This is a genomic window from Streptomyces albidoflavus, from assembly GCF_000719955.1.
Lineage (GTDB): Bacteria > Actinomycetota > Actinomycetes > Streptomycetales > Streptomycetaceae > Streptomyces > Streptomyces albidoflavus.
The window spans coordinates 229,802-287,472 of the sequence record NZ_JOII01000008.1; the positions used below are offsets into that span (position 1 = coordinate 229,802).

A 57,671-nucleotide genomic window follows, 5' to 3' on the forward strand; every position below is an offset into this window, starting at 1 on the left:
GCCCTCGCCCGCCGCATCGGCCTGCGCACCCGGCTCGCCGAGACCTTCCGGAAGCTGTACGGCCACCGCCTCACCGAGGCCGAGGCCGACGCCGTCCTCCACCTCGACCTCAACGCCAGGAGCAGCGGCTATGACGGCTTCCGCGCCTGAGGCCCCGGCACCCGCGGGCCGGGCCGGGGAAGCGGAGCGGCGGGCCGGGCGCCTCCCGGGCCGCCTGCGCCTGCCGCTCCTCGCCGTCCTCACCCTGCTGGTCGCCCTCGCCGCGCTGGCGCTGGGCCGCTACGTCGTCCCGCCCAACGAGATCGTCCGCCTCCTGGCCGGACAGTTCCTCCGCGTCGACCGCACCTGGACCGGCAACGAGGAGACCGTCGTCCTCGACGTCCGCCTGCCCCGCGTCCTGCTCTCCCTGCTGGTCGGCGGCGGCCTCGCGCTCGCCGGCGCCGCCCTCCAGGGCGTCTTCCGCAACCCGCTGGTCAGCCCGGACGTCATCGGGGTCGCCTCCGGCGCCTCCTTCGGCGGGGTCCTCGCCATGCTGCTGGGCATCGGCTCCCTCGGCGTGGTCACCGGCGCCTTCGGCTTCGGCCTGCTGGCCCTGGCGATCGTCATGTGCATCGGGCGGCTCGGCAGCGGCAGCCCCGTCCTGATGATCGTCCTCGGCGGCACCGTCACGGCGGCCTTCTTCTCCGCCCTGGTCTCCTTCGGCAAGTACGTCGCCGACCCCGAGTCCCAGCTCCCCTCCATCGTCTTCTGGCTGCTCGGCTCGCTCGCCACCGCCACCTACGCCAAGGTGGTCACCGCCGCCGTCCCCGTCCTGCTCGGCGCCGCTGTCGTCCTCGCCCTGCGCTGGCGGCTGAACATCCTCTCCCTCGGCGACGAGGACGCCACCGCCCTGGGCGTGCCGCCACGGCTGACCCGGACCGTGCTGCTCTGCGCGGTCGCCCTGATGACCGCCGGTTCGGTGGCCGTCGCCGGGCTGGTCGGCTGGGTCGGCCTGGTCGTCCCGCACCTGGCCCGGCTGCTCACCGGCAGCGACCACCGCGTGCAACTCCCCGCCGCCTTCCTCATCGGCGGCGCCTCCCTCACCGCCATCGACACCCTCTCCCGCACGCTGACCGCCTCCGAGATGCCGCTCGGCATCCTCACCGCGATCATCGGCGCCCCCTTCTTCGTCGTCCTGCTCGCCAGGTCGCGCAACCGGATGTGGTCGACGTGAACCCCGACTCCCGCACCCCGGCGGCGGATCACCCGCCCCTGGTCGAGGCCAGGGGCCTGGGCCACCGCTACACCAAGGACCGCTGGATCTTCCGCGGCGTCGACGTCGAGGCCCGCCCCGGCCGCGTCCTCGGCGTCCTCGGGCCCAACGGACGCGGCAAGTCGACCCTGCTGCGCCTGCTCGCGGGAGTCGCCCGCCCCACCGAGGGAACCGTCACCGCGCACGCCCCGGTGGCGTACGTACCGCAGTCGCACGCCTCGCCGTTCACCTACCCGGTCACCGACATGGTCCTCATGGGCCGCTCGCGCCACCTCAAGGCGTACGCCACCCCCGGCCGCCGCGACCGCGAACTGGCCGAGGCGGCGCTGCACCGGGTGGGCATCGCGCACATAGCCCACCGTTCGTACGCCGAACTCTCCGGCGGCGAGCAGCAGATGACGCTCATCGCCCGCGCCCTGGCCGCCGAGTGCCGGCTGATGGTGCTGGACGAGCCGGTCTCCGCGCTCGACCTGCGCAACCAGGCCCGCGTGCTGACGCTCCTCCAGGAACTGGCGGCCGACGGCCTCGGCATCGTCCTCACCACCCACCACCCCGACCACGCCCTCCACCTCGCCGACGACGCCGTCCTCGTCCTCGGCCCCGACGACGTCCGCACCGGACCCGCCGCCGCCCTCCTCGACGCCGAGGCACTCGGCGAGCTGTACGGCCTGCCCGTCACCACCGCCCAGGTGACCGGCCCGCGCGGCCCGCGCACCACCGTCGTCCCGGACCTGGGCCCCGCCCGCACCGGCCTTCCCCGCCCCGCCCGCTCCCAGGAGACCCCCGCATGAGCGCCGTCCGCGCCGTCACCATGGGGCCCGCCCCGGCCACCCCGCCGGGCAGCCCCCGCATGAGCACCCACCCGCGCCCCGCCCCCGTCGACGTCTACGACCTCACCGAGGAACTCCTGCTCGGCGGTACGGTCAAGGGGCTGACGATCACCGGCAACGCCGACCAGATCCACCTCCAGCGCCAGGCACCCCTGCTGGAGGAGTTCGTCCGGCGCGGCGGACGCGTCCTCGTCAACGGCCACGTCGTCCGCCCCTTCCTCCCCGGCCTCACCCCGTGGCGCGCCCTCGACCACCGCGGCCCGGCCGACCTGGTCATCACCCCCGTCACCCCGCACCCCGTCTTCGAGGGCGTCGACCCGGCCGAACTCCTCTACCGCACGGGCGTCCCGGGCACCCCCACCGGCGAGGAGCTGACCCGCGTCGGCGTGGCCGGTTTCTACGGGCGCGGCTACCAGACCCACCTGCCCGAGGGCGCCACCGTCCTCAACGGCATCGGCCCGCACGCCCTGCCCGTCGACGTCGTCCACCCGCTCGGCCGGGGCCAGGTCATGGTCCACGCCGGCAACGACCTGCTCTCCTTCTGCGACCCCGACCGCTCCACCCGCCACCTCGGCCCGCGCCTGCTCGCCTGGCTCGAAGGGACCCTCTGATGCCCGCCCCCGCCCCCGAACCGGCCCTCGGCTTCCTGCACGGCGGCTCCTTCAGCCAGCTCGCCACCCTCGCCGACCCGGCCGTACGCCTCTGGCGCCCCCGCGAGATCTACCTCCCGGACGCCACCGAGGCCGACTTCGCCGGGCTCACCACCCTGATCGTCTCCGACCGCCTCCACCTCGGGCTGCTGCCCCGGGTCACCGCGTGGGTCAACGGCGTCGCCGAACGCGGCGGCACCGTCGTCGTCCTCGGCGAGAACGGCGACTGCTCCTGGGTGCCGGGCCTCGGCGCCCTGACCCCCGCCGAGGTCAACTTCTGGTGGTGGCGGCTGCCCGACGGCGACAACGGCGTCCGCCGCGCCGCCGAGGACCACGAGGCCTGGGCCCACCTCACCCCGCGCGCCGTCCGCTGGCACTACCACGGGCTGCTCACCCCGCCGCCGGGCGCCACCGTCCTCGCGTACACCGACCACGAGACCGCAGGCGACCCCGCCACCGAGCAGGTCCTCCTCTACGAGGACCGCGTCTCCACCCCCGGCCGCCTCCTCGTCATCACGATGGACCCGGTGTACCACCACGGCTCCCGCTTCATGCCGGGCGCGACCCAGCTCCTGCTCGGCCTGCTGCGCTGGACCGGCGTCAAGAGTTGAAGGAACGACCGGGCCCAACTCCCGTTCCCGCGCGATGTATTGACAACAGATTTCGAAGGTTTTACTTTTCCGTCACCTGAGAGCGCTCTCAGGCCGGGCTCTCGCACCCTCTGTCCCGGTTCCGCGGCGCGCCCCCCACCCTGTTCCCCCGGCTGTCCGCGGCCGCCTCCGACGAGCCCGTCCCCACGACGACACGAGGTGCCCCATGCCAACCCCCCGATCGCGGCCGGCCGCCGCGGTGGTCCTCGCCGCCGCACTCGCCGCCGTGAGCCTCGGCCCGGCCGCGAGCCCGGCGTCGGCCGCCACCGTGCCCGTGGGCGCCGGGAGTTACTCCGACACCCGGCCGCCCGGCACCACCGGCCCCACGACCAACACCGGCGCGCCGGTCACCCCGAAGGTCACCGAGGCCGCCAAGGACAAGCCGGTGCCCACCAACGACTGGTGGTCCTCGCTCGCCTTCCAGCGGTACGACGACAACCCGTACTCCACCCCCATGTACGGCCACCCCCTCACCTACCAGGCGGTCTCCGGCGGCCTGGAACTCGGCTACCCGACCAGCCCCACCGTCGTGGGCGAGGGCCGCCAGTACGAGTACGCGCACAAGGCCGACCTGACCCTCGGCCTGAGCGGGCTCAACTCGCCCGACACCAAGGCCGACGACTGGTCCGACTGGACGGTCACCCCCTACTGGTCCGACGGCGACCGCACCCTGCGGACCACCATCGGCCACGGCATGCCCTTCGTCTACGCCGAGGGCGAGGGCGGCGACGCCCGTGTCACCACCGCCGGGACCCCCGACGTCTTCGCCGACGACGGCAACGTCGTCGGCATCACGGTCGCCGGCCACCACTACGCCCTCTTCGCCCCGACCGGCAGCGACTGGAACGTCTCCGGCACCGACATCACCGCCGGCCTCGGCGACAAGGACTACTTCTCCGTCGCCGTCCTGCCCTCCACGGACGCCCTGGAGACCTACCGGAAGTACGCCTTCAGCTTCGTCACCGGTTCACAGGTCGACTGGAACTCCTCCGGCGGCACGGTCGGCGCCACCTACGAGCTGACCACCGAGGCCAAGGAGGGCACCGAACGCGGCACCCTCCAGGCGCTCTACCGGCACCAGTGGATGCACACCACCGACGCCCTCACGCCGTACACCTACGTCTCCCCCCGCGGCACCATGAAGGTCCGTGAGGGCACCTCCTTCACCACCAGCCAGAAGGCCGCCCCGGTCCTGCCCGGACTGCCCGGGAACGACGCGGTCGAGACGGACCGGCTCCGCGGCTACCTGGCCGAGGTCGCCGACTCCTCCGACCCGTTCTCCGGCGCCTCGGACACCTACTGGACCGGCAAGGCCCTCGGCAAGCTCGCCCAGCTGGTGCCGCTCGCCGACCAGATCGGCGAGACCGCCACCCGCGACAAGCTCGTCGGCCTCCTCCAGGACCGCCTGGAGGAATGGTTCACCGCGGGCGGGGCGAGTGAGTTCTCCTACGACACGGACTGGAAGACCCTCACCGGCTACCCGGCCTCCTACGGCAGCGACAGCGAACTCAACGACCACCACTTCCACTACGGCTACTACGTCTACGCCGCCGCGATCGTCGCCCAGTACGACGCGGACTGGGCCGCGGACTCCGCCTGGGGCGGCATGGTCAAGACCCTGATCCGCGACACCGCCAACCCGAGCCGCACCGACGACGCCTTCCCGTTCCTGCGCGGCTTCGACGTCTACGCCGGCCACAGCTGGGCCTCGGGCCACCAGGGCTTCGCCGCCGGCAACAACCAGGAGTCCTCCTCGGAGTCGACCAACCTCAGCGCCGCCCTGGTGCTCTGGGGCTCGGCCACCGGCGACTCCGACCTGCGTGACCTCGGCAGCTACCTGCTCGCCACCGAGGGCGAGTCGATCGCCCAGTACTGGTTCGACGCCGACGAGGAGGTCTTCCCCGGCGACTTCGGCCACGACACGGTCGGCATGGTGTGGGGCAGCGGCGGCGCGTACTCCACCTGGTGGACCGCCAACCCCGAGGAGATCCACGGCATCAACGTCCTGCCCGTGACCGCGGGCGGCTCCCTGCACCTGGGCGGCCACAAGGACGCGATCCGGCGCAACATCGCGGAGATGGAGCGCGAGAACGGCGGCCCCGCCGAGGAATGGCGCGACATCCTCTGGGAGTTCGAGTCCCTGGCCGACCCCGGCGCCGCCAAGGCCAAGTGGGACGCCGGCAACGCCGGATACACCCCGGAGGCAGGCGAGTCCAAGGCCCACACCTACCACTGGCTCACCACCCTGGACACCCTCGGCGCCCCTGACCCCTCCATCACCGCCGACCATCCGACATCCGCCGTGTTCAGCAAGGACGGCACCCGCACCTACGCCGCCCACAACCACGGCTCCGACCCACTGACCGTCACCTTCTCGGACGGCCACGAACTCACGGTGCCGGCCCGGTCCACGGCGACCGGAACCGGCTGACCTGCCGAGCGCTGCATGGCGCGCCGCCGTCCACGTCCCGGGAGTTCAGGGACGTGGACGGCGGCGTCATGGGCAAGTGTCGGGTCCCGCTGGTCGGGAAGAGGTGACGGACCTCTGGGGCCCGTCACCATCGGCTCAGAAGAGCCAGCTGACGAGTTCGTTGACCAGGACACGGATCACCGTGCTGACCACCACGCGTGAGACCTCGACGAGGACCTCACGACGCAGGACGAACTTCCGCAGGAATCGCGACATTGTCTCTCCGTGGCGTCCTTCTGGGGCGAGGTTCTCGCGCCACATCCCTCGCGAGGGTCGTGGGTTCAACCTGCCCTGTCGGCCGGAGAGCCAATGAGATTCCGCGCACCTCCCAGAGAGGCGTGCAGCGGTAAGTACTCTAAGCGATAGCAAAATTGGTCTGGCCGCGGTTGACCGAATTCACCTCCGCCCGTTTTACCGAGCCCGCCCGCACCCGCCAGTGACAAGGAGCGCCATGCCTCTGGATTCCCGAATCTGGGGCAAGGGGGCCGGGCTCGGCAAGGACGCCCACGGTGGGGATCACGCGCATCCTCTGGTCTGTCACCTGCTCGACACGGCGGCCGTCGCCGAGGTCGTCTGGGACGAACTGCTGACCGAGCACCAGCGAAACATCGTGGCGGCGGCACTGCACGTCACGAACGAGCAGGCGCGAGCGATTGCGGCATTCTGGGCCGGGTTGCATGACATCGGGAAGATTCGTGTGCCCTTTCAACTGCACGAGAACGGACCGAGGCGCGGGGACAGCGGGAAGACACCGCGGGCCCACGAGCTGAGCGTCGAGCCGGGGTACGCATTCGGGGACCAGGCCGCGCGGGACGGACAGTCGCACGAAGCGGCGGCCCACTGGTGGCTCGCGGGGGCCTTCCAGGAGATCGGCTATCCGTCGTCGCGGCGGCGTCCGCAGTCGCAGCTCAGCCACGCGGTGGCCCAGCTGCTCGGGGGGCACGGCGGGCGTTTCCACCCGGTGGTCCACGAGAAGGACGCGCGGTGCCCCCTGGCGCGTCACCCCGGGCTGGGTGCCGGCAGCTGGGAGGAGCAGCGCCGGGTCCATTTCGACGAGGTGCGCCGAGTGGTCGGGGCGACGTCGGTTCCGCAAGGCCGGATGACACCGGAAGCCGCTGTCGTGCTGACCGGAGTGGTGACCTTGTCCGACTGGCTGGCCAGTGTCGAAGAGGGAATCCGGGCCCGGCTCAGGGAAGAGGGATGGGCCGGCACACCCGAGGACCTGGACGCGTACTGGCAGGTCGCCCGGGCGGCGGCTCCCGGCCTGCTGCGGCAGACGGACCTCCTCGGGACGGGCTTCGCACAGCCCCCGGCCCCAGCTCCGGGTATGGAATCCGGTCTTCTGGCGAGCATGGCCCGGCAGGTGCCCGACCTGATGGCCGAACAGGGGCCGGGCATGGTCGTCGTGACGGCCGCACCGTCGGAGGAGCGTACGGAGGCGATCCTTCGCGCGGCGGCGGTGCTCGGGCACGCGGCGAACGCCCGGGGCCTCTTCTACGCGCTGCCGACCGGGTCGGCGGCAGACACGCACATGGCGCAGGTGAACGATTTCGCCGAGCGGGCACTGACCGGCCCCTGGCGCTCGCTGCTGCTCCACAGCTCCTCCCGGCTGAAGCCGGCGGAAGCCGCCGCCGGGTGGGCACATGCCCAGATGACCGACGAGATCAACGCGGAGCCTGGTGAAGAGTGGGTCGCGTCGGCGAACAGCTGGCTCAACTCCCATCACCGCGCGCTCCTGGCCGCGCTCGGCACGGGGACGGTGGACGAACTCCTCCAGGCCGTCCTGCCGGTGAAGTTCAACGTGATGAGGCTCTTCGCGCTCTCCAGCAAGGTCGTCGTGGTGGACGAAGCCCACGCCCGGGGTGCCTGGGGACACCAGTTCATGCTCCGCTTCCTGGAGTGGGCCGCCGCGCTGCGGATTCCCGTGGTCCTGGCCGCGACGGCGGCGGACCGGTCGGTGGACGCGATGCTGGCTGCCTACCGGCGGGGCGCGGGAGGAGGCAGCGAGCCGGTGGAGCAGCCCCGCCGGTTGCCCGCGTGGTCGTTCGTGGACGCCGGCTCCGGAAAGGCGCACCTGCCCCAGCAGCCTGCCGGGTCCTGCCGGGACAGCACGCTCAGCATCACCGTCGTCGACGGGACGCCGTACGCCGAGATCCGGGCGGCTCTGGCGCCGATGGTCGCGGCCGGCGAGGGCAGGGCGGCTGTCTACCGGCCGACGCCCGCCGAGGCCGTCCGTACGTTCCGCCGGCTCAGCGAGGATCTGCCCGGGGCCCAGGTGATCCTGATCCACGAGCAGATGCGCAACAAGGACCGGTGGCGGCGTCTCGCGGCCTGTCGGCGTGCCTTCGCCGCTGAGGGCGGGGGCTGTGGGCCCTCCGTCCTGGTGACGACGCCGATGCTGGAACACTCCCGGGGCCTGCCTGCCGACCTCGTCGTGTCCGGCCCCGCACCCCTCGCCAACCTCTTGGCCCGGGCCCCGCAGAGCGGGCGTGACCGGTCGAGGCTGGTGGTGCTCCGGGCGGACGCCGCGTCGGTACTGGACGACCCCGCGCTGGTGAGACGCACCGCCATCCTCCTGGGGGCCGGCAGGGCGATCGCTCTGCCCGGAGACCTCGCCGAGTTGCTCGACGAGGTGTACGCCGACGAGTTCGCCGACAGGCTCGGGGGGACTGCGGCGCGTGAGCTCCGGCAACTCGACAATCGGCGCGTGGTGCGTGAACGCAGAGCGAGCGGTACGGCCCGTTGGCTCGCGGTGCCGGGGCCCCGGGAACTCGACGGTGACCTCGCCCTGCTGAGCCGCGATCACCCAGGCCTGGAGCCCGAGCTGCTTTCCTCCGTGCTCGGTGAGGAGCTGGCTCATGTCGTCTGCCTGTACCCCGGAACGGACGAGAAGCGCACGTCACCGCGTTATCTGGAGTATGGCGTCCCGGGGCAGAAACTCGATCAGCCCGGCAAGAAGAAGAGGCCGAAGCCGGGCCAACTCGTCCCCCACCTGATTCCCGTCCCGAAGCGAGTCGCCGAGACCGTGGAGGGGGATGCCAACGAGACATGGCGCAACATGGCCGCCCTCAAAAACGTCATCCGGCTGAACATGACAGAAGAGGGCGGTGAATGGGTCCACTTCAGCTCGGAGTACCGATTCTGCATGACTGAAGATGGCCTGATAATCGATCAGCTGCCATAAACTCCCGCACCGCCCCGGACGTCCGTCTACCATTCGGGGACGTCCGACCACGGGGGGAGGGACGTGGCCGAGCGCGCGTCCGATCTGATCGACCAGCCATGGATTCCGGTGGCATGGCTGGAGGAGAAGTCCGGCCCACCGCAAGTGAGCCTCAGAAGCCTTTTCCTGCGTGCCCGGGAGATTCGCACTTTGCTGATCCCGGAAGCCCCGACGCACTCGGCCCTTCTGCGCGTGCTGTACGCGCTCACCGCCCGGATCACAGCCCTGGACGAGGCCGGCCCCGGGAGCTGGGGGGACCGGCGGGAGGAAGTCCTTGAGCGGGGTTTCTGTGCGGAGAGCTTCGAACTCCCCGACGGCCGCAAGGCCGGCATCGCCGGCTACTTCGACCGGTGGGCCCACCGTTTCGACCTCTTCGACAGCGAGCGCCCCTGGCTCCAGGACCCTCGCCTCCCCGACCAGTGCGACCGGAACCAGACTGCCGGGCTGCACAAGCTGGCCATGAGCCGGTCGGCGGGCAACAACCACTCCTGGTTCGGGCACCGGGGGGACGACAAGCTCGTACTCCCCACCGTGTCGCAGGCCGCGCTGTCGCTGCTGACCTGGCACTACTGGGGATCTCCCGGTGGCCTCTCCCGGCGGGCCGTCGGCCAGGTGAGCCACCACTACGCGAAGGCGTCACCCCTGCGTGGCGCCCTGTCGTACCACCCGGAGTGCGACAACCTCTTCCTGACCCTGCTGGCAGGTCTCACCCCGCCGGACGGCGACGTGAGCCGGCAGACCGACCTCTGCCCGTGGGAGCGGGAGGATGTGCCGGACCCGCTCGCACCGATGGCCGAGCCGCTGGGCCCCTGCTCACGACTGACCGCCTGTTCACAGCACGCGCTGTACCTCGTCCCCGCCGATGACGGCGAGCACGCGGCCGACGCCTACATCACCTGGGCGTACCACGCCGAGCGGCTCCGGCCGGAGGACGACTATCTGATCTGGGACATCGGCAAGGACGGAGAGACCTCCCCCCGGCTGGCACGCTCCTCCCGTTCCCTCTGGCGGGACGTCGACGCCCTGCTGCTCAAGCAACTGGACGACGCTAGCCCCATCCAGCCGAAGGTCATGGACCACGCCTTCGACGTCAGTGAGTACCTGCGGGTGCGGGCGCTCGGATTCGAACAGGACACCAGCCAGTCGGCCAACTACCAGTACGTCGACTCCACGACGCCGGTACTCCTTTCCCGGGTGGAGGAAGACGTGGTCAGCTCCGACCTGCCCGTGCGCCAGCTCCGTGAACTCGGCGAGCTTTTCGGGGGCCGGCTGGAACATGCTACGAAGGAAGCCTGGCTCACGTACACGGATGACAAGAAGAACAGCCCCGGCGCCTGGCTGGACGCGGTGGCGGCGCGGTACTGGCCGGCGGCGGAGGACGAATTCTGGTCGGCCTTCCGGAAGTTGTCCCGCTCCGACGCTGCTGTGGACCCCGCCTTCGACTTCGACGCCGCGTGCCGGGCCTTCGGGCGGCATGCCCTCGACGCGTACGAGGCGGTGACCGACTCCGTGCTCCGCACCCCACGGGGCGTGAAGGCCGTCACGGGGGCGAAGGCGATCATCCTGGCGGCCTTGCGCGACCCGCGCAAGGCGATGCGGCAGGCGAAGACCCGCAGGACGCCCAAGAAGTCGTGACCCGCGTTCACCGACCCGAGGACGGACAGTGACATTCCCAGCCCCTGACGCGAGCACACGCCAGACCCCTCGTGCCTCGTATGCCGCTTTCGCCCAGGACATCGAACGCCTGTGCCGCGCGGACCCCGGTGCTCGCGGGGCCCTGCGAGCGGGCCTGCGCCGCGATCTGGACCACCCGCGCGTCCGTGTCATGCACCGGCTGCTGACGCCGCGCCTGCCGGAGGAGTGCGACGACAGGACGGCACAGGCCCACTACACGGTGGCCGCACTGATCGCGGCCCAGCCCCGGCACGCCTTCGCCCTCGGCCAGGAGGACGACGAGGACTCCGCCGACGAACAGGGGCAGGAGGTACTGGGGGAGAGCGGCGAAACCGACGAGGCGGCCACCGCGTCACAGCGCACCCCGTACGGCACCTCCTTCGGCGCCGCCCTCGGACAAGCCGTCACGGCGAAGGGCACCTCGATGCGGCTGAGCGCCGCGGAGAGCCGCGTCAATCTGCTGACGAGGCAGAGCCCCCGCGGCCTCCACCTGCACCTGCCCTCCGCTGTGAACCAGGTGCGCGCCACCGACACCGCTGTCGACTGGGGGCAGTTGCTGGCGGACCTCGTCCACTGGCCCACTCACGCGGGGCAGATCAGTCGCCGCTGGTTGCAGGACTTCTACCGGATCACCGCCGCAGCGGACCAGGACTGACCTTCTCACCCACAGGAGACCCCCGATGGACCCCAGGCCACGCTTCCTCGACATCCACATCATCCAGCCCGTGCCGTACGCGAACCTGAACCGGGACGACACCAACTCGGTGAAGACCATGCTCTACGGGGACGCCCTGCGTACCCGTATCTCCAGCCAGTCCTGGAAGCGGGCGGTTCGCGAGCACTTCCAGAACGAGCTGGGCGACAACGCGCTGCGTACGCGCCGCATCGGCGAGAGGGTCGCCGAAGTGCTCCGGGGACGTGGGTGGGACCAGGCGCTCGCTGAACGGGCAGGCGCCCATGTAGCGGCGGGGAGCAGCATCAAGTGGGAGGTGGCGAAGGGGAAGGACAAGCAGCCCATCACCAACAAGGTCCTGACCAACGCGCTGGTCTACCTCCCCGAGGACGCCGTCGAAGAACTGGCAGACATCGCCGAAGCGCACAAGGACTCGCTCACCACTGACTTCACCGGCAAAGGGAAGAGCAAGCCGGAGAGTGCTCTGAAGGGGAAGATCGACAAGGTTCTGCTCAGGAGGAACGGCGTCATCAACCTCTTCGGCCGCATGCTCGCCGAGGTCGATCAGGCCGGGGTCGACGGGGCCGTCCAGGTCGCGCACGCCTTCACCACGCACGCCACCGAGGTCGAACTCGACTACTTCGCGGCCGTCGACGACGTCACCGCCACGAGGGACGACGAGACCGGCAGCGGTCACATGGGCACCGCGGAGTTCAGCACCGGCACCCTGTACCGGTTCGCCACCATCGACCTCCAGGAACTCACGAAGAACCTGAGCGACGACAACGACACCGCCGTCGGCGCCGCCCGCGACCTCGCCGGCCAGTTCCTGCTCTCCTTCATCGAGTCGCTGCCGCAGGCCAAGAAGAACTCCACCGCCCCGCACTCGCTCCCGCACCTGGTACACGTGGCGGTCCGCTCCGACCGCCCCCTCTCCTTCGCCGCGGCCTTCGAGGAGCCCGTCCGGTCCGCCGAGCAAGGCGGGTACGTCACGCGCTCCGTCGAAGGTCTGGACGCCTACTCCAAGGCCGCGAACACCCTCCTCGGCCCCGGCCGCGTCCTGCACGCGGCACACGCCTCCCTCCAGTTCGACAAGCTGGAGCACCTCGGAGAGCGCCAGCCGTCCTTCGCGGCTCTCGTCGCCGCGGCCCTCGACGCGGCGCTCACCGAGGCACCGCAGTGACCGGGAAGCACTCCTCCGGGCTGTTGTTGCGGCTGGCGGGACCGCTTCAGTCCTGGGGCACGCACAGCAAGTACCTGTGGCGCGACACCGCCCGGTTCCCCACGCGCTCCGGCGTCGTGGGCATGCTGGCCGCCGGACTCGGGCGGGAGCGCGAGGCTCCCGTGGACGACCTCACGGCACTGTCGATGACGGTACGAGTCGACCGCCCCGGCGTTGTACTGACCGACTTCCACACCGTGGGCGGGGGGCTGCCCGCCGACGAGACGGTGATCACCGTCGACGGGAAACGCAGGGGCGAGGGCAAGGGCACGCTGGTGTCCAAGCGCCAGTACCTGGCCGACGCGGTCTTCACCGTCGCCCTCACCTCCGACGACGCGGAGCTGCTCCACCGGTGCGCCGCCGCTCTGCGTGACCCGCACTGGCCGCTCTTCCTCGGCCGCAGGTCCTGCCCGCCGGAGGGCCCGATTCTGCTGGGCACCGTGGAAGATCCGCTGGACCACCTGGTGCGGCTGCCACTGGCGGCCAGGAGGCCGCGCGGCGGCCCGCAGCCCACCGAGTTCTACGGCGACAGACCGCTCGGGGTGCTCCCCGTCGTCTCCGACGCCCCGGACCGGGAGGACGGGGATCACCACAGCGGCGAAGTCGCCGACGAGCCACTGTCGTTCGCGCCGCTGGGCCGTCAGTACCAGCCCCGGCCGTTGTACCGGCGCGCCGTGCGCCTGCCGGATGCCACGTACGCGGGCTTCGGCACCAGGTACCTCGAAAGGCTCCGCCACTACATCGACCAGCACGTCGTCGCACCGGAGAGGAGCGCCCGGTGACCCTGTGGCTGACCCGCATCGTGCCGTCGCCCCGTTCCCGGGAGGCCCGACGGGACCTCGCCGGCAGCGACCAGGGAATCCGGCTCCACCGGCGCATGCTGCTCATGTTCCCCGACGGTGTCGAAGGCCCGCCCCGGGCCGCGTTCGGAGTCCTGTTCCGGGCCGAGGAGAGCCGGTCCGGACCGCGCATTCTCCTCCAGAGCCACACGGAGCCTGACGCCTCCCGCCTGCCGGGCGACTACGGCAGTGTCGAGACGCGCTCTCTCGACACCCTGCTGTCGAAACTGCACAAGGGGATGATCGTCAACTACCGCTGTGTGGCCAACCCCGTCCGGAAGCCGGGCTCCGCCTCCCGGGAGGCCTACGGGCTCCCGCCCGTCGTCGCCCTGAGCGGCAATGCCGCCGTGGAATGGTGGGAACGCCAGTCGAGCGCGGCCGGACTGGAAGCGCTGCACATCAACGCCGAGCCGCTCCCGGCGGTACGTGGCCGTCAGCGCACCAGCGGCCCCGCCGCGGAACGACGCATTCGGCACGCCCGCACCCAGTTCGACGGATCGGCCCGCGTCCTCGACGCCGAGCTTCTTCGCGAGAAGCTCGCCACGGGCATCGGCCGGGGCAAGGCATACGGCTGCGGGCTGCTCAGCGTCGCTCCCGCCCGGTGAGTTCATCCGCTCGACGCGATCCCGGTGGTGTCGCCGCGCCCCGTCCCCGGCCCGCTCAGGGGTAGGCCCGAAGGGGAGATGGGGCGCGGCGGCACCCTCGCTCAGATGTCCCGGAACGTCTCGATCTGCGCCCCCACCGAGTTGAGGCGTTCGGCCAGGTCCTCGTAGCCGCGGTTGATGACGTAGACGTTGCGCAGGACCGAGGTGCCCTCGGCGGCCATCATGGCGAGGAGGACGACGACGGCGGGGCGCAGGGCGGGCGGGCACATCATCTCGGCGGCGCGCCAGCGGGTCGGGCCCTCCACCAGGACGCGGTGGGGGTCGAGGAGCTGGAGGCGGCCGCCGAGGCGGTTGAGGTCGGTGAGGTAGATGGCGCGGTTGTCGTAGACCCAGTCGTGGATGAGGGTCTGGCCCGAGGCGGCGGCGGTGATGGCCGCGAAGAACGGGACGTTGTCGATGTTCAGGCCGGGGAACGGCATGGGGTGGATCTTGTCGATCGGTGCCTCCAGCTTGGAGGGGCGCACGGTCAGGTCGACCAGCCGGGTACGGCCGTTGTCGGCGGCGTACTCCGGGGTGCGGTCGTGGTCCAGGCCCATCTCCTCCAGGACCGCCAGCTCGATCTCCAGGAACTCGATCGGTACCCGGCGCACCGTCAGCTCGGACTCGGTGACCACGGCGGCGGCCAGCAGGCTCATCGCCTCGACCGGGTCCTCCGAGGGGGAGTAGTCCACGTCGACGTCGATGACGGGGACGCCGTGCACGGTCAGCGTGGTGGTGCCGATGCCCTCCACGCGGACGCCCAGCGCCTCCAGGAAGAAGCAGAGGTCCTGGACCATGTAGTTGGAGGAGGCGTTGCGGATGACGGTGACGCCGTCCTTGCGGGCGGCGGCCAGCAGCGCGTTCTCGGTCACCGTGTCGCCGCGCTCGGTCAGCACGATCGGCTTGTCGGAGGGCTCGGGCGTCTCCACCTCGGCGTGGTACAGCCCTTCGGTGGCGGTGATGGCCAGGCCGAAGCGGCGCAGCGCGATCATGTGCGGCTCGATGGTGCGCGTACCGAGGTCGCAGCCGCCGGCGTACGGCAGCTTGAAGCGGTCCATGCGGTGCAGCAGCGGGCCGAGGAACATGATGATGGAGCGGGTGCGGCGGGCGGCCGTCTGGTCCATGCCGGCCATGTCCAGGTCGGCGGGCGGGACGATCTCCAGGTCGTGCCCGTCGTTGATCCAGCGGGCCCGCACGCCGATGGAGTTGAGCACCTCCAGCAGGCGGTAGACCTCCTCGATGCGGGCGACCCGGCGCAGTGTGGTGCGCCCCCGGTTCAGCAGCGAGGCGCAGAGCAGCGCGACACAGGCGTTCTTGCTCGTCTTGACGTCGATCGCGCCGGACAGACGTCGCCCGCCGACCACCCGCAGATGCATCGGCCCGGCGTAGCCCAGAGAGACGATCTCACTGTCCAGAGCTTCACCAATTCGAGCGATCATCTCAAGGCTGATGTTTTGGTTGCCGCGTTCGATGCGGTTGACCGCGCTCTGGCTGGTGCCGAGCGCCTCGGCGAGCTGCGCCTGTGTCCAGCCGCGATGCTGACGGGCGTCACGGATGAGCTTGCCGATGCGTACCAGATAGTCGTCTGCCATGCCCGCAGGCTATCTCAGATATGAGATGCCAGCCTGTTGGGGGGTCCGTTCGGGTGAGGCGCCCGTACGGGGCCCTGGAGCCACGGCGTCTGACGGCGAGTCGGGCAGTCGGCTGCCCCCGTGTCCACCGGCTGGCAGACTCCGCCGCATGACCACACAGGGGGAGACGACGGGACGGTACGGCGCGGGGGAGGAGGAGGTGCCGGCCTGGGTGACGCTCGGCCTCCTCGGGGCCTGGGCGCTGCACGACGTGGAGGAAGTGCTGGCGATGCGGTACTGGCCGGCCCGGGTGCCCGAGTTGCGTGAGCGGTTCCCCCAGGTGCCGGAGCGGCTCTGGCGCGAGATGGCGGAGCTGGACGTACGCCGCTTCGGCCTCGCGGTGGCGGGTGTCGGCCTCGTCGTCGGCGCGGCGGCCGTCGAGGGACGCCGCACGGGCGGCCGTTCGGCTGTCTACCAGTCCGTCCTCGACGGTTTCGGCCTGCACGGACTGGTCCATCTGGCCCAGTCCGCCCTCGTACGCGGCTACACCCCCGGCGTCGCCACCACCCCGCTCCTGGTCCTCCCGTTCACCCTGGCGGCCCGCACCCGCCTACGCCGCGCCGGACTCCTGCGCCCCACCCGGGCCGGGGACGCGGCGCTCAGCCTGGGGCTCGCCGGGGTGGTGACGGCGGGCGCCCATGTGCTGGCGCGACGGCTGAGCGGCGGGCGGGTGCGCGCCTGACGGCCGGGCCTCTACAACCCGACCCGCGCCCCCCTCCCGCCGTTCGCCGAGGCCATGCCCAGCCAGGTGTGTGGGTTGCCCTCCCAGCACCAGCCGAGTTTCGGGGCGTCCTGGCTGATCCAGAGGGCCGGGACGCGTCGGTCGCCGGCGCGGGTGGCGCCGAGGGAGAAGCACTTGTTCTTGGCGAGGGCCGCCGGGTACTGGGTGACCAGGGCGAGGCCCTCCTCCATCGTCAGGGGGGTCCGGCCGCGTCCTGCGATCTCCGCCATGGCGTCGGCGGGGACCGCGCCGCAGAACTCCTCCCCGCGCTCCACGCCGAACAGCAGGTGGGCGGCGGGTTCGCCGGGCGGCCGCAGTTCCTCCAGGGTGGTGAACCGCTCCAGCTCGCCCGGCTTGTAGTGCCGGTCGACGATGCCGGGCTTGCTCTTCCCGGCGAGCGTGGTCCGCGCCACCGCCTCCTCCACGGGGACGAGGGCGCGGGAGATCACGAGCAGGAACGGCACCCGGCCGTTCTCCGGCTCGGGGGCGGAGAGTCCCGCCGTCCGGTCCACGACCACCTTGCGCAGCGGCGCCACCCGTGCTGCGAACTCCTCCTCCGGTACTCCGGCCACCGCCGGGTACCCCGCCTCCAGCAGCCTCGCCACCTGCCGGTCGAACTCCCCGCCCGCGTCGAACTCCGCCGTACCGCCCGCCTGGACCTCGCCCACCTGGGACTCCCTCCCCGTGCCGGAATCGTGTGCGGCCTGTTCAAGGGTGGTGCCCGCGTGGTTATTCCCCTTCAGGTGCGCGCCTTCCGGTGGGCGGCCACCCGTTCCCGCGTCGCGCACCGGCGTGAGCAGTAGCGGCGGGTGGGTCCGGCGCCCTGGGTGAGGAAGACGTCCTGGCAGCTCACCGAGGCGCAGACGGCGCCCGGTGGCCGCTGGCGGTCCCAGAGCAGCACCGCCAGCGCCATGCAGGAGGAGGCCAGCAGCCACTCGCCCCACGCCGCGTCGTCGTCGCTGTCGAGGTGCGGGTGCCAGGGCGCGGTCCCGGCGTGGCTGGTCAGGCGCAGGGGGCCGGTGCCCTGCGCCAGCAGGCGGTTGAGGGCGTGGGCGGCCGTGTCCGTGTCCCTGGCGGCGAGGACCTCGCGGAGCTGGAGTGCCGCCGACCGCATCGGGGCGACGTCGGTCTCGGTGAGGGTGAGCGGGCCGCGCTCCCCGTGGCGGAGCAGCAGCCCGGCGACGGCGGCCGGGTCGGGGTGGTCGGGGGTCAGCGCGTTGACCAGGGCCACGGTGCGTTCTGCCACCGCCCGCAGCGAGTGCCGCGTGGACCAGTCGTCAGGAGTTCGGGAGGGACTGGAGAGAGCCGAGAGACCCGAGGGGCCCGAGGGGCCGGAAGGGCCTGAGGGAGGGGTGGGGGCAGCCATCGGGGGAGTGTAACGCTTCTTGTGCCGTTTTCCGTTACCTCGGTAACGTCCGGCGGATGATGAAGCGTTACGCGGTGCGGTGGTTCCTGGCCGGGGGTGCTCTGGCCCGGACCGGGGACGAGCTGGCGGGCCCGGCGCTGCTGCTGGCCGGGTTCGCGGTGGCCGGCTCGCCTGCCACCGGCGCCCTGCTGCTCGCCGCCCTCACTGTCCCGGCGGTTCTGGGCGGCCCGCTGGTGGGGGTTCTGCTCGATCGCGCCCGGCGCCCCGGCCGCCTGCTCGCCGCCGCCCTTCTGCTGTACGCGCTCGGCCTCGGGTCGGCTGTCGCCGTCGCGGGCCGGGCGCCGACGGCGGTGACGCTGGCCTGCGCGGTGGCCGCCGGACTCTTCGCCCCCGCGCTCGCCGGGGGCTGGAGCGCCCAACTGCCGCGCGTGGCCGCCCCCGGCGGCCTGCCCGCCGCCACCGCCCGCGACGCCGCCACCTTCCACCTCGCGAGCCTGGCCGGACCCGCCCTCGCCGCGTCGCTCGCCGCCGGGACGCTCCCTTGGGCCCCCGCCGCACTCGCCGTCGCCCTGCTCCTGCTCGCCGCCCCTCTGGCCTGGCGGTTGCCGGGCAGCCCTCCCGGGAGGGCCTGCGTCGGCGCCCCCGCCGCCCGCTCCGGCGTGGCCGCTCTCCGGGCCGGGCTGCGCCTGACGGCCCGTAACCCCGCTCTGCGGGGTGCCACCGTGACCTCGGTGCTCTCCTGTGCCGCCCAGGGGATGCTGACGGCCTGCGCGGTGCCGCTGGGGGAGCGGGTGCTCGGGGGCGCCGCCCGGGGGGTCGCCCTGCTGGCCGTCGTCGCCGGCGCCGCGCTCCTCGCCAACGCCGTACTCGCCCGGTACCCCCTGCGCGCCACGCCGGACGCGCTCCTGCGGTGGACGGCGTTCCTCCAGGGCGCGGCCCTGCTCCTGGCCGCCGCCTGTCACCCCGTCCTGGTCCTCGCCGCCGCCCTGCTCGCGGGAGCCGGGGAAGGCCCGCAGCTCACCGCCCTGTTCGCGGTGCGCCACCGGGAGGCGCCCGCCCGGTTGCGGGCCCAGCTCTTCACCACCGGGGCGAGCCTGAAGACGACCGGGTACGCCGCCGGGGCCGCCCTGGCCGGTCAGCTGGCCGACGCCGCGCTCCCGGCCGCCCTGTTGGTGGCGGCCGCGCTCCACCTGCTGGCCGGAGCCGTCCCCGGGGAGCGGGAGCGGGGGCGGGTCAGCCGTCCTCGGCGAGGAGGCGGGCGGCTGCCGGATGCACCCGGCCGGGGGTGAGGGTGGTGGTGACGTCGTGCCCCGCCACGCCGTGGGCGACGAATGGATCCTCGGCGGCGATCCGCTCGATCCCGGTGCGGTGGAGTCTGAGCAGATGCGGCACGAGGGCCTCCGGCGTCTCATGGGCCGTGCCCCATGGTGCCCGCGCGGCCGTCCGCCGCTCACGCCGCACCCGGGGGCGGGGCAGCGCGAGGCGCCCCGGCGCGGCACATCACCAACCCCGGGGCATGCCTCGTACGCGGTCATGTACTAGAGTTATCTCGACATCGAGATATCTACCCAGGGCGAGACCGCGACCGCCGCCGGTAAGGCTTACCTAACTTAGCCCTACCTTAGCTGACTGGTGCGAGTGCGGGGCGGCAGAATTGCGGTAGAACGCGCACATTGATGAAGGAGACTGTCGTGTCGGCGAACAGCTTCGACGCCCGCAGCACGCTGCGCGTGGGCGACGAGTCGTACGAGATCTTCCGGCTGGACAAGGTCGAGGGCTCCGCGCGCCTCCCTTACAGCCTGAAGGTGCTGCTGGAGAACCTGCTCCGCACGGAGGACGGCGCGAACATCACCGCCGACCACATCCGCGCGGTCGGCGGCTGGGACTCGCAGGCCCAGCCCAGCCAGGAGATCCAGTTCACCCCCGCCCGCGTGATCATGCAGGACTTCACCGGTGTGCCGTGTGTGGTCGACCTCGCCACCATGCGTGAGGCCGTGAAGGAGCTCGGCGGCGACCCGGCGAAGATCAACCCGCTGGCCCCCGCCGAACTGGTCATCGACCACTCGGTCATCGCCGACAAGTTCGGCACCGACCAGGCGTTCGCGCAGAACGTCGAGCTGGAGTACGGCCGCAACCGCGAGCGCTACCAGTTCCTGCGCTGGGGCCAGACCGCCTTCGACGAGTTCAAGGTCGTCCCCCCGGGCACCGGCATCGTCCACCAGGTCAACATCGAGCACCTGGCCCGCACCGTCATGGTCCGGGGCGGCCAGGCGTACCCCGACACGCTGGTCGGCACCGACTCGCACACCACCATGGTCAACGGCCTCGGTGTGCTCGGCTGGGGCGTCGGCGGCATCGAGGCCGAGGCCGCCATGCTCGGCCAGCCGGTCTCCATGCTCATCCCGCGCGTCGTCGGCTTCAAGCTGACCGGTGAGCTCAAGCCCGGCACCACCGCCACCGACCTGGTCCTCACGATCACCGAGATGCTGCGCAAGCACGGCGTCGTCGGCAAGTTCGTCGAGTTCTACGGCGAGGGCGTCGCCGCCACCTCGCTCGCCAACCGCGCCACCATCGGCAACATGTCGCCGGAGTTCGGCTCCACCGCCGCGATCTTCCCGATCGACGACGAGACGCTGAACTACCTGCGCCTGACGGGCCGCAGCAAGCAGCAGGTCGACCTGGTCGAGGCGTACGCCAAGGAGCAGGGCCTGTGGCTGGACCCGGCCGCCGAGCCGGACTTCTCCGAGAAGCTGGAGCTCGACCTCTCCACGGTCGTCCCCTCCATCGCCGGCCCCAAGCGCCCGCAGGACCGCATCATCCTCGCCGAGGCCGCCACCCAGTTCGGCCAGGACGTGCGCAACTACGTCTCCGAGGCCGACGTGGACGAGGCGGGCAAGGAGTCCTTCCCGGCCTCCGACTCCCCGGCGGTCTCCAACGGCACCCCGTCGAAGCCGGTCACCGTGACCGCCCCCGACGGCTCGACCTACGAGATCGACCACGGTGCCGTCACCGTCGCCGCCATCACCTCCTGCACCAACACGTCCAACCCGTACGTGATGGTCGCCGCCGCCCTCGTCGCCAAGAAGGCCGTGGAGAAGGGCCTGACCCGCAAGCCGTGGGTCAAGACCACCCTCGCCCCGGGCTCGAAGGTCGTCACCGACTACTTCGACAAGGCGGGCCTGACCCCGTACCTCGACAAGGTCGGCTTCAACCTCGTCGGCTACGGCTGCACCACCTGCATCGGCAACTCCGGCCCGCTGCCGGACGAGGTCTCCAAGGCCGTCAACGACAACGACCTGGCCGTCACCTCGGTGCTCTCCGGCAACCGCAACTTCGAGGGCCGGATCAACCCCGACGTCAAGATGAACTACCTGGCCTCCCCGCCGCTGGTCGTCGCGTACGCCATCGCGGGCTCCATGAAGGTGGACATCACCAAGGACGCGCTCGGCGTGGACCAGGACGGCAACGCCGTCCACCTCTCCGACATCTGGCCGACCGAGGCCGAGGTCAACGACGTCGTCGCCAACGCCATCGGCGAGGACATGTTCAACAAGTCCTACCAGGACGTCTTCGCGGGCGACGCCCAGTGGCAGGCGCTGCCGATCCCCACCGGCAACACCTTCGAGTGGGACACCGAGTCCACCTACGTCCGCAAGCCCCCGTACTTCGAGGGCATGGAGATGGAGCCGGCCCCGGTCGAGAACATCACCGGCGCCCGGGTCCTCGCCAAGCTCGGCGACTCGGTCACCACCGACCACATCTCCCCGGCCGGTGCCATCAAGGCCGACACCCCGGCCGGCAAGTACCTCACGGAGCACGGCGTCGAGCGCCGCGACTTCAACTCCTACGGCTCGCGCCGTGGCAACCACGAGGTCATGATCCGCGGCACCTTCGCCAACATCCGCCTGCGCAACCAGATCGCGCCGGGCACCGAGGGCGGCTTCACCCGCGACTTCACCCAGGCCGAGAAGGCCGCCGACGCGCCGGTGTCGTTCATCTACGACGCCTCGCGCAACTACATCGACCAGGGCATCCCGCTGGTCGTCCTCGCGGGCAAGGAGTACGGCTCCGGCTCGTCCCGCGACTGGGCCGCCAAGGGCACCGCGCTCCTGGGCGTCAAGGCCGTCATCGCCGAGTCCTACGAGCGCATCCACCGCTCCAACCTCATCGGCATGGGCGTCCTCCCGCTCCAGTACCCCGAGGGCCACTCCGCCCAGACGCTCGGCCTGACCGGTGAGGAGACCTTCTCCTTCAGCGGCGTCGACGAGCTGAACAACGGCTCCACCCCGTCCACGGTCAAGGTCACCACCGACACCGGTGTGGAGTTCGACGCGGTCGTCCGCATCGACACCCCCGGCGAGGCCGACTACTACCGCAACGGCGGCATCATGCAGTACGTGCTGCGCAACCTGATCCGCAAGTAGCGGCGCCGCGCCCCCACCGGGGCGCGACCCGCGCGGTCAGCCGCACAGCGGCCGAGGGCCGCACCCCCGCTCCGGCGGGGGTGCGGCCCTCGTCGCGTCTGCCGGGCCGCCGGACCCGCGCCACCCGTCCCGCTGACCAGAATGCCCGACTCCGTTACGGCCGGGGCGTGTTGAGCCGACGACCGGCCGGAGGTCTCAACTCGGGAAAGAGTGCCGGTCAATACTGTGTTCGATCTTGCCGCCCGCGCGAAGAGTGGACTATACCTGTCGGCGTCCGCCCGGAGTCTTCGCCCCGGGCCGGACGGGTCAGGGGGAGCCCCGGGGGACCCGGGGAGCACAGTGTCTCCCCCGGCCCCCCTTCGCGTCCCGTGAACCCAGCACCGTCGCACATCCAGCACGACCCCAGCTTCACATCACCAGCGGTGCCGGGGAGGTTCCGGTTCACCGCCTGAGTCCTGGAGAAAGCGAGGACTTGAGCATGGGTTCCACCTCAGGAATCGACCGGCGCTCTCTGATCAAGCGGTCGGCGGCCATCGGGCTGATCTCCGTCCCCACGATGAGCTTCCTCTCGGCCTGCGCCAGTGGCGACTCGGCCGACAACAAGGTCGAGAAGGGCGAGAAGAGCACCGACAACCCGCTCGGCGTCAACGCCTCGGCCCCGCTCGACTTCGTCCTGTTCGACGGCGGCTTCGGCGTCGAGTACGCCGAGGACGCGGTCAAGGTGTACGAGAAGACGTACCCGAAGGCCAAGGTCAAGTTCGGCTCGACGCAGAAGATCCAGTCGGAGCTGCAGCCCCGGTTCAACGGCGGCACCCCGCCGGACCTCATCGACAACTCCGGTGCCGAGCAGATGGACATGGGCGTCCTGGTCGGCAAGGACCAGCTGACCGACCTCACCCCGCTGCTCGACGCCCCCTCGATCGACGACCCCTCGAAGAAGGTCCGCGACATCCTGCGGCCCGGCATCATCGAGATGGGCCAGTACGACGGCGACGCCTGTTACATCCTCAACTACGCCTACACCGTCTACGGCGTCTGGTACTCGCAGACCGCGCTCGACAAGCTCGACGCGGAGTACCCCGAGGACTGGGACGCCATGCTGGCGCTCTGCGCCAAGGCGAAGAAGAAGGGCATCGCGGGCTGGACGTACGCGGGCAAGTACCCGTACTACATCCCCTTCTCGCTCTACCCGTTCATCGGGAAGATCGGCGGCCGTGAGGTCCTGGACGCCATCGACAATTTGGAGCCGAACGCCTGGAAGCACCCGGCGGTCAAGGCCGGTTTCGAGGCGTACTACGAGCTGTTCAAGAAGGGGTACGTCCTCAAGGGCACCCCCGGCATCGACCACGTCGAGTCGCAGACCGCCTGGACGCAGGGCAAGGCGCTGTTCCTGCCCAACGGCTCCTGGGTGGAGAACGAGGCGGCCGGCACCACGCCGGACGACTTCGAGATGAAGGTCGCCGCCCCCTCCAGCCTGGACAGCTCCGACAAGCTGCCCTTCGGCACCCTGTGGGCCTCGGGGGGTGAGCCCTTCATCGTCCCGAAGAAGGCGAAGAACCCCGACGGCGGCATGGAGCAGCTGCGCATCATGCTCAGCGAGAGCTCCTCGAAGAACTTCACCGGCAAGGTGAAGTCGCTGACCGCCCTCGACGGCGGCACCGACGGCCTGGAGCTGACCTCCGCCCTCAAGTCGGCCGTCGCCGCCCTGGAGAAGGCCGGGGAGAACATCCTCAACCCGCGCCTGCAGGACTGGTACGTCGAGCTGCAGAAGCAGCGGATCGGCGCTGGCGCGATCGGCGAGATGATGGCGGGCCGCATGACCCCCGCCGAGGCCATGAAGAAGTGCCAGGAGTTCGCCGACGCGGCGGCCAAGGACGACTCCATCAAGCACTACCGGCACAAGTGAGACAGGCGGTCGCGGGCCCGCCGCTTGCGGGCCCGCGACCGCGGCAGCGCGGCGGCACCCGCCGGGGATTCGGGGTCGACATCACATGCAGCACGGCAAATACCGCTTCATCGCGGGCTTCCTGATCGTCCCTCTGACGATCTACGCACTCTTCGTCATCTGGCCGTTCGTCCAGTCCATCTTCTACTCGTTCACGGACTGGACCGGGCTCAGCCCGGAGTTCTCCCTGGTCGGGTTCGACAACTACACGCGGATGTTCGGCGACGGCACCTTCTGGAAGGCGCTCCAGCACAGCGTGACCTTCGTGCTGCTGCTGCCCGTGGTGACGCTCGGACTCGCCCTCTTCTTCGCCTTCATGATCAATGTCGGCGGGCGGCGCCGGAAGGGCGCGGCCATCGCGGGCGTCCGCGGCTCGTCCTTCTACAAGATCGTCTACTTCTTCCCGCAGGTGCTGTCGATCGCCATCGTCGCCCTGCTCTTCCGCTTCGCCTACAACCCCAACAGCGGCGCCCTCAACTCGGCGCTCGGCATCCTGGGGCTGGACGGCCTGCAGAGCAACTGGCTCGGCGACCCGAAGCTCGCCCTCTGGTGCGTCATGGCGGTCATCGTCTGGTCCACCACCGGCTTCTTCGTGGTCCTCTTCTCCGCCGGGATGGCCTCCATCCCCAAGGACTACTACGAGGCCGCGCTGCTCGACGGGGCCGGGCGCTTCACCACCTTCTTCCGCATCACCCTGCCGCTGCTCTGGGACACCGTGCAGTCCGGCTGGATCTACATGGGCATCCTCGCCCTCGGCGCGGAGTCCTTCGCCATCGTCCACATCATGACCGTGGGCCCGGGCGGACCGGCCGATTCCACCACCGTCCTGCCGCTGCTCGTCTACCAGAAGGCGTTCGTGGGCGGCCAGGCGGCCTACGCGACCACCATCGGCGTCGCCCTGCTGATCGTCACCCTGGCCTTCGCGGCCCTGGTGTCGCGGGTCGGCCGGCGTGAACGGCTGGAGTTCTGAGATGAAGACCACCGATCCCGACCTCCTGCGGAAGAGCGACGGGCCGGGCGGCCCCGGTCTCCCGGCCCAGCGCCCGGCGCCCGCCACCCCGCCGCCCTCCTCCGAGGGGCAGTCCAAGACCGGCGGCACGCTCAACGTCTTCTCCCACGGCGTGCTGGTCATCTGGGCGTTCCTGGTGGCGATGCCGCTGCTGTGGGCCGTCATGACCTCGTTCAAGGACGACAAGTCGATCTTCGACTCGCCCTGGTCGCTGCCGGACCGGCTGCACTTCGAGAACTGGTCGCGCGCCTGGACCCAGGCGCACATGAGCGAGTACTTCCTCACCACCGTGATCGTGGTGGCCTGCTCGCTGGTCGGCACCCTGTTGCTCGGCTCGATGGCCGCCTACGTGCTGGCGCGGTTCGACTTCCCCGGCAACCGGTTCCTCTACTTCCTGTTCATCGGCGGCCTGAGCTTCCCGGTGATCCTGGCACTGGTCCCGCTCTTCTTCGTGATGAACAACCTGGGGCTGCTCAACACCACGCACGGCCTGATCCTGGTCTACATCGCCTACTCGCTGCCGTTCACGGTGTTCTTCCTGACCGCCTTCTTCCGCACCCTGCCGACCTCGGTGGCGGAGGCGGCGCTCATCGACGGGGCCTCGCACAGCCGGACGTTCTTCCAGGTCATGCTGCCGATGGCCAAGCCGGGGCTGATCAGTGTGGGCATCTTCAACTTCCTCGGCCAGTGGAACCAGTACCTGCTGCCGACCGTGCTCAACACCGACCCCGACCGCAAGGTCCTCTCCCAGGGCCTGGTCCAGCTCGCCGTCAGCCAGGGGTACAAGGGCGACTGGTCCGGCCTCTTCGCCGGGCTGGTGATGGCGATGCTGCCGGTGCTCGGCGCGTACATCGTCTTCCAGCGGCAGGTGGTCGCCGGGCTCACCGCCGGTGCGCTGAAGTAGCGGCGCGCCACCTCCCGCGGCCTCACGGGCCCGCCCCCGGGAACTTCCGGGGGCGGGCCCGTGCCCGTGCGCCCGCCCCTTCTCCCCGTCCGTGTCGAGCCCTTGACGGATTCCGCGCCGCAAGCTGTGCTTGAGTTTCAGAACTTGTACACAGTGCGGACCGCTCCGCCGGGGCTGGTCGGCCGGCGGGCGGCCGCGGGGCCGCCCGGCACCGGGCAGGAGTGGATAGGCCGATGGAGACACCGGGGTCGCAGTCGTCGCTGCACAGGGCCAATCTGGAGCGGGTGGTGCGGGCCGTGCGGCTCTCCGGGTCGCTGACCCAGGCGGAGATCGCCCGGACCACCGGCCTCTCCGCGGCCACCGTCTCCAACATCGTCCGGGAGTTGAAGGAGAGCGGCACCGTCGAGGTGACCCCCACCTCGGCCGGCGGCCGGCGCGCCCGCAGCGTCTCGCTGAGCGGGGACGCCGGCATCGTCATCGGCGTCGACTTCGGCCACACCCACCTGCGCGTCGCCGTCGGCAACCTCGCCCACCAGATCCTCGCCGAGGAGGCCGAGCCGCTCGACGTGGACGCCTCCGCCGAGCAGGGCTTCGACCGCGCCGAACTGCTGGTCGGCCGCCTCCTCGACGCCACCGGCGTGGACCGCGCCAAGGTCGCCGGGGTGGGCCTCGGCGTGCCGGGCCCCATCGACGTCGCCTCCGGCATGCTCGGCTCCACCTCGATACTGCCCGGCTGGTCCGGCACCCAGCCCGCCTTCGCCCTCGGCGAGCGGATCGGCGTGCCCGTCGCCGTCGACAACGACGCCAACCTCGGCGCCCTCGGCGAACTGGTCTGGGGGAGCGGGCGCGGCGTGCGCGACCTCGCGTACATCAAGGTCGCCGGGGGAGTGGGCGCCGGCCTCGTCATCGACGGGCAGATCTACCGCGGCCCCGGCGGCACGGCCGGCGAGATCGGCCACATCACCCTCGACGAGTCCGGCCCGGTCTGCCGCTGCGGCAACCGCGGCTGCCTGGAGACCTTCACCGCCGCCCGGTACGTGCTGCCGCTGCTGGAGCCGACCCACGGCACCGGGCTGTCCATGGAGAAGGTCGTCGCCCTGGCGAAGGAGGGCGACCCCGGCTGCCGCCGGGTCGTCGCCGATGTCGGCCGGTACATCGGCAGCGGGGTGGCGAGCCTGTGCAACCTGCTCAACCCGAGCCGGGTGGTGCTCGGCGGCGACCTGGCCGAGGCCGGTGAACTGGTGCTGGGCCCGATCCGCGCCTCGGTGGGCCGTTACGCCATCCCGAGCGCCGCCCGCCAGCTGGAACTGGTGCCGGGGTCGCTGGGGGGCAGGGCCGAGGTGCTGGGCGCGCTCGCCCTGGCGCTGCGCGAGATGGGCGATTCGACCCTTCTGGACGGGGCGGCTCCGCAGCCTACTCCTGCCTTCATTTAGAGAACGTATGGCACCGTTGTCATCTCGTTAAGGATTTACTCCTTGACGCCGCTCTGTGGGCCGAGTTGACTTCCAGCCACCTCGGTCGCATCGGCGCGGCCATGTCAGGGAGGTTGGACAGATGAACACCCAGCTGCGCAGGGCCGCGACCGCCGCCACCGCTCTCACCATGGCGATGTCCCTCGCCGCGTGCGGTGAGGCAGGAAGCGGCAAGGAGGACAAGGCCGACAACAAGACCATCGGCCTGCTCCTGCCCGAGAGCCGCACCACCCGCTACGAGGCCTTCGACTACCCGCTGATCAAGGCGAAGGTCCAGGAACTCTGCGACGACTGCAAGATCAACTACAAGAACGCCGCCGAGAACGTGTCGACGCAGAAGCAGCAGTTCGACGACCTGGTCTCGTCCGGCGTCAAGGTGATCATCCTGGACGCCGTCGACTCCGGCGCCACCAAGTCCTGGGTCGACGGCGCCGAGAAGAAGGGCGTGAAGGTCGTCGCGTACGACCGCCTCGCCGAGGGCAACGTCGCCGCCTACGTCTCGTTCGACAACGAGAAGATCGGCAAGCTCCAGGGCGAGGGCATCGTCCAGGCGCTGGGCGACAAGGCCGCCGACGCCCGCGTCGTGATGATCAACGGCAAGGAGTCGGACCCCAACGCCGCCATGTTCAAGAAGGGCGCCCACTCCGTCCTGGACAAGCAGGTCAAGGAGGTCGTCTACGAGCAGACCGGTGAGTGGAGCGCCGAGATCGCGGGCCAGAAGATGGGCGCCGCCATCACCTCGCTCGGCAAGGACGGCTTCGACGCGGTCTACTCCGCCAACGACGGCATGGCCGGCGGCATCATCGCCGCCCTGGACTCCGCCAAGGTCAAGGACATCCCGGTGGGTGGCCAGGACGCCGAACTCGCGGGCATCCAGCGCATCCTGAAGGGCACCCAGAGCTTCACCATCTACAAGCCGTACAAGCCGGAGGCCGAGCCCACCGCCGAGATAGCCGTCCGGCTGCTCCAGGGCAAGTCCATCGACGACCTCGCCAACACCAAGATCGACAGCCCCTCGACCAAGGGCATCCCGGCCGCCCTGGTCGACGCCTTCGTGGTGACCGAGGACAACATCAAGGACACGGTCATCAAGGACGAGCTCTACAAGGTGAGCGAGATCTGCAAGGGCGAGTTCAAGAAGGCCTGCGCGGACGCGGGCATCGAGTAGCAGCCCTCCGCCCCGGAACGCCGGGGCGGCGGCCCACCCTCCTCGGGCCTCCGCCCCGGTCCGAAGACCCGTACGGCGCCCCGCCGCTCCCATGTCCAGGCCCCGCAGCCCGGAGCACGGGGCGCCGTACGCACCACCCCGCCGGACGGCCCGCCCTCCTCGTGAGGCCGGCCGCCCGGCCGCCCGCCGCTCTCCCCGAGTCGCCCGGGCCCTTGATCCGACCTGCCCGCCGGGCCCCGAGCCCGGCCCACCCCCCGCCCGTCCCCGCCCTGCCCGCGCCCCTGCGCGCCGAGGGGGCCGGGGCGGCGAAGGAGATGGTTCTCATGTCCGCTGCGCCCGTGCTGGCGCTGCGCGGAATCTCCAAGCGCTTCGGTGCCGTTCAGGCGCTCACCGAGGTCGACCTGGAAGTCCGCGCGGGCTCCGTCCTCGCCCTCGTCGGCGACAACGGCGCCGGCAAGTCCACCCTCGTCAAGACGATCGCCGGGGTGCACCCCATCGACGACGGCACCCTGGAGTGGGAGGGCCGCCCTGTCACCGTGGCCCGCCCCCAGGACGCCCAGCACCTCGGCGTCGCCACCGTCTACCAGGACCTCGCGCTCTGCGACAACCTCGACGTCGTCGCCAACCTCTTCCTGGGCCGCGAGGCGACCCGCGGCAAGGTCCTGGACGAGGTCGCGATGGAGAAGCGCGCCCAGGAGCTCCTGGACTCCCTCTCCATCCGCATCCCCAGCGTCCGCATCCCGATCGCCTCGCTCTCCGGCGGCCAGCGCCAGGTGGTGGCCATCGCCCGCGCGCTGGTCGGCGACCCGAAGCTGGTCATCCTCGACGAGCCGACCGCCGCCCTCGGCGTGGAGCAGACCGCGCAGGTCCTCGACCTGGTGGAGCGGCTGCGCGAGCGCGGCCTCGCCGTCATCCTCATCAGCCACAACATGGCCGACGTCCTCGCCGTCGCCGACCAGGTGGCCGTCCTGCGGCTCGGCCGCAACAACGGCGTCTTCGACGTGGCCGACACCAGCCACGAGGAGATCATCTCCGCGATCACCGGCGCCACCGAGAACGCGGTGACCCGGCGCAAGGCCCGCACCACGGAGGCAGCACAGTGAGCGACACCCAGCCGGGCAAGCAGCCCGGGCAGAGCCCCGCGGCCGCGGACCAGGCCCCCGCCGAGGCCGAGGGCACCACGAAGACCACCGTGCCCGCCCCCGCCGGGCCGGTCGACGCGGGCGCGCCCGCCACCGACGCGCTGACCCCGGTCGACCCGCGGCTGCTCGTCCGCGAGCAGGGCTTCGCCGGATACCTCACCGACTTCAAGCGGCGCATCAAGGGCGGCGAACTGGGCTCGATACCGGTCCTCGTCGGCCTCGTCGTCATCTGGGCGATCTTCGAGACCACCACCGGCCGGTTCCTCGACCCGTCCAACCTCACCAACATCGCGCAGTACATCGTCGGCCCCGGCCTCATCGCCACCGGCATCGTCTTCGTCCTGCTGCTCGGCGAGATCGACCTCTCGGTCGGCTCGGTGGCGGGGCTGACGGCCGCGCTGACCTCGGTCCTCGCGGTCAAGCAGGACCTGAACGAAGGGCTCGCCGTCCTCCTGGGCCTGCTGGCGGCCGGCGCGATCGGCGCCCTGCACGGCTTCTTCTTCGCCCGGATCGGCGTCCCGGCCTTCGTGGTCACCCTCGCCGGCTTCCTCGGCTGGAGCGGCCTCCAGCTCTACGTCATGGGCAACACGCTCAGCATCAACAACATCTCCGGCGGCGTCGTCCAGGGGCTGAACAACACCTACTTCAGCGACATCGCCGCCGCCTACGGCCTCGCGCTGGTCGCCGTCGCCGCCCACCTCGGCAGCCAGCTCCTGGACCGCAAGCGGCGCCGCGCGGTCGACCTGCCGCACCGCCCGCTCAGCGAGGTGCTGCTGCGCTCCGGCGTGGTCGCGGTCCTCGCCTTCGCCACCGCCTGGATGCTCAACCAGGAGAGCGGCCTGCCGCTCGGCCTGACCGTCTTCGTCGGCGTCGTCGTCCTCGCCGCCTTCGTCCTGAAGCGGACCAGCTACGGCCGCCAGGTCTTCGCGGTCGGCGGCGGCGTCGAGGCGGCCCGCCGGGCCGGCATCAACGTCGTCTGGGTCCGGATCTCCGTCTTCACCATCTCCGGGTTTCTCGGCGGCCTCGGCGGCCTCTTCATCGCCTCCCAGGCCGGCGTCGCCGACTCCAACCTCGGCGGCGGCGACACCCTGATGCTCGCCATCGCGGCGGCCGTGATCGGCGGCACCAGCCTCTTCGGCGGCCGGGGCACGCCCTGGTCGGCGCTGATCGGCATCCTGGTCATCCAGTCGATCATGACCGGCCTCTACATGTCCGGCAGCTCCAGCGACGCCGTCCAGTCCATGATCACCGGTGTGGTCCTGCTGGCCGCCGTCGTCATCGACTCGGTCTCCCGCCGCACCCAGAAGACCGCGGGCCGCGCCTGACCAGGCTCCGAGCCCGCCGCGGCCGGACCGGGGCCACCCCCAGAGGCCCCGTCCCGGCCGCCGCGCACCGCCCCGCCGCCGCGCCCGGTCTCCCCGCCAGGAGGCCGGGCGCGCCGGTGCGCCGCCCGGCCCGCCCGGGGGCGTCCGGGGGCGCCCGCACACCCGTCCGGCCCCCCGGGCATACCCGTCCGGGACCGGACAGGACTAGCATCGCGGCGAGTCCGCGTGACGCAGATCCCGGCCGCCCGGTGCGGGGCGGGGGAAGCGGAACATTAGACTCGACAGACCCGGCAAAGCTCGAAAACGCTCTACTGCAAGGAGGCACGGGTGCCGCTGCTGACCCGCATCACGGGACCGCGCGATCTGGACCGTCTCAGCCCGGAGCAGCTTGACGAGCTGGCCGCAGAGATCCGGGCCTTCCTCGTCGACGCCGTCTCCAAGACCGGCGGCCACCTCGGCCCGAACCTCGGCGTCGTGGAGCTGACGATCGCCCTGCACCGGGTGTTCGACTCGCCGAAGGACAAGGTCCTCTTCGACACCGGCCACCAGTCGTACGTCCACAAGCTGCTCACCGGCCGCCAGGACTTCTCCGGCCTGCGCACCAGGGGCGGCCTCTCCGGCTACCCCTCGCGCGCCGAGTCCGAGCACGACGTCATCGAGAACAGCCACGCCTCCACGGTGCTCGGCTGGGCCGACGGCTTCGCCAAGGCCAACGAGGTCCGCGGCAAGGACGACCACGTCGTGGCCGTCATCGGCGACGGCGCCCTCACCGGCGGCATGGCCTGGGAGGCGCTCAACAACATCGCCGCCGCCAAGGACCGCCCGCTGGTCATCGTCGTCAACGACAACGAGCGCTCCTACGCGCCCACCATCGGCGGCCTCGCCAACCACCTGGCGACCCTGCGCACCACCGACGGCTACGAGCGCTTCCTCGCCCGCGGCAAGGACTTCCTGGAGCGCACCCCGGTCGTCGGCCGCCCGCTCTACGAGACGCTGCACGGCGCCAAGAAGGGGCTCAAGGACTTCATCGCCCCGCAGGGCATGTTCGAGGACCTCGGCCTGAAGTACGTCGGCCCGATCGACGGCCACGACATCGAGGCCCTGGAGTCGGCGCTGGCCCGCGCCAAGCGGTTCGGCGGCCCGGTCATCGTGCACTGCCTCACCGAGAAGGGCCGCGGCTACCAGCCGGCCGTCCAGGACGAGGCCGACCGCTTCCACGCGGTGGGCGTCATCCACCCCGACACCGGCCTGCCCGTCTCCGCCTCCGGCGCCGACTGGACCTCGGTCTTCGGTGAGGAGATGGTCCGGCTCGGCAAGGAGCGCGAGGACATCGTGGCGATCACCGCCGCCATGCTCCAGCCGGTCGGCCTCCAGAAGTTCGCCGACGCCTTCCCCGAGCGGGTCTACGACGTCGGCATCGCCGAGCAGCACGGCGCGGTCTCCGCGGCGGGCCTGGCCAGCGGCGGCGTCCACCCCGTCTTCGCCGTCTACGCCACCTTCCTCAACCGCGCCTTCGACCAGCTCCTGATGGACGTGGCCCTGCACCGTTGCGGCGTCACCTTCGTCCTGGACCGGGCCGGGGTCACCGGCACCGACGGCGCCTCGCACAACGGCATGTGGGACATGTCCATCCTCCAGGTCGTCCCGGGCCTGCGGATCGCCGCCCCGCGCGACGCCGACCAGCTCCGCGCCCAGCTGCGCGAGGCCGTCGCCGTCGAGGACGCCCCGACCGTCGTCCGCTACTCCAAGGGCGCCGTCGGCCCCGCCGTCCCCGCCCTCGGCACCGTCGGCGGTATGGACGTACTGCGCGAGCCGGGCACCTCCCGCCCCGACGTGCTCCTCGTCTCGGTCGGCGCGCTCGCCCCGATGTGCCTGGAGATCGCCGGTCTCCTCGACAAGCAGGGGATCTCCACCACCGTGGTCGACCCGCGCTGGGTCAAGCCGGTCGACGAGGCCCTCGCCCCGCTCGCCGAGCAGCACCGCGTGGTCGTCACCGTCGAGGACAACAGCCGCGTCGGCGGCGTCGGCTCGGCCGTCGCCCAGGCGCTGCGCGACGCCGGTGTGGACGTACCGCTGCGCGACTTCGGCATCCCGCCGCGCTTCCTCGACCACGCCACCCGCAAGGAGGTGCTGGCCGAGATCGGCCTGACCGCCCCGGACATCGCCCGGCAGGTCACCGGCCTCGTCGCCAAGCTCGACGGGCGGTACGAGCACGGCACCCCGGCCCAGGCCGTCGAGCCGGCCCGCGACTGACCCCTCCCGCCTCCGGGCAGGCCATGGGCCGGGCCCACCACCCCGCACGGGTGGTGGGCCCGGCCCATTCGCGTGAAGCGGGCCGCGTCGGGGCATGCGCTGCGCACCGCCCTCCGATCATGGCGGGGACGACCAGCGCGGGAGGTACACCCTTGAGCAGCCTCTTCAGGACGAAGAGTGTCGAGCAGTCGATCCGGGACACGGAGGAGCCGGAGACGGCCCTCAAGAAGTCGCTGTCCGCCCTCGACCTCACCGTCTTCGGCGTCGGCGTCATCATCGGCACCGGCATCTTCGTCCTCACCGGCAAGATCGCCAAGGAGACCGCGGGCCCCAGCGTCGCCATCGCCTTCGTGGTGGCCGGCCTGGTCTGCGCCCTGGCGGCCCTCTGCTACGCCGAGTTCGCCTCCACGGTGCCGGTGGCCGGCTCGGCCTACACCTTCTCCTACGCCTCACTGGGCGAGTTCCCGGCGTGGATCATCGGCTGGGACCTCATCCTGGAGCTGGCGCTCGGCTGCGCCGTGGTCGCCGTCGGCTGGTCGGGGTACATGCGCTCGCTGCTGGACACGGCGGGGCTCCACCTGCCGCAGTGGCTCTCCGGCACCCACAACGGCGACTTCGGGTTCGACCTGCTCGCCGCCCTCCTCGTGGTGGCGCTCACCCTGGTCCTGGTGGCCGGGATGAAGCTCTCCTCGCGGGTCACCGGCATCGTCGTCGCCGTGAAGGTGACCGTCGTGCTCCTCGTCGTCATCGTCGGCGCCTTCTTCATCACCGGCTCCAACTACGACCCGTTCGTGCCGCCCAGCCAGGAGGTGGAGGGCGGCGGCGGCATCCACGCCCCCCTCATCCAGCTCATGACCGGCTTCACCCCGGCCAACTTCGGCGTGATGGGCATCTTCACCGCGGCCGCCGTGGTCTTCTTCGCCTTCATCGGCTTCGACATCGTCGCCACCGCCGCCGAGGAGACCCACAACCCGCAGCGGGACGTGCCGCGCGGCATCCTCGGCTCGCTCTTCATCTGCACCCTGCTGTACGTCGCCGTCTCCATCGTCGTCACCGGCATGCAGAAGTACACCGAGCTGTCCACGGACGCGCCCCTGGCCGACGCGTTCAAGTCGGTCGGCCACCCGTTCTGGGCCGGCCTGATCAGCTTCGGCGCCGCCGTCGGCCTCACCTCGGTCTCGATGATCCTGCTGCTCGGCCAGACCCGGGTCTTCTTCGCCATGAGCCGCGACGGTCTGCTGCCCCGCGCCTTCTCCCGCGTCCACCCGCGCTTCGGCACGCCGTACCGCTCCACCCTGCTCCTCGGCGGCGTCGTCGCGCTGCTCGCCGGGTTCACCTCCATCGACGAACTCGCCGAACTGGTCAACATCGGCACCCTCTTCGCCTTCGTCGTGGTCGCCCTCGGCGTGATCCTGCTCCGCCGCCGCCGCCCCGACCTGCCGCGCGCCTTCCGCACCCCGCTGGTCCCGCTGGTCCCGATCCTCTCGGTGCTGGCCTCGTTCTGGCTGATGCTCAACCTGCCCGCCGAGACCTGGCTGCGCTTCGCCGTCTGGATGCTCCTCGGCGTCCTCGTCTACTTCGTCTACGGCCGCACCCACAGCCGCCTCGGCCGCGGCACCCAGGCCGGCGACCTCTGACCGCCTTCGCCCCGGCCCCGTATGTCCTGCCACATCCGGACATACGGGGCCACTAGGGTGCCGCCACGGGGGCGGACGCTCCCCGCGACCACCCGGGCCCGAAGGCAGGCATGCGCGACCAGCACCCCCCGGCGGCCGACGCCCCGGCCGCCCCCACGCTCACCCCGGAACGCCCGGCCCGCACCGGCCCGCCCGCCGCCCCACCGGCCCTGCTGCCGCCACCGCGCACCGCACCCGCCCCCACGCCCCACCGGCCCCCGCCGGCCGCCCCCGCGCCCCGCGCCCGCGCCCTCGCCCCCTGGCTGCGCCTCCTCCCCGGACTCGCCCTCGTCGCCTGCGCCACCCGGCTGCCCTCCTTCCGGCTGCCGCTCTGGAACCCGGACGAGGGCTTCCTCGCCATACAGGCCCGGCTGCTCGCCGACGGCGGCACGCTCTACCTCGACGTCGTCGACCGCAAACCCCCGCTCCTGCCCTGGCTCTACGAAGGGGCGTTCACTCTTTGGGGCGACACCTCGCTCACCCCGGTCCGCGTCGCCGCCGTCCTCGCCCAGCTCGCCACCGCCCTGCTGATCGCCTCCCTGGCCCGCCGCCGCTGGGGGAGCGCGGCCGGGCGCACCGCGGGCCTGCTGCACCTGCTGCTCTCCGTCGGCCTCAACCCCGAGGACACCCAGGCCGCCGCCTTCGCCGTCTTCCTGCTCCCGGCCACCGCCGCCGCCCTCTGGTGCGCCGACCGCCACCACTGGGGCACGGCGGGCGCCGCCCTCGCCGCCGCCTTCCTCGTCAAGCAGACCGGCGCCGTCGTCCTGCTGCCCGTCCTGCTCCTGTGGTGGCGCGCGGGCGCCGGCGCCCGCGACCTGGCCCGCCTCGCCCTCGGCGGAGCCCTGCCGGTCCTCGCCACCGCCCTCGCCACCGACCCGGCCGGCTTCCTCTTCTGGACGGTGACCGGCTCCGGCGCCTACGCCTCGTTCTCCGGCTCGGTCCCGCACGTGCTGGCCCGCGCCCTGGTCAACGCCGCCCTGCTGGCCGCCGCCTCGGCCGCGCTGCTGCTGCCGCTGGCCCGGGCCGGCCGCGCCCCCGCCGAACTGCGGCTCTGGCTCGGCGGCTCCGCCCTCGCCGTCGTCACCGGGCTGCACTTCTTCGGCCACTACTACCTGCAACTGGTGCCGCCCCTGGCCCTGCTGGCCGCCCGCGCCCTGCACCGCCGCCCTCCCGGCGCGCGGGCCGGGGCGCTGCGCGCCACAGCGGGACTCGCCGCCCTCTTCGTCCTGTGGGGCCTGCTGGCGCCCCGCCCCGACACCGACCACGCCGTCCGGCTGGCCCACGCCGTACGCGACCGCACCGCGCCGGGCGAACGCGTCCTGGTGTGGACCATGCACCCCGAGACGTACTGGTTCGCCGGACGCCCGCCCGCCAGCCGCTACCTGACCGCCGGTCTGCTCACCAACCACAGCGGCGGCCGCTCCGGCGCCCGCACCGGCGAGCCGTACGCCGTCCCGGGCACCTGGCACGTCTTCCGCGCCGAGACCGCCGCCGACCCGCCGCACCTGCTCGTCGACGACTCACGCGGCGGCGACTGGTCCCCCCGCCACCTGCCCACCTTGCGCGCGCTGCTCGCCGAGCGCTACCGCCCGGCGGGCACCGTCGACGGGGCCCGGCTGTACGTCCTGCGGGACCGCTGACGGCGTAAATCCCGTGCCCCGGCCCCGGGAACGGGGCAGACTCCCCGGCATGGCGGAGACGAGCGCGTTCCGGGAAGCGGTCGGCGGCAGGGCGAACGGCGGACCGGGTGAGCGGGCGCGGGAACTGGCAGGACGGCTCGGCGTACGCGCGGCGGTGCTGCTGGAGGGGCTGAGCGACCTGGCGGCCGTCGAGACGCTGGCCGCACGGCAGGGCCGCGACCTGGCCGCCGAGGGCGTGTGCGTGGTGCAGATGGCCGGGGCGATGAACGTCGGCCGGTACGCGCTCACCCTCGGCCCGCCCGGCCTCGGCCTGCGCCTGACGGGCCTCTGCGACATCCGCGAACGCCCCTTCTACGAGCGGGGGTTCGGCCGCGCCGGCGCCCCGGCCGACGCCGTCTTCGCCTGCTCCGCCGACCTGGAGGACGAACTGATCCGCGCGCTGGGCACCGCCCGCGTCGAGGAGCTCGTCCACGCCGAGGGCGACGACCGCGCCTGGCAGACCTTCCTCCGCCAGCCCGCCCAGCTCGGCCGCCCCCGCCCCCAGCAGCTCCGCCGCTTCCTCGGCACGAAGAAGGGCCGAAAGATCCGCTACGGCCACCTCCTCGTCGAGGCCCTCGGCCCCGGCCAGGTCCCGGCACCCCTGACGCACCTCTTCGCGAGCCTGTAGCCCCCGGTCCTCCGGGCCGGGCCGTCGTGCGGCGGGGCCGCTCATCCCGCCCCGCGTACCGCCCTCGGCCCCACCGACCGCGCCCCGTGCGCCGCGACCCGCTCGCGCAGTTCGCGGTCGGCGGTCACCACCACGCACTCCTGGCCCGGGGCGGCCGAGGCGGCCACCGCCACGATGTGGTCGTCCCCGCTGCCCGGCGCCGACTCCACCCGCACCCCCGGCACCGGCTCCACCCCGCGTGCCGCCCCCTCCACCACCAGCACCACCTCGACCGGCCCGGCCACCTCGGCCACCCCCTCCTCGGCCACCCGCACCAGTCGGTCCCGCAACCGCTCGGCCGCACCCCGCCGGTCCCGCCACCACCCGTCGGGCACCGACCCGACGACATTGGCCCCGTCGACGACGAGGAGGGGGCGGGGGGCCGGGGCGGGGTGGGTGTCCATGGCCCCATCCTCCCTCCCCGGCTCCGCCCCGCCACACACCGAAGGGGCCGTGCCCGGGAATCCCTCCCCGGACACGGCCCCTTCCGCTCACCCCGTCACGGGGGCGCGCGGCGCCGCTCTTGCCTTACGCGGGTACGCTCGCCACGCCCGGGGCCAGGAACGGCTTGCCGTTGACGCGCTCGGCGACGCCGGCCCGGTCCAGGTAGGGCGTGATGCCGCCCAGGTGGAAGGGCCAGCCGGCGCCGGTGATCAGGCACAGGTCGATGTCCTGGGCCTCGGCGACGACGCCCTCGTCCAGCATGAGGCCGATCTCCTGCGCGACCGCGCCGGTGACCCGCTCCAGGACCTGCTCCTCGGTGAGGACGGTGTCGCCCTGCTTCAGCAGCGCGGCGACCTCCGGGTCCAGCTCGGGCTTGCCCGAGTCGTAGACGTAGAAGCCGCGCTTGCCTGCCTCGACGACCGCCTTGAGGTTCGGCGAGACGGTGAAGCGGTCCGGGAAGGCGCCGTGCAGCGTCTCGGAGACGTGCAGGCCGATCGCGGGGCCGACCAGCTCCAGCAGGACCAGCGGGGACATCGGCAGGCCGAGCGGCTCGACGGCCTTCTCGGCGGTGGCCACCGGGGTGCCCTCGTCGATGATGTTCTGGATCTCGCCCATGAAGCGGGTGAGGATGCGGTTGACCACGAACGCCGGGGCGTCCTTGACCAGCACGGCGGTCTTCTTCAGCTTCTTCGCCACGCCGAAGGCGGTGGCGAGCGAGGCGTCGTCGGTCTGCTCGCCGCGGACGATCTCCAGCAGCGGCAGCACGGCGACCGGGTTGAAGAAGTGGAAGCCGACGACCCGCTCGGGGTGCTTCAGCTTCGACGCCATCTCGCTCACCGAGAGCGAGGAGGTGTTGGTCGCGAGGATCGCGTGGGCCGGGGCGACCGCCTCGACCTCGGCGAACACCTGCTGCTTGACGCCCATCTCCTCGAAGACGGCCTCGATGACGAAGTCCGCGTCCGCGAAGCCCTCGGCCTTGTCGAGCACACCGGAGACCAGGCCCTTGAGGCGGTTGGCCTTGTCCTGGTTGATGCGGCCCTTGCCGAGCAGCTTGTCGATCTCGGCGTGGACGTAGCCCACACCCTTGTCGATCCGCGCCTGGTCGATGTCGGTGAGGACCACCGGCACCTCGAGGCGGCGCAGGAAGAGCAGCGCCAGCTGCGAGGCCATCAGGCCCGCGCCGACCACGCCGACCTTGGAGACCGGGCGGGCCAGGCTCTTGTCGGGGGCGCCGGCGGGACGCTTGGCGCGCTTGTTCACCAGGTTGAAGGCGTACAGGCCCGAGCGCAGCTCACCGCTCATGATGAGGTCGGCGAGCGCGGTGTCCTCGGCGTCGTAACCGGCCTGGAGGTCACCGTCCTTGGCGGCGGCGATGATGTCCAGCGCGCGGTAGGCGGCCGGGGCCGCGCCGTGCACCTTGGAGTCGGCGATCGCGCGCCCGCGGGCCACGGCCTCGTCCCAGGCGGCACCCCGGTCGACCTCGGGGCGGGAGACCTCGGTGTCGCCGTTGAGGACGGAGGCCGTCCAGGCCAGCGACTGCTCCAGGAAGTCGGCACCCTCGAACAGGGCGTCGGCGATGCCCAGTTCGAGGACCTGCTTGGCCTTGAGCTGACGGTTCTGGTTGAGCGAGTTCTCGATGATGACCGAGACCGCGCGGTCGGCGCCGATCAGGTTCGGCAGCAGCGTGCAGCCGCCCCAGCCGGGCACCAGGCCGAGGAAGACCTCGGGCAGCGAGAAGGCCGGGACCGCCTTGGAGACGGTGCGGTACGCGCAGTGCAGACCGACCTCGACGCCGCCGCCCATGGCCGCGCCGTTGTAGTACGCGAAGGTCGGCACGGCCAGCGTGGCGAGACGCTTGAAGACGTCGTGGCCGCCCTTGCCGATGGCGACGGCGTCCGCGTGCTGCTTCAGCAGCTCGACGCCCTTGAGGTCGGCGCCGACGGCGAAGATGAAGGGCTTGCCGGTGACACCGACGCCCACGATCGAGCCCTCGGCGGCCTCCTTCTCGACCTGGTCGATCGCCTTGTCGAGGTTGGCGAGCGACTGCGGGCCGAAGGTGGTCGGCTTGGTGTGGTCCAGCCCGTTGTCGAGCGTGACGAGCGCGAAGCGCCCGGCGCCGGCGGGCAGGTCCAGGTGGCGTACGTGCGCCTGGGTGACGACCTCGTCCGGGAACAGCTCGGCCGCGCCCTTCAGGAGTTCGGCGGTAGAGGTGCTCACTTGTTGCCTCCGGTGAAGTGCGGGTTCTCCCAGATGACCGTGGCGCCCATGCCGAAGCCGACGCACATGGTGGTCAGGCCGTAGCGGACCTCCGGCTGCTCCTCGAACTGCCGGGCCAGCTGGGTCATCAGGCGGACGCCCGAGGAGGCCAGCGGGTGGCCGTAGGCGATGGCGCCGCCGTACTGGTTGACGCGGGCGTCGTCGTCGGCGATGCCGTAGTGCTCCAGGAAGGCGAGCACCTGCACGGCGAACGCCTCGTTGATCTCGAAGAGACCGATGTCGTCGATGGTCAGCCCGGCCTGCTTCAGTGCCTTCTCGGTGGCCGGGATCGGGCCGTAGCCCATGACCTCCGGCTCGACACCCGCGAAGGAGTACGAGACGAGACGCATCTTGACGGGCAGGCCCAGCTCGTTCGCCACGTCCTCGGCGGCGAGCAGCGAGGCGGTGGCACCGTCGTTGAGACCGGCGGCGTTGCCCGCGGTGACCCGGCCGTGGGTACGGAACGGGGTCTTCAGCCCGGCCAGCGACTCCAGGGTGGTGCCCGGGCGCATCGGCTCGTCGGCGGTGGCCAGGCCCCAGCCGGTCTCGCCGGCCTCGGCGTTGGTGCGGCGGACCGACACCGGCACCAGGTCCTGCTGGATCTTGCCGTTGGCGTACGCCTTGGCGGCCTTCTCCTGCGAGCGGACCGCGTACGCGTCGGCGCGCTGCTTGGTGATGGTGGGGTAGCGGTCGTGGAGGTTCTCCGCGGTCATGCCCATGAACAGGGCCGACTCGTCGACGAGCTTCTCGGAGACGAACCGCGGGTTGGGGTCGACGCCCTCACCCATCGGGTGGCGGCCCATGTGCTCGACACCGCCGGCCACGACCACGTCGTAGGCACCGAAGGCGATGGAGCCGGCCGTCGTGGTGACGGCCGTCATGGCACCGGCGCACATCCGGTCGACGGAGTAGCCCGGTACCGACTGCGGCAGCCCGGCGAGGATGCCCGCCGTGCGGCCCAGCGTGAGGCCCTGGTCGCCGATCTGCGTGGTGGCGGCGATGGCCACCTCGTCGATCTTTTTGGGGTCCAGGTCCGGGTTGCGGCGCAGCAGCTCCCGGATCGCCTTCACGATCAGATCGTCGGCACGGGTCTCGTGGTAGATGCCCTTGGGGCCCGCCTTGCCGAACGGGGTGCGGACGCCGTCGACGAAGACGACGTCCCGGATGGTACGAGGCACGATGGCTCTCCTCCAGGGTGCGGGGTGGCACTGCTGCGCGGCGCGCCGGAACGCGCCTGCGATACCGCCATGCTACTTGCGGGTAACCAAGCTGCCCAGTCCCCCCGGCCACAGCGGCGAAGCTCACACGCGAACGGCCCCCCGGCGCGGGGCGCCAGGGGGCCGTACCGAGTTCGCCGGGGGCTACGCGGCGGGCGCGTCCAGCGCGTCGACCAGCAGCGGGGTCACCTGCTCGATCTGCCAGGGCCGCGCCCCGTACCCGGCGAGCGCGGCCGAGACCGCCGCGGGCCCGTGGTCGGCCGGGGGCTCCCAGCACAGCCGTCGCACGGTGTCGGGGGTGATCAGGTTCTCCTGCGGCAGCCGCAGCTCCTCGGCGCGGGCCGAGATGTCCGCGCGGGCCTTCGACAGCCGGGCGGCGGCGGCCGGGTCCCGGTCGGCCCAGGCACGCGGCGGCGGCGGGCCCGACGGGGCGGCGCCGGGCTGCGGCAGCTCCGTCTCGGTCAGCGCCCGCGCCCGGTCCACGGCGCTCTGCCACTGGTCGAGCTGGCGCCGGCCGGCCCGTCCGCTGAAGCCGCGCAGCCGCCCCAGCGCCTGCACGTCCACCGGCAGGGCGAGCGCGGCCTCCACGATGGCGGCGTCCGGGAGCACCTTGCCGGGCGAGATGTCGCGCCGCTGGGCGATCTTGTCCCGGGCGTTCCACAGCTCCCGCACCACGGCGAGCTGCCGGCGGCGGCGCACCTTGTGCATGCCGGAGGTCCGCCGCCAGGGGTCCTTGCGGGGCGGTGCCGGGGGAGCGGAGGCGATGGCGTCGAACTCCTGGTGCGCCCACTCGAGCTTGCCCTGCCCGGCCAGCTCCTCCTCCAGCGCGTCGCGCAGGTCGGCCAGCAGCTCCACGTCGAGCGCCGCGTACCGCAGCCACGGTTCGGGGAGCGGGCGGGTCGACCAGTCGACGGCGGAGTGGCCCTTCTCCAGGGAGTAGCCGAGGACGTTCTCCACCATCGCGCCGAGACCCACCCGGGCGAAGCCCGCGAGCCGCCCGGCCAGCTCGGTGTCGAAGAGGCGCTGGGGGACCATGCCTATGTCGCGCAGGCAGGGCAGGTCCTGGGTGGCGGCGTGCAGCAGCCACTCGGCGTCCTCGACGACCTCGCCGAGGCCGGAGAGGTCGGGGCAGGCCACCGGGTCGATCAAGGCCGTACCGGCGCCCTCACGGCGCAGCTGCACGAGGTACGCGCGCTGCCCGTAGCGGTAGCCCGAGGCCCGCTCGGCGTCGACCGCCAGCGGACCGCTGCCGGCCGCGTACCGCGCCACCGTCTCCGCGAGGGCCGCCTCGGAGGCGACCACCTCGGGCACTCCCTCGCGCGGGGCCAGCAGCGGGACCGGAGCCGGGAGGGCGGCCGGTGGGCCGTCCGCGTCGGACGGGCTCGGCGGCTGGGACGGGGCGAGCGGCGAAGGGTCGGCTGCGGTCTCTTGGGCGTCGGTCACCGGTCAAGGGTATCGGTGTACACGCCACGTCCGCCGACGGAACGTTCCCTCGGCGGACGGGTGCGCACGACGCGGGTCAGTGGATGATGCCGGTACGCAGGGCCACCGCCACCATCCCGGCGCGGTCCCCGGTGCCCAGCTTGCGGGCGATCCGGGCGAGGTGGCTCTTGACGGTGAGCGCGGACAGGCCCATCGAGACGCCGATGGCCTTGTTGGACTGGCCCTCCGCCACCAGCCGCAGCACCTCGACCTCACGGCCGGAGAGTTCGCGGTAGCCGCCCGGGTGGCTCGGGGCACCCGGGGGACGGCGGTGCATACGGGCGGCGGCGGAGCCGATCGGGGCGGCGCCGGGCCGGGTGGGGAGCCCGATGTTGGTACGCGTACCGGTGACGACGTACCCCTTGACGCCCCCGGCGAGGGCGTTGCGCACCGCGCCGATGTCGTCGGCGGCGGAGAGGGCGAGGCCGTTGGGCCAGCCCGCCGCGCGGGTTTCGGAGAGCAGGGTCAGTCCCGAACCGTCGGGAAGGTGGACGTCGGCGACGCAGATGTCGCGCGGGTTGCCGACGCGGGGGCGGGCCTCCGCAATGGACGATGCCTCGATGACATCGCGAACGCCGAGCGCCCACAGGTGGCGGGTGACCGTGGAACGGACACGCTGGTCGGCGACGACGACCATGGCCGTCGGCTTGTTCGGGCGGTAGGCGACCAGGCTTGCGGGCTGCTCGAGAAGAACGGACACCAGGCCTCCTGAAGGGGATGGCGGGACGGGGCCGGCTCGGGGAAGAAGCCGGGGCGATCCGTGCTGACTAGGTCAATAGGGTCTTCGGCAGCATTGGACGCGTCCTTTAGGGAATGATCACGATTTGGTGACCCGCGGGCGCCCACAGGCGAACATCCGTACGGCCTTCCGACGGACGACCCTGGACGCCCGGCCACGCGTACGAGTCCTTCCGGTCCCGCCCGCGGCCCCCTCACCCGTGTGGTCGCGGCCCCCGGCGCTGGGGGAGCGAGACCACCGAGGCGTCCGTCGCCGCCACCGGCGGCAGCCCGGCGATGCGGGCCAGCAGATCGGACCAGGCCGTGAGGTGGCCGGCGGTGTCGGGGGCGCCGCCCGGGCCCTCCTGGGGTGTCCAGGAGGCGCGGATCTCGATCTGGGAGGCCGGGCGGCGGGCGGAGAGGCCGCCGAAGTGGTGCGAGGAGGCGCGGGTCACCGTGCCGCTCGCCTCCCCGTGCACCAGACCACGGGCCTGGAAGGCGCCGGTCAGCCAGGACCAGCAGACCTCCGGCAGCAGCGGGTCGGCCGCCATCTCCGGCTCCAGCTCGGCCCGTACCAGCGTGACCAGACGGAACGCGCCCTTCCAGGCGTCGTGCCCGGCCGGGTCGTGGAGCAGCACGAGACGGCCGTCGGAGAGATCCTCGCCGTCCTGGACCACCGCGGCCTCCAGCGCGTACGCGAACGGCGCCAGCCGCCGGGGCGCGGGGGTCGCCTCGACCTCGATCTCCGGCCGGAGCCTGGCCTCCTCCAGGGCCCGTACCGCCGCGCGGAAACCCGGTGGCGCGTCGTCCGCGCCGGCCCCTGGCCCGCGTGCGCCCCCCGTGCCGTCCGTACCGTCAGTGCCGTCCGATAGATGTCCCTGAGCCGCAGCCATGCCGGGAAGGTTAAGGGGAACGGCGCCCGTGTGCAGGGAGGACACCCGGCCGGGTGGTCCCGCGCGCCGTGGCGGTGTCCACAACCTGTCGGTAAGCGTGTTCCGGGCTCGTGCGAGACTTCAAGGGTGAGCGCCAACGACCGCCCGACGGGCCAGCCGACCGCACCCCACGACTCCGCCTTCCTCAAGGCGTGCCGGCGTGAGCCGGTGCCGCACACCCCGGTGTGGTTCATGCGCCAGGCGGGCCGCTCACTGCCCGAGTACCGCAAGGTCCGCGAGGGCATCGCGATGCTCGACTCGTGCATGCGCCCCGAGCTGGTCACCGAGATCACGATGCAGCCCGTCCGCCGCCACGACGTCGACGCCGCCATCTACTTCAGCGACATCGTGGTCCCGCTCAAGGCCATCGGCATCGACCTCGACATCAAGCCGGGCGTCGGCCCCGTCGTCGAGCAGCCCATCCGCACCCGCGCCGACCTGGCCCGCCTGCGCGACCTGACCCCCGAGGACGTCTGGTACGTCACCGAGGCCATCGGGCTGCTCACCGCAGAACTCGGCGCCACCCCGCTCATCGGCTTCGCCGGCGCCCCGTTCACCCTCGCGAGCTACCTCGTCGAGGGCGGCCCCAGCCGCAACCACGAGCACACCAAGGCGCTCATGTACGGCGACCCGGAACTCTGGGCCGACCTGCTCGACCGCCTCGCCGACATCACCGCGGGCTTCCTCAAGGTGCAGATCGAGGCCGGCGCCTCCGCCGTCCAGCTCTTCGACTCCTGGGTCGGCGCGCTGGCCCCCGCCGACTACCGCCGCTCGGTCATGCCCGCCTCCCGCAAGGTCTTCGAGGCCGTCGCCGGGTACGGCGTGCCGCGCATCCACTTCGGCGTCGGCACCGGCGAACTCCTCGGTCTGATGGGCGAGGCCGGGGCCGACGTGGTCGGTGCCGACTGGCGCATCCCGCTGGACGAGGCGTCCCGCCGGATCGGCCCGGGCAAGGCCGTCCAGGGCAACCTCGACCCGGCCGTGCTCTTCGCCCCCACCGAGGCCGTCCGCGCCAAGACCGGCGAGGTGCTCCAGGCCGCCGAAGGGCTGGAGGGCCACATCTTCAACCTCGGCCACGGCGTCCTGCCCGACACCGACCCCGACGCCCTGACCCGCCTGGTCGAGGACGTCCACACCCGCACCGCGCGCTGAGCCGCGAGCCCTGGTGCCGGCCGCCCCACCGGGGGACCGGCCGGCACCTGAGGCTCAGCCCGCGCCGTGGGCCCGTACCGCCTGCGTCGCCTTGCGGGCCGCGACCAGGACCGGGTCCCAGACCGGGGAGAACGGCGGGGCGTAGCCGAGGTCGAGGGCGGTCATCTGCTCGACCGTCATACCGGCCGTCAGCGCCACCGCCGCCACGTCCACCCGCTTGCCCGCGCCCTCGCGGCCCACGATCTGGGTTCCCAGCAGCCGCCCGGTGCGCCGCTCGGCCAGCATCTTCACCGTCATCGAGGCGGCGCCGGGGAAGTACCCGGCGCGGCTGGTCGCCTCGACGGTCGCGGTGACGAACTGGAAGCCGGCCTCGCGCGCCTCCGCCTCCAGCAGCCCGGTCCGGGCGATCTCCAGGTCGCAGACCTTGCTGACGGCGGTGCCGACGACGCCGGGGAAGGTCGCGTAACCGCCGCCCACGTTGGTGCCGATGACCTGGCCCTGCTTGTTGGCGTGGGTGCCCAGCGGGATGTGCCGCTGGCGGCCGGCAACCAGGTCCAGCACCTCCACACAGTCGCCGCCGGCCCAGATCGCGCTCTGGCCGCGCACCCGCATCGCCTGGTCGGTGAGGATGCCGCCGAAGTCGCCCACCGGCAGCCCCGCCGCCTCGGCCAGCTCCGACTCCGGGCGGACGCCGATCCCCAGCACCACCACGTCCGCCGGATACTCGGCGTCCGAGGTCACCACGGCGCGGGCCCGGCCCTGCTCGTCGGTACGGATCTCGGTCACCTCGGCCTCGTTGACCATCCGGATGCCGAGCCCGGTGACCGCCTCGTGGACCAGCCTCCCCATGTCGGGGTCGAGGGTCGTCATCGGTTCCGGGGCCCGGTTGAGCAGCGTCACCTCGTAGTCGCGCCGCAGCAGCGCCTCCGCCATCTCCACGCCGATGTACCCGGCGCCGACCACCACCGCCTGCCGCCCCTTCGTCCCCCGCAGGGTGTCCAGCAGGGCCTGCCCGTCGTCGAGGGTCTGCACGCCGTGCACGCCGGGCGCGTCGATGCCGGGCAGCGGCGGCCGGACCGGGCGCGCGCCGGTGGCGACGACCAGCTTGTCGAAGCCGGTCCACACCTCCTGCCCGTCCGGCAGCCGCCGCGACCGGACCCGGCCGCCGGCCACGTCGATCTCGGTGACCTCGGTCCGCGTCCGCAGATCGATGTGGCGGGCCCGGTGCTCCTCCGGCGTCCGCGCCACCAGCTGCTCCGGGTCGTCGACGTCACCGGCCACCCAGTACGGGATGCCGCACGCCGAGTACGAGGCGTGGTGCCCGCGTTCGAAGGCGACGATCTCCAGCTCGTCCGGGTCCTTGAGCCTGCGTGCCTGTGACGCGGCGGACATCCCGGCCGCGTCCCCACCGATGACCACCAGTCGCTCTCTCATGCCGCCACGCTACGCGGGCGGCCGCCGTCCCGGCCGGGGCAGCCGGCCGGGACGGCGCGCCAGCGGGGTCTCAGTCCCGCTCCTCCCGCGCCGTCGGCACGGCCGGCTCCGCCGTGGAACCCTCCGCGTCCGTCCCGTCGCCGGCCTCCCGCACCGCGGGCACGGCGGCGGCCGGACGCCGCAGGCGGCGCGTGAACCGCCAGGCCAGCAGGGCCAGTCCGAGGGCGAGGACGAACGGCAGCGCCGCCCCGACCACCACGGTCAGCCAGCGCAGCGTCGCCACGAACGCCGACCAGCCGCCGGAGAGCGCGTCGGTGAAGGTCGGGCCGTCGTCCTCCCGCGACTCCGTCTTCGCCGTCCGCTCGGTCAGCTGGAGGGTGACCGTCGCCATCGAGGTGCGGTCTTTCAGCGAGGACTGCTGGGCCAGCAGCGCCTCCAGCTCCATCTGGCGGCTGCTCAGCTCGCCCTCCAGCGAGACGATGTCGCTCAGCTTCTCCGCCCGGTCCATCAGCTCCCGGACCCGCGCGACGCTGGCGCGCTGCGACTTCAGCCGGCTCTCGACGTCCACCACCTCCTCGGTGACGTCCTCCGCGCTGGTCCGCCGGGACACCACCTCGCCGCCCTCGCCGAGCGAGTCCAGCACCGCGTCGTACTTCTCCTGCGGGACGCGGACCACCACGGTCGACCGCTCGTGGTCCTGGGAGTCGCGCCGGGTCGACTCGTTGCCGACGTAGCCGCCCGCGCCCTCCACCACCGAGCGGGCCGAGGCCAGCGCGGCGGGCACGTCCTCCACCCGCAGGTGCAGCTCGGCCGTCCGGACCAGGTGGACGCCCTTCAGCTGGGGGCGCGCCTTCCCGTCCGACGCCTCGTCCGCCGACTCCCGCTTCGCGCTGTCGGCCTGACCGCCGCCCGCGCCGTCGGCGGCCGACGGCGCGACCGCGCGGTCCGCCGCCGACGACGCGCCGGAGTCCGGCCCGGCCGAGCACCCCGCGAGCCCCAGTACCGCCACAGCCAGCACCACGGCCGCCCGCCGCCCCGCGATCCGGCCGCCGCTCGATCCCCGCATCCGGCTCATCCGCCGCCCCCCTTGTCCTTCCGCGCCCACCCCTCGGGGGCGCCTGTGCCGCTACGACGGAGCAGCGCACCGGCGGGTTTCGCCTCCCGGGTCGCGAACCGGTAACGGAAGCGCGCCGCCCCGGCGGCCGCCCGCCGCGTCCGGTTTGAGACAGTGGCTCCATGCGCGCGGAAACAGAGGGAAACCCGGCGGGAGCGGGTGGCGCGAGCCCCCGTGTGGTGGTCGTCGGAGGCGGCGTCGCGGGGCTCACGGCCGCGCTGCGCCTGCTCGACGCCGGGGCCGGCGTCACCCTCCTGGAAGCCTCCGAGCGGCTCGGCGGCAAGCTCCGCACCGGCGAGATCGGCGGCGTCCGCGTCGACCTGGGCGCCGAGTCGATGCTGGCCCGCCGCCCCGAGGCGGTCGGCCTCGCCCGTGAGGCGGGACTGGCCGACGCCCTCCAGCCCCCCGCCACCGCCAGCGCCTCCCTGTGGACCCGCGACGCCCTGCGCCCCATGCCCAAGGGCCACGTCATGGGCGTCCCCGCCGACCCGGCCAGCCTCGCCGGGGTCCTCTCGGAAGAGGGCGTCGCGCGGATCGCCGAGGACCGCGCCCTGCCCCGCACCGAGGTCGGCGAGGACATCGCCGTCGGCGAGTACGTCGCCGCCCGGGTCGGCCGCGAGGTCGTCGACCGGCTCGTCGAACCCCTCCTCGGCGGCGTCTACGCCGGCAACGCCTACCGCATCTCGCTGCGCGCCGCCGTCCCCCAGCTCTTCGCCGCCGCCCGCGAGCACACCTCCCTGACCGAGGGGGTCCGCGCGCTCCAGGCCCGCACCGCCGCCGACCCGCGCACCGACCCCGTCTTCATGGGCATCGACGGCGGGGTCGGCCGCCTCCCGCTCGCCGTCGCCGACACCGTCCGCGCCCGCGGCGGCCGCATCCGCACCGGTACGCCCGTCACCGGCCTCGCCCGCATTCCCGGCGGCTGGCGGCTGACCACCGGCACCCCCGACGCGCCCGAGTCCCTGGAGGCCGACGCCGTCGTCCTCGCCGTCCCCGCGCCCCAGGCGGCCCGGCTGCTCGCCGCCGAACTCCCGGCCGCCTCCGCCGACCTCGCCGAGATCGAGTACGCCTCGATGGCCCTGATGACCTTCGCCTTCCGCGCGGACGAGGCCGAGCTGCCGCAGGGCAGCGGCTTCCTCGTGCCGCCGGTCGACGGACGCACCGTCAAGGCCGCCACCTTCGCGGGACGCAAATGGCGGTGGATCGCCGAGCAGGAACCGGGGCTGCACGTCGTCCGCACCTCGGTCGGGCGCCATCGCGAGGAGGAGATCCTCGGCCGCGACGACGCCGGCCTGCTCGCCCTCGCCCGACGCGACCTCAAGGCCGCCACCGGCGTCGACGCCGAGCCCGTCGACGCCCACGTGACCCGCTGGGACCAGGGGCTTCCCCAGTACCCGGTCGGCCACCTCGCCCGCGTCGCCCGCGTCCGCGACCAGGTCGCCAAGGCCCCCGGCCTCGCCCTGTGCGGCGCCGCCTACGACGGCGTCGGCATCCCCGCCTGCGTCGCCTCCGCCACCGAGGCGGCCCGCCAGGTCATGGCGGCCCGCCCACAGGGCGACCCGGCGTCGGGCCCGTCCGGGCACGCGGGAGAATGACCCCATGAGTGCTGCTCCCGAGAAGATCCCCAACGCGGGCAAGAAGGCCAAGGACCTCAACGAGGTCATCCGCTACACCCTGTGGTCCGTCTTCAAGCTCCGCGACGTGCTCCCCGAGGACCGGTCCGGCTACGCCGACGAGGTCCAGGACCTGTTCGACAAGCTCGCCGCCAAGGACGTCACCGTCCGCGGCACCTACGACGTCTCCGGTCTGCGCGCCGACGCCGACGTGATGATCTGGTGGCACGCCGAGACCGCCGACGCCCTCCAGGAGGCGTACAACCTCTTCCGCCGCACCCGCCTCGGGCGCGCGCTGGAGCCGGTCTGGTCGAACATGGCGCTGCACCGCCCCGCCGAGTTCAACAAGTCGCACATCCCGGCGTTCCTCGCCGACGAGACCCCCCGCGACTACATCAGCGTCTACCCGTTCGTCCGCTCCTACGAGTGGTACCTCCTCCCCGACGAGGAGCGCCGGGCGATGCTCGCCGACCACGGCAAGATGGCGCGCGGCTACCCCGACGTCCGCGCCAACACGGTCGCCTCGTTCTCCCTCGGCGACTACGAGTGGATCCTCGCCTTCGAGGCCGACGAGCTGTACCGCATCGTCGACCTCATGCGCCACCTGCGCGCCTCCGAGGCCCGCCGCCACGTCCGCGAGGAGGTGCCCTTCTACACCGGGCGCCGCAAGTCCGTCGCCGACCTGGTCGCCCAGCTCGCCTGAGCCCCGCCCCGCCTCACCGGGCCGCCGGGAACCACCCGGCGACCCGGGGGAGCGCCGGCCGCGCCCCGCCCCCGGCGGCCCGCGTCCCGGCCTCCTGCGCCTCCGGCTCGGGGGCCGGCCGGGCCGCGCAGTCGGTGGAGCGCGCGGGGAGCTTCCCGTCGATCAGGTAGGCCTCCACGTGCCGGTTGACGCAGGCGTTCGGCCCGCCCGCCAGCCCGTGCGTGCCCGCGCCCCGCTCGGTCACCAGCGCGGCGTCCGGCTGCCGCCGCCGCAGCTCCAGCGCGCCCGCGTACGGGGTCGCCGCGTCCCGTTCCCCGGCGAGGATCAGCGTCGGCGGCAGCTCACCGGGGGCCACCCGCACGTCCATCGGCGTCTGCCGGGGCTCCTTCCAGTACGCGCACGGCAGATTCATCCAGGCGTTCTCCCAGGTCTCGAACGGCGCCGTGCGGGCGAGCCGGGTGTGGTCGCGGTCCCAGGTCTGCCAGCTGGTGGGCCACGGCGCGTCGTTGCACTCCACCGCCGTGTAGACGGCCCGCGCGTTCTCCGCCTCCACCCGGCCCTCCTCCAGCGGCGTCGCCAGATTGACCAGCGGCTGCGGATCACCCTTCAGGTACGCCGCGAGCGCCTCCGCGTGCGAGGGCCAGTAGTCCTCGTAGTACTGGGCCCGCAACATCACCGCCTGGAGCTGCGCCGGGCCGACCGTGCCCCCGGCGGGCTCGGCCGCCAGCTTCTCGCGCGCCCGCCGGTACCCCGCCAGCACCTGGGCCTCGTCGGTGCCCATGCCGTACGCCGCGTCGTGCGAGGCGATCCACCGCCGGAAGTCCGCCCACCGCTTCTCGAACGCCGCCGACTGCGCCATGTTGTTCCGGTACCAGACACGCGAGGGCGAGGGGTCGACCGCCGAGTCGAAGACCATCCTGCGCACGTGCGAGGGGAAGAGCTTCGCGTACAGCGCCCCGAAGTACGAGCCGTACGACGCGCCCATGAACGTCAGCTTCCGCTCACCGAGGCCGGCCCGCACCACGTCCAGGTCGCGGGCGTTGTTCAGCGAGTGGATGTGCCGCAGCCGCTTCCCGCCGCGCTCGGCGCACCCCCGCGCGTACGCCTCGGCCTCGGCCTTCCGGCCGGCCTTCTGCTGCTCGGTCGGGTGCTCCGGGGCCTGCCAGTTCCCGTCCGGCTTCTCGCGCGGGTCCCGGCAGGAGAGCGGCGCCGACCGGCCGACCCCGCGCGGCGCGTACCCGACCAGGTCGTAGACCGAGGCCAGCCGCTTCCACTCGGGGAAGATCCCCACCAGCGGGAAGAGCATCCCGGAGGAGCCGGGACCGCCCGGGTTGAAGACCAGCGCGCCCTGCCGCTCGTTCTTCGGGCCCGCCGCTTTGGCCCGGCTCACCGTCAGGTCGATCTGCTCGCCGTCCGGCCGCGCGTAGTCCAGCGGGACCCGTACCGTGCCGCACTCCAGCGACCGGGGCAGCCCCTCCTCGTCCGGGCACGGCCCGAAGGCGATCGGGGTCCGCGCCGCCCGCTCGGCCGCCAGCGCCACCCCGCGCGCCTCGGGGCCGCCGGGCGGAGCCGGAGCCCCGGCCGCGGGCGCCTGCGGGGGAGCCGCGAGCGGGGTGAGGAGCAGCGCTCCGGCGGCGGTGAGGATGAGCGGCGCGCGCATCGCGTCCCTTTCGTCCGGCCGATGACAGCCCTAGGGATGATTCGCAGGCCGGTCGGCAGGGGCAAGCACCGGGGCGCGTGTTGGACGGACCCGCTCGGATCGGCCCAACACGGCCGCCGGGTTCAGCGCCCCAGCAGGGCGAAGCGCGCCACCCTGGCCCACCGGGCCCAGGGCCTGCCCACCAGGGAGGCGCGGCCCGAGCGCTCGATCCACCAGTCGCGCAGGGCGCGCCGGACCGCCCGCTCGGCCGGCGGCTCCTCCCGCAAGGTGTGCAGCGCGAAGGCGAGCGCGTCCGCGCGGTACCCGCCGGTCAGCGGCCGGCCCGCCGCGTACCGCAGGAAGCGCGGCCGGTACGTGTCGCCGAGGATCTGCTCCAGCTCCGGGGCGAGGGAGACCACCACGGAGCCCCGCTTGGCGGTCAGCATCCGGCTCTGCACCCGCAGCCGCCCCCGGTCGAACCCCTCCGGCGCCGGCGTCCCCGCCACCAGCGCCGACAGCAGCGCCGTCTGCCCGAGGGCCAGCCGCGTCCGCGCCGCCTCGTCCGCCACCGGGCCGGTCGCCGCCCCGGCCCCCGACGCCGGGGCGGACCCGGGCCGGGCCCCCGCCCCCACCGGGACCCGGTCCCGGCCGGCCACCGCCACCGTCCGCCGGATCTTCGCGACCTCCGCCTCCAGCTCGGCCGCCGACGGGAACCGCTCGTCCCGCTCCAGCAGCACCCCGGGCGGCCGCACCCGCGAGGCCAGCTCGGCCAGGACCGCCAGCACCGGCTCCGGCACCGGGTGGGCGTGGCTGTCGTGCCACACCCCGTCCCGCTCGAACCCGCCCGCCACATGGACGTACGCCAGCGCCTCCAGCGGCAGCGCGTCGAGAGCGGCTGCGGGGTCCTCGCCCTGGTTGACGTGGTTGGTGTGCAGGTTGGCGACGTCGATCAGCAGGCGCACCCCGGTCCGGTCGGCCAGCTCGTAGAGGAACTGCCCCTCCGTCAGCTCCTCGCCCGGCCAGGAGAAGAGCGCCGCGATGTTCTCCACGGCGAGCGGCACGGGCAGCTGGTCCTGGGCGATCCGCACGTTCTCGCAGAGCACCGCGAGCCCTTCCCGGGTGCGGGGGACCGGCAGCAGGTGCCCGGCCTCCAGCCCGCGCGACGCGGTCCGCTCCCCGCCCGCCCGGACGAACGCGATGTGCTCGGTGACCAGCGGCGACCCCAGCGCCTCCGCCCGCTCGGCCAGCGCCGCCAGCCGCACCGGATCGGGCCGCTCCGCGCCGCCCAGCCCCAGCCCCACCCCGTGCGGCACCACGGCGACCCCACGCTCCCGCAGCCGCAACAGGGAGTCGGGGAGGTGACCGGGACAGACGTTCTCCGCCACCACCTCCACCCACTCGATCCCCGCCATCGCCTCGACGGCCTCCGCGATCGCGGGCCGCCAGCCGATCCCCGTTCCCAGCCGTTCCATACCGCCACCCCCTCCAGGAACCCCCCGGTCCCTGCGGCCACCCTGCCCGCCGCCGTCCGCCCCGGAACCGTCACCCGCCCTCTTCAGAGCAGGATTTGAGCTTCGCCGCCCTCACCCCACCAACGCGGGATGCTCCGCCACCACCGTGCACGACCCGGGCGCGATCTCCGTGAACCCGGCGTCCCGCACCACCGGCAGCCCGCTCTCCACCAGCTCCTTCCAGCGCTCCGCGCCGGCGGTCCGCACCGCCAGCGGGAAACCCTGCTCGCGCCAGGCGCCCCGTTCCGCCCCCGACAGCTGCCACCAGGCCAGCTGCGCCCCGTGGCCCGCCTGCGCCATCGCCTTCCCCGCCGACATGGGCACGTCCGGGTTGAGCCAGAGCACCGGGACGCCGGGCGCGGGCTCGCCCGGCTCCTCGGGGTCCTCCAGCTCGGTGCCGGAGACCTGGAGCTTGGCCAGCTCCCTGGGCCAGCCGTCCAGCGGCACCGGCGGGTAGACGCGCACCTCGGCACCGCCGTCCTCGACCGTGATCCCCGGCAGGGCCGCGGCCTTGCGCCACTCCGCGCCCCGGGCCCGCCGCACCACCTTGCGGATCCGCGCGTCCTGCCAGTCCCGCACCGCCTCCGCCCACACGCCGTCCCCCTCGGAGCGGGGATCACTGAGCAGCGTCAGGACGGCCCGGGCGGCCGTCTGGAGCGCGTCGGTGAGGGCGGGCGGCTCGGCGCGCTCCAGCCGGACGACGAGCGGCAGCACGAACTGCGGTGCCTCGTCGCGGGCGGTGCGCTCGTCACGGAAGGGACTGTCGGAGAGGGGTTCGCTGGTCACGGAGCCAGTCTGCCAAACCGCGGGCGACCCTCACCCCTTCCGCGAGGCCGCCCCGATCAGCTCGGACACCTTCACGAAGCGGTACCCCTGCTCGCGCAGGGCGGGCACGATCCGGCGCAGCGCGCGCTCGGTGGTGGGGGCGGCACTGCGGGTGCAGTGCATGACCACGACCGAGCCGGGGCGGACCCCGTCCAGCACCTGCTGCGCCACCGCGTCGGCGTCGGTGGCGAAGGCGTCCCCGCTCACCACGTCCCACTGCACGGCCGTCACCCCGGCCGCGGAGACCTCCCGCAGCGCCGCGTCGTCGTAACACCCGCCGGGGAAGCGGAAGTACGGCATGGCCTTCTTCACCCCGGCCGTGCGGAACGCGGTGTACGCCCGTTCCACGTCGGCCCGCATCTCGCTCTCGGCGACGCGCGGCAGGCCGTAGCAGTCACCGGTGAAGGCGTGGTGGCTGTAGGAGTGGTTGGCGATCTCGAAGAGCGGGTCGGCGCCGATGGCCCGCGCCTGGTCCGGGTACTCCTCGGCCCACCGCCCGGTCATGAAGACGGTGGCGGGCACCTTCAGGCGGCGCAGCGAGGCGATCAGCTCCGGGTGGTCGAAGCGCTCGCCGCCGGCCGCGCGCTCGCCCTGGTCGGCCGTCATGTCGGCGTCGAAGGTGAGCGCGACGGTCTTGCCGTCGTTCCGGGGCCCGTTGGCGAAGACCGGGGCGAGCCCGCCGGGGCCGGGCGCCAGCGTGGGCGGCGCCGTCGGGGCGGCGGGGGAGGCGGAGTGCGAGGCCCGTGGCCCCGGCGCTGTGTAGTGGGGGTCCGGAACGGACTGACCGCACCCGGCCACCGCGCCCAACGCCATCAGGGCGCCCAGCGCCGTACCAGTCCGGAGCTTCGCCTTGCGCACCATGCTGATCACGCCGTGACCCTAGGATGCGAAAAGCTGAATATCGGGCAAAACGCCGCCCGTGGCGTGCGGTCTCACCCGTCTCGCCCCGCCACCCTCCGCTGTCCGGGCGCCCGGACAGGCCCACGAGGCGGGGGTGGGGGCGGGAACCCGCCCCCACCCCCGCTCAGGTCACCTGTGCCAGGGCCCGGTGACCGCGAAGGTCGTCCCGGGCGTGTAGCAGTTGACGAACATCGTGTCGTAGTCCGGGGAGAAGCAGACGCCCGCGAACTCACCCCACGCCGGCTCCTCGGGCGTGCCGATGTTCTGGCGGCCCCGTGCCATCGGGTAGACCTCGCCGCGCGTGGTCACGCCGTAGACGTGCTGGGCGCCCTCGCCGTCCTCGGCGACCATGAGGCCGCCGCTCGGGGCGAGGCAGATGTTGTCCGGCTCCTCGCCCGGGAGCTGCACGTCGGTGTCGGGGCCGAAGACGATGACCAGGGTGAGGCGCCGCCGGTCCGGGTCGTAGCGCCAGATCTGCCCGTAGTGGTCGGCGGCCGAGCCCTCGCTGCTCCGGGCGAAGCTGGAGACGAAGTAGACCGAGCGGCCGCCCCAGTAGCAGCCCTCCAGCTTCTGCGCGTGGGTGATGCCCTTCGGGCCGAAGTCCTGGAAGCGGATCGGCGTCTCCTCGGCGAGCGGGTCGGGCACGTCCACCCACTCCACCCGGTCGAACGAGGCGCCCGTCTCCTGGATCGCCGAGAGGTCGGGCACCCCGGGCACCCGCATCGCCTGGAGCGCGCCCCCGGCCCGCAGTGAGCCGAGGCCGCCGCGCGGCCTCTCGGGCAGGAAGCGGTAGAAGAGCCCGAACGGCCGCTCGAAGGCGTCCTCGGTCTCGTAGACGATCCCGTGGCGCGGGTCGATCGCGATGGCTTCGTGCTGGAAGCGGCCCATCGCCTTCAGCGGCACCGCGCCGGTCCGGTGCGGGTCGACCGGGTCGACCTCGAAGATGAAGCCGTGGTCCTTGGTGTAGCCGTTGGTCCCGGCCTTGTCCTCGGTCTCCTCGCAGGTCAGCCAGGTCCCCCAGGGGGTCGGCCCGCCGGCGCAGTTGGTCGAGGTCCCGGCGATGGCGACCCGCTCGCCGAGAACCCGGTGCCCGGGGTCGAGGGTGAGCGCCGTACAGCCGCCCATCCCCTCCGGGTCGTACGTCAGTCCGCGTACGGGCGGGACGCGGATCGGGGCGGTGGGCCGGTTCTCGTGGTTGCGGACGAGGTGGACCTGGCCCCGGCGCCCGCCGAAGGCGGACATCCCGTCGTGGTTGCTCGGCACCTGGCCCTCGCCGGAGAGCATCCGGTCACCCTCCCGGGACAGCACCCGGTAGCGGAAACCTTTCGGCAGGTCCAGCAGACCCTTCGGGTCGGGCACCAGCGGACCGTACCCGGCCTTCCCCATCCCCTTCGCGGCGGCCGTGCCCGCGAAGAGTTCGGAGAGACTGCCGGTGAAGGCGATACCGGCGACGGCACCGGTGCGGGCGAGGACTTGACGGCGTGTCGCGGACATGGGCAACTCCCTGCTGCGGCTCTGCGGACAGGAATGTGACCCGCACGTGTGTACCACGCACCCAGCCCCACCGGAACCAGGCGTGGCCCTGGACACGGCCGTCACAGCCCGCCTGGCCTGCTGGGAACGCCCCTGACGCCGGGTACGGCCGACGGCCCGGCCTCACCGCCGGACCAGAGCCACCAGACTCGCCCCGAACATCAGCACCCCCAACGGCACATGGACCGACGACAGGTGCGCGATCCCCGACACCACCTGCACGGAGGCCAGTACGAGGAAGCCCGACGCGTACCCGACCGCCTTCGGCGAGCCGCCGCCCGGCTTCCAGGCGAGCACCGCGGCGAGCAGGTACAGCATCGACGCCCCGTACATCACCCGCGCCCCGGCGCTGTGCAGGAGTTCGCCGTACTCCGTGCTGAGCAGCAGCCCCGCCGAGACCGCCTGGACGAAGACCGTCAGGGTCTGGAGGGCGAGCGCGATCCGCAGGAACGAGAAGCGGGCCTGAACGGGCGTGCGGGGTGTCGCCTGGGTCGTCGTCATGCCGGGTCCCCCTTTTCCGCGCCCGAGGGCAGCGGCCGATGTCGAATAAGGTCTCACCAGCCCGACGACACGGGCCTCGGAAAGGTAAGGCGAGGGGGCGCGGGTGGGGGACGGGGTCGTCGGCGAGCGGCGTCAACTCATCAATGTGGCCTACCGGTTGCTGGGCTCGCTGGCCGAGGCCGAGGACGC

At 72.7% G+C, this 57,671-nt stretch carries 48 protein-coding genes (2 of these 48 running past the window's edge); 30 read left to right on the top strand and 18 right to left on the bottom strand.

Annotated features, from left to right (window positions below):
• The 12 genes from IF45_RS0112315 to cas6e all read left to right on the top strand — a co-directional run.
• Nucleotides 1–150: the 3' end of an ABC transporter substrate-binding protein gene (locus IF45_RS0112315; protein ID WP_030307353.1), read on the top strand. It extends 999 nt beyond the left edge of the window; 150 of the gene's 1,149 nt are visible here — the last part of the coding sequence; its start codon lies beyond the left edge, outside the window; its stop codon occupies nt 148–150.
• On the top strand, nt 131–1,213 hold the full coding sequence (locus IF45_RS0112320; RefSeq protein WP_030307355.1) for a FecCD family ABC transporter permease: 1,083 nt from the start codon (nt 131–133) through the stop codon (nt 1,211–1,213). Before IF45_RS0112315 ends, IF45_RS0112320 begins: the two co-directional genes overlap by 20 nt.
• Nucleotides 1,210–2,043 carry an ABC transporter ATP-binding protein gene (locus IF45_RS0112325; protein ID WP_242534249.1) on the top strand — a complete coding sequence of 278 codons (834 nt, stop codon included), beginning with the start codon at nt 1,210–1,212 and terminating at the stop codon, nt 2,041–2,043. The genes IF45_RS0112320 and IF45_RS0112325 overlap by 4 nt, the downstream gene beginning before the upstream one ends.
• Complete coding sequence (locus IF45_RS0112330; protein ID WP_030307359.1) at nt 2,040–2,693, top strand: hypothetical protein; 654 nt, start codon at nt 2,040–2,042, stop codon at nt 2,691–2,693. Before IF45_RS0112325 ends, IF45_RS0112330 begins: the two co-directional genes overlap by 4 nt.
• Nucleotides 2,693–3,343, top strand: a complete 651-nt coding sequence (locus IF45_RS0112335) for a hypothetical protein (RefSeq protein ID WP_030307361.1) — start codon at nt 2,693–2,695, stop codon at nt 3,341–3,343. Before IF45_RS0112330 ends, IF45_RS0112335 begins: the two co-directional genes overlap by 1 nt.
• A 205-nt stretch (nt 3,344–3,548) precedes the next feature.
• Nucleotides 3,549–5,813 (top strand): glycosyl hydrolase, encoded by a 2,265-nt coding sequence (locus tag IF45_RS0112340; protein WP_030307365.1) that lies wholly within the window; start codon nt 3,549–3,551, stop codon nt 5,811–5,813.
• Nucleotides 5,814–6,303: 490 nt separating this feature from the next.
• On the top strand, nt 6,304–9,036 hold the full coding sequence (locus IF45_RS0112350) for a CRISPR-associated endonuclease Cas3'' (RefSeq protein ID WP_030307367.1): 2,733 nt from the start codon (nt 6,304–6,306) through the stop codon (nt 9,034–9,036).
• Between the two features lie 63 nt (nt 9,037–9,099).
• The gene (gene casA, locus IF45_RS0112355) at nt 9,100–10,710 is read left to right on the top strand and encodes a type I-E CRISPR-associated protein Cse1/CasA (protein WP_030307368.1); all 1,611 of its coding nucleotides are present in this window, start codon (nt 9,100–9,102) and stop codon (nt 10,708–10,710) included.
• 28 nt (nt 10,711–10,738) lie between these two features.
• Nucleotides 10,739–11,404, top strand: coding sequence for a type I-E CRISPR-associated protein Cse2/CasB (gene casB / locus IF45_RS0112360; RefSeq protein ID WP_078842870.1), 666 nt, complete (start codon nt 10,739–10,741; stop codon nt 11,402–11,404).
• A 25-nt stretch (nt 11,405–11,429) separates the two neighbouring features.
• Nucleotides 11,430–12,605 carry a type I-E CRISPR-associated protein Cas7/Cse4/CasC gene (gene cas7e / locus IF45_RS0112365; RefSeq protein WP_030307371.1) on the top strand — a complete coding sequence of 392 codons (1,176 nt, stop codon included), beginning with the start codon at nt 11,430–11,432 and terminating at the stop codon, nt 12,603–12,605.
• Nucleotides 12,602–13,426 carry a type I-E CRISPR-associated protein Cas5/CasD gene (gene cas5e, locus IF45_RS0112370; RefSeq protein ID WP_030307373.1) on the top strand — a complete coding sequence of 275 codons (825 nt, stop codon included), beginning with the start codon at nt 12,602–12,604 and terminating at the stop codon, nt 13,424–13,426. Before cas7e ends, cas5e begins: the two co-directional genes overlap by 4 nt.
• Nucleotides 13,423–14,088, top strand: coding sequence for a type I-E CRISPR-associated protein Cas6/Cse3/CasE (cas6e, locus tag IF45_RS0112375; RefSeq protein ID WP_030307375.1), 666 nt, complete (start codon nt 13,423–13,425; stop codon nt 14,086–14,088). The genes cas5e and cas6e overlap by 4 nt, the downstream gene beginning before the upstream one ends.
• Before the next feature lie 101 nt (nt 14,089–14,189).
• Here cas6e and IF45_RS0112380 read toward each other — a convergent pair whose 3' ends face one another.
• Nucleotides 14,190–15,719: a helix-turn-helix domain-containing protein gene (locus IF45_RS0112380; RefSeq protein ID WP_018469489.1), complete on the bottom strand. Its 1,530-nt coding sequence runs from the start codon at nt 15,717–15,719 to the stop codon at nt 14,190–14,192.
• Between the two features lie 148 nt (nt 15,720–15,867).
• On the opposite strand from IF45_RS0112380, the gene IF45_RS0112385 reads away from it, so the two are divergent.
• Nucleotides 15,868–16,440: an HXXEE domain-containing protein gene (locus IF45_RS0112385; RefSeq protein WP_037637927.1), complete on the top strand. Its 573-nt coding sequence runs from the start codon at nt 15,868–15,870 to the stop codon at nt 16,438–16,440.
• Nucleotides 16,441–16,451: 11 nt separating this feature from the next.
• Here the strand turns inward: IF45_RS0112385 and IF45_RS0112390 are convergent, their stop codons facing one another.
• Both IF45_RS0112390 and IF45_RS0112395 read right to left on the bottom strand, forming a co-directional pair.
• Nucleotides 16,452–17,147 carry a DUF5701 family protein gene (locus IF45_RS0112390; RefSeq protein WP_030307378.1) on the bottom strand — a complete coding sequence of 232 codons (696 nt, stop codon included), beginning with the start codon at nt 17,145–17,147 and terminating at the stop codon, nt 16,452–16,454.
• 71 nt (nt 17,148–17,218) lie between these two features.
• The gene (locus IF45_RS0112395; RefSeq protein WP_030307380.1) at nt 17,219–17,725 is read right to left on the bottom strand and encodes a CGNR zinc finger domain-containing protein; all 507 of its coding nucleotides are present in this window, start codon (nt 17,723–17,725) and stop codon (nt 17,219–17,221) included.
• A gap of 176 nt (nt 17,726–17,901) precedes the next feature.
• On the opposite strand from IF45_RS0112395, the gene IF45_RS0112400 reads away from it, so the two are divergent.
• Nucleotides 17,902–19,134: an MFS transporter gene (locus tag IF45_RS0112400; RefSeq protein ID WP_030307382.1), complete on the top strand. Its 1,233-nt coding sequence runs from the start codon at nt 17,902–17,904 to the stop codon at nt 19,132–19,134.
• On the opposite strand, the gene IF45_RS33120 is transcribed toward IF45_RS0112400, so the two are convergent.
• The gene (locus IF45_RS33120; protein ID WP_157846482.1) at nt 19,079–19,237 is read right to left on the bottom strand and encodes a hypothetical protein; all 159 of its coding nucleotides are present in this window, start codon (nt 19,235–19,237) and stop codon (nt 19,079–19,081) included. The genes IF45_RS0112400 and IF45_RS33120 overlap by 56 nt on opposite strands.
• A gap of 299 nt (nt 19,238–19,536) precedes the next feature.
• Here IF45_RS33120 and acnA point away from each other — a divergent pair, with 299 nt between their 5' ends.
• From acnA to IF45_RS0112465, 12 genes are all read left to right on the top strand, one after another.
• The gene (gene acnA / locus IF45_RS0112410) at nt 19,537–22,269 is read left to right on the top strand and encodes an aconitate hydratase AcnA (protein WP_003951564.1); all 2,733 of its coding nucleotides are present in this window, start codon (nt 19,537–19,539) and stop codon (nt 22,267–22,269) included.
• A gap of 478 nt (nt 22,270–22,747) precedes the next feature.
• Nucleotides 22,748–24,175, top strand: a complete 1,428-nt coding sequence (ngcE, locus tag IF45_RS0112415) for an N-acetylglucosamine/diacetylchitobiose ABC transporter substrate-binding protein (RefSeq protein WP_008406826.1) — start codon at nt 22,748–22,750, stop codon at nt 24,173–24,175.
• An 85-nt stretch (nt 24,176–24,260) separates the two neighbouring features.
• Nucleotides 24,261–25,184: a carbohydrate ABC transporter permease gene (locus IF45_RS0112420; RefSeq protein WP_003951566.1), complete on the top strand. Its 924-nt coding sequence runs from the start codon at nt 24,261–24,263 to the stop codon at nt 25,182–25,184.
• 1 nt (nt 25,185) lies between these two features.
• Nucleotides 25,186–26,127 (top strand): carbohydrate ABC transporter permease, encoded by a 942-nt coding sequence (locus IF45_RS0112425; protein WP_003951567.1) that lies wholly within the window; start codon nt 25,186–25,188, stop codon nt 26,125–26,127.
• Nucleotides 26,128–26,360: 233 nt separating this feature from the next.
• Nucleotides 26,361–27,560 carry an ROK family transcriptional regulator gene (locus IF45_RS0112430; RefSeq protein WP_030307384.1) on the top strand — a complete coding sequence of 400 codons (1,200 nt, stop codon included), beginning with the start codon at nt 26,361–26,363 and terminating at the stop codon, nt 27,558–27,560.
• A gap of 121 nt (nt 27,561–27,681) precedes the next feature.
• On the top strand, nt 27,682–28,767 hold the full coding sequence (locus tag IF45_RS0112435; protein WP_030307386.1) for a substrate-binding domain-containing protein: 1,086 nt from the start codon (nt 27,682–27,684) through the stop codon (nt 28,765–28,767).
• A 323-nt stretch (nt 28,768–29,090) separates the two neighbouring features.
• Nucleotides 29,091–29,870 carry an ATP-binding cassette domain-containing protein gene (locus IF45_RS0112440; RefSeq protein WP_008406829.1) on the top strand — a complete coding sequence of 260 codons (780 nt, stop codon included), beginning with the start codon at nt 29,091–29,093 and terminating at the stop codon, nt 29,868–29,870.
• Entirely contained in the window at nt 29,867–31,234 is a 1,368-nt protein-coding gene (locus IF45_RS0112445; protein ID WP_030307388.1) for a sugar ABC transporter permease, read from the top strand. The genes IF45_RS0112440 and IF45_RS0112445 overlap by 4 nt, the downstream gene beginning before the upstream one ends.
• Before the next feature lie 327 nt (nt 31,235–31,561).
• Complete coding sequence (gene dxs / locus IF45_RS0112450) at nt 31,562–33,487, top strand: 1-deoxy-D-xylulose-5-phosphate synthase (RefSeq protein ID WP_003951573.1); 1,926 nt, start codon at nt 31,562–31,564, stop codon at nt 33,485–33,487.
• 119 nt (nt 33,488–33,606) lie between these two features.
• On the top strand, nt 33,607–35,124 hold the full coding sequence (locus IF45_RS0112455; protein ID WP_003951574.1) for an amino acid permease: 1,518 nt from the start codon (nt 33,607–33,609) through the stop codon (nt 35,122–35,124).
• Nucleotides 35,125–35,234: 110 nt separating this feature from the next.
• The gene (locus tag IF45_RS0112460; RefSeq protein WP_030307391.1) at nt 35,235–36,803 is read left to right on the top strand and encodes a glycosyltransferase family 39 protein; all 1,569 of its coding nucleotides are present in this window, start codon (nt 35,235–35,237) and stop codon (nt 36,801–36,803) included.
• A gap of 49 nt (nt 36,804–36,852) precedes the next feature.
• Nucleotides 36,853–37,470, top strand: a complete 618-nt coding sequence (locus IF45_RS0112465) for a TOPRIM nucleotidyl transferase/hydrolase domain-containing protein (RefSeq protein WP_030307393.1) — start codon at nt 36,853–36,855, stop codon at nt 37,468–37,470.
• Between the two features lie 41 nt (nt 37,471–37,511).
• On the opposite strand, the gene IF45_RS33620 is transcribed toward IF45_RS0112465, so the two are convergent.
• The 6 genes from IF45_RS33620 to IF45_RS0112495 form a co-directional block, all read right to left on the bottom strand.
• Complete coding sequence (locus IF45_RS33620; RefSeq protein WP_018469480.1) at nt 37,512–37,913, bottom strand: PIN domain-containing protein; 402 nt, start codon at nt 37,911–37,913, stop codon at nt 37,512–37,514.
• 124 nt (nt 37,914–38,037) lie between these two features.
• On the bottom strand, nt 38,038–40,170 hold the full coding sequence (locus tag IF45_RS0112475; protein WP_003951578.1) for a 3-hydroxyacyl-CoA dehydrogenase NAD-binding domain-containing protein: 2,133 nt from the start codon (nt 40,168–40,170) through the stop codon (nt 38,038–38,040).
• Nucleotides 40,167–41,387, bottom strand: a complete 1,221-nt coding sequence (locus IF45_RS0112480; RefSeq protein ID WP_003951579.1) for a thiolase family protein — start codon at nt 41,385–41,387, stop codon at nt 40,167–40,169. The genes IF45_RS0112475 and IF45_RS0112480 overlap by 4 nt, the downstream gene beginning before the upstream one ends.
• A 183-nt stretch (nt 41,388–41,570) precedes the next feature.
• On the bottom strand, nt 41,571–42,869 hold the full coding sequence (locus tag IF45_RS0112485; RefSeq protein ID WP_030307396.1) for an HRDC domain-containing protein: 1,299 nt from the start codon (nt 42,867–42,869) through the stop codon (nt 41,571–41,573).
• A 76-nt stretch (nt 42,870–42,945) separates the two neighbouring features.
• Complete coding sequence (locus IF45_RS0112490) at nt 42,946–43,608, bottom strand: response regulator transcription factor (protein ID WP_003951582.1); 663 nt, start codon at nt 43,606–43,608, stop codon at nt 42,946–42,948.
• Nucleotides 43,609–43,840: 232 nt separating this feature from the next.
• Entirely contained in the window at nt 43,841–44,518 is a 678-nt protein-coding gene (locus IF45_RS0112495; protein WP_030307399.1) for a DUF3000 domain-containing protein, read from the bottom strand.
• 126 nt (nt 44,519–44,644) lie between these two features.
• Between IF45_RS0112495 and hemE the strand changes: the two genes are divergently transcribed.
• Nucleotides 44,645–45,709 (top strand): uroporphyrinogen decarboxylase, encoded by a 1,065-nt coding sequence (gene hemE / locus IF45_RS0112500; protein ID WP_018894654.1) that lies wholly within the window; start codon nt 44,645–44,647, stop codon nt 45,707–45,709.
• A gap of 54 nt (nt 45,710–45,763) precedes the next feature.
• Here the strand turns inward: hemE and IF45_RS0112505 are convergent, their stop codons facing one another.
• Nucleotides 45,764–47,143: an FAD-dependent oxidoreductase gene (locus tag IF45_RS0112505; RefSeq protein ID WP_030307401.1), complete on the bottom strand. Its 1,380-nt coding sequence runs from the start codon at nt 47,141–47,143 to the stop codon at nt 45,764–45,766.
• A gap of 70 nt (nt 47,144–47,213) precedes the next feature.
• Nucleotides 47,214–48,218: a DUF4349 domain-containing protein gene (locus IF45_RS0112510; protein WP_030307403.1), complete on the bottom strand. Its 1,005-nt coding sequence runs from the start codon at nt 48,216–48,218 to the stop codon at nt 47,214–47,216.
• 161 nt (nt 48,219–48,379) lie between these two features.
• Between IF45_RS0112510 and hemG the strand changes: the two genes are divergently transcribed.
• Together hemG and hemQ are read left to right on the top strand one after the other, a co-directional pair.
• The gene (hemG, locus tag IF45_RS0112515) at nt 48,380–49,852 is read left to right on the top strand and encodes a protoporphyrinogen oxidase (RefSeq protein ID WP_037637936.1); all 1,473 of its coding nucleotides are present in this window, start codon (nt 48,380–48,382) and stop codon (nt 49,850–49,852) included.
• Nucleotides 49,853–49,856: 4 nt separating this feature from the next.
• The gene (gene hemQ / locus IF45_RS0112520; RefSeq protein WP_003951588.1) at nt 49,857–50,573 is read left to right on the top strand and encodes a hydrogen peroxide-dependent heme synthase; all 717 of its coding nucleotides are present in this window, start codon (nt 49,857–49,859) and stop codon (nt 50,571–50,573) included.
• Nucleotides 50,574–50,586: 13 nt separating this feature from the next.
• Here the strand turns inward: hemQ and IF45_RS0112525 are convergent, their stop codons facing one another.
• The 6 genes from IF45_RS0112525 to IF45_RS0112550 form a co-directional block, all read right to left on the bottom strand.
• Entirely contained in the window at nt 50,587–52,233 is a 1,647-nt protein-coding gene (locus IF45_RS0112525; protein ID WP_030307407.1) for an alpha/beta hydrolase, read from the bottom strand.
• Between the two features lie 122 nt (nt 52,234–52,355).
• The gene (locus IF45_RS0112530; RefSeq protein ID WP_030307410.1) at nt 52,356–53,684 is read right to left on the bottom strand and encodes an MbnB/TglH/ChrH family RiPP precursor modification enzyme; all 1,329 of its coding nucleotides are present in this window, start codon (nt 53,682–53,684) and stop codon (nt 52,356–52,358) included.
• 111 nt (nt 53,685–53,795) lie between these two features.
• Nucleotides 53,796–54,509, bottom strand: a complete 714-nt coding sequence (locus IF45_RS0112535) for a peptidyl-tRNA hydrolase (RefSeq protein WP_030307411.1) — start codon at nt 54,507–54,509, stop codon at nt 53,796–53,798.
• A 30-nt stretch (nt 54,510–54,539) separates the two neighbouring features.
• Nucleotides 54,540–55,409, bottom strand: a complete 870-nt coding sequence (locus IF45_RS0112540) for a polysaccharide deacetylase family protein (RefSeq protein ID WP_030307412.1) — start codon at nt 55,407–55,409, stop codon at nt 54,540–54,542.
• Nucleotides 55,410–55,577: 168 nt separating this feature from the next.
• On the bottom strand, nt 55,578–56,942 hold the full coding sequence (locus tag IF45_RS0112545; protein ID WP_030307413.1) for an alkaline phosphatase PhoX: 1,365 nt from the start codon (nt 56,940–56,942) through the stop codon (nt 55,578–55,580).
• A gap of 162 nt (nt 56,943–57,104) precedes the next feature.
• A complete protein-coding gene (locus IF45_RS0112550) occupies nt 57,105–57,482 on the bottom strand; it encodes a hypothetical protein (RefSeq protein ID WP_010641248.1) in 378 nt (125 codons plus the stop codon).
• A 103-nt stretch (nt 57,483–57,585) separates the two neighbouring features.
• Here IF45_RS0112550 and sigJ point away from each other — a divergent pair, with 103 nt between their 5' ends.
• On the top strand, nt 57,586–57,671 hold the 5' portion of the coding sequence (sigJ, locus tag IF45_RS0112555) for an RNA polymerase sigma factor SigJ (protein ID WP_030307414.1). The gene runs 811 nt beyond the window's last position; only the first 86 of its 897 coding nucleotides appear in the window; the start codon lies at nt 57,586–57,588; its stop codon lies off the right edge, out of view.

Excerpts from the sequence above, each read along its gene's own strand:
- IF45_RS0112320 (WP_030307355.1), top strand. The coding sequence starts at position 131 with ATGACGGCTTCCGCGCCTGAGGCCCCGGCACCCGCGGGCCGGGCCGGG.
- IF45_RS0112330 (WP_030307359.1), top strand. The coding sequence starts at position 2,040 with ATGAGCGCCGTCCGCGCCGTCACCATGGGGCCCGCCCCGGCCACCCCG.
- IF45_RS0112335 (WP_030307361.1), top strand. The coding sequence starts at position 2,693 with ATGCCCGCCCCCGCCCCCGAACCGGCCCTCGGCTTCCTGCACGGCGGC.
- IF45_RS0112340 (WP_030307365.1), top strand. The coding sequence starts at position 3,549 with ATGCCAACCCCCCGATCGCGGCCGGCCGCCGCGGTGGTCCTCGCCGCC.
- IF45_RS0112350 (WP_030307367.1), top strand. The coding sequence starts at position 6,304 with ATGCCTCTGGATTCCCGAATCTGGGGCAAGGGGGCCGGGCTCGGCAAG.
- cas7e (WP_030307371.1), top strand. The coding sequence starts at position 11,430 with ATGGACCCCAGGCCACGCTTCCTCGACATCCACATCATCCAGCCCGTG.
- IF45_RS0112380 (WP_018469489.1), bottom strand. The coding sequence starts at position 15,719 with ATGGCAGACGACTATCTGGTACGCATCGGCAAGCTCATCCGTGACGCC.
- IF45_RS0112385 (WP_037637927.1), top strand. The coding sequence starts at position 15,868 with ATGACCACACAGGGGGAGACGACGGGACGGTACGGCGCGGGGGAGGAG.
- IF45_RS0112400 (WP_030307382.1), top strand. The coding sequence starts at position 17,902 with ATGATGAAGCGTTACGCGGTGCGGTGGTTCCTGGCCGGGGGTGCTCTG.
- ngcE (WP_008406826.1), top strand. The coding sequence starts at position 22,748 with ATGGGTTCCACCTCAGGAATCGACCGGCGCTCTCTGATCAAGCGGTCG.
- IF45_RS0112420 (WP_003951566.1), top strand. The coding sequence starts at position 24,261 with ATGCAGCACGGCAAATACCGCTTCATCGCGGGCTTCCTGATCGTCCCT.
- IF45_RS0112425 (WP_003951567.1), top strand. The coding sequence starts at position 25,186 with ATGAAGACCACCGATCCCGACCTCCTGCGGAAGAGCGACGGGCCGGGC.
- IF45_RS0112430 (WP_030307384.1), top strand. The coding sequence starts at position 26,361 with ATGGAGACACCGGGGTCGCAGTCGTCGCTGCACAGGGCCAATCTGGAG.
- IF45_RS0112435 (WP_030307386.1), top strand. The coding sequence starts at position 27,682 with ATGAACACCCAGCTGCGCAGGGCCGCGACCGCCGCCACCGCTCTCACC.
- IF45_RS0112440 (WP_008406829.1), top strand. The coding sequence starts at position 29,091 with ATGTCCGCTGCGCCCGTGCTGGCGCTGCGCGGAATCTCCAAGCGCTTC.
- IF45_RS0112455 (WP_003951574.1), top strand. The coding sequence starts at position 33,607 with ATGGCGGGGACGACCAGCGCGGGAGGTACACCCTTGAGCAGCCTCTTC.
- IF45_RS0112460 (WP_030307391.1), top strand. The coding sequence starts at position 35,235 with ATGCGCGACCAGCACCCCCCGGCGGCCGACGCCCCGGCCGCCCCCACG.
- IF45_RS0112465 (WP_030307393.1), top strand. The coding sequence starts at position 36,853 with ATGGCGGAGACGAGCGCGTTCCGGGAAGCGGTCGGCGGCAGGGCGAAC.
- IF45_RS33620 (WP_018469480.1), bottom strand. The coding sequence starts at position 37,913 with ATGGACACCCACCCCGCCCCGGCCCCCCGCCCCCTCCTCGTCGTCGAC.
- IF45_RS0112495 (WP_030307399.1), bottom strand. The coding sequence starts at position 44,518 with ATGGCTGCGGCTCAGGGACATCTATCGGACGGCACTGACGGTACGGAC.
- IF45_RS0112505 (WP_030307401.1), bottom strand. The coding sequence starts at position 47,143 with ATGAGAGAGCGACTGGTGGTCATCGGTGGGGACGCGGCCGGGATGTCC.
- IF45_RS0112510 (WP_030307403.1), bottom strand. The coding sequence starts at position 48,218 with ATGAGCCGGATGCGGGGATCGAGCGGCGGCCGGATCGCGGGGCGGCGG.
- hemG (WP_037637936.1), top strand. The coding sequence starts at position 48,380 with ATGCGCGCGGAAACAGAGGGAAACCCGGCGGGAGCGGGTGGCGCGAGC.
- hemQ (WP_003951588.1), top strand. The coding sequence starts at position 49,857 with ATGAGTGCTGCTCCCGAGAAGATCCCCAACGCGGGCAAGAAGGCCAAG.
- IF45_RS0112525 (WP_030307407.1), bottom strand. The coding sequence starts at position 52,233 with ATGCGCGCGCCGCTCATCCTCACCGCCGCCGGAGCGCTGCTCCTCACC.
- IF45_RS0112530 (WP_030307410.1), bottom strand. The coding sequence starts at position 53,684 with ATGGAACGGCTGGGAACGGGGATCGGCTGGCGGCCCGCGATCGCGGAG.
- IF45_RS0112540 (WP_030307412.1), bottom strand. The coding sequence starts at position 55,409 with ATGGTGCGCAAGGCGAAGCTCCGGACTGGTACGGCGCTGGGCGCCCTG.
- IF45_RS0112545 (WP_030307413.1), bottom strand. The coding sequence starts at position 56,942 with ATGTCCGCGACACGCCGTCAAGTCCTCGCCCGCACCGGTGCCGTCGCC.
- IF45_RS0112550 (WP_010641248.1), bottom strand. The coding sequence starts at position 57,482 with ATGACGACGACCCAGGCGACACCCCGCACGCCCGTTCAGGCCCGCTTC.